Raw genomic sequence first — 57,671 nt, forward strand, 5'->3', positions numbered from 1 at the left:
TGATGGCTTTTGTGATTTTAAAGGAGACAGAAGGAGAAGAGGTGGGATTTATTGTTAGGGTGAGGTAGGAATTAAGATTCATTGGGTGTCCTTTGGAATCATTGGGATTATCCTTTAAGAAGTTGGGGGAACGCAAAACCCCACTATTTAATATTTACTTTATCTTCTAAAAAGGCTTTACCTTGCAAAGATAGAGGGAAACCTGTATCACTTAAACTTAAATATAATTTTTCACAAAGAACAATATCATCATTATTGATATTTAATAAATGAGAAATACTTTCAACACTTACAACTTTAACACAAGGAGCATTTACTCCCGCAACCGTTCTTGTGCAGCCAATTATATTTGCGTTCAGTAAGTCATTTTTGGTAATAGCTTTAATAGAATCCTTAATCACTAGACTTCTACCATTATTGGATTTTAAAACTACTTTACCATTGTGAGGGCATACAACAGTATCACTTGTAGTAAGTGGGGTCATAAAAGCCTTTCATAATTAATGCTTTTGGAATTATATCATATTTGTTTTATTATAGTTTTTAATGTAAGTAACGCCTTATAATCTAAAAGAATCTCACTCTTTGTTTCTTTTTCTCTTGTTTTTGCTTTCCTTGTATCCCACCTTAATTCGCTATCTAGTCTAAAAATAGCAAGTTGTAAAAGCTTCATTTTTGTAGAACTAATCATGCTTCAAACCTAAAAGACGCACTTGTCGCACTCATTGAACCAAAAAATACACTAGAGTTATCAAGCTTTTTACCTACCCATTGTGCATTAAGCTCTTCATAAGAAGCAGAGATTGTAAGCGCATTTTGGTTTTTAAGCCAATCTGAAACAATAGGATTGTTTTGGTTTTCTTTTGGGATTCCAACAAACATTTCAAGGTTAGAATTTAGTAGATTTTTGAGATTAGAAAGCAAATGCATCGGATTGCTTGATACATCTTGTTTTTGTGGATTTTGCAAGGCATTAGAATCGCCATTTGTTTCAAATAAGAAAAGCATATTATTTAATGCTTTTTGTAGATTTTCGCCAATTTTACTTAAATCTCCATCAAAATCCACATTAAAGGTTTGCCCCTCTAACAAGTTTTTTAGGGCAGAGATGCGTTCTTGTTGTCCGTTTGTGAGTTGGTGTGCAAAGTTTTTGCCAAGCGCAAGTTGGCTTTGGGCTTTTACTCTATTGCCATTTTTATCAGAAAATTCTGCATTAAAACTTGCAACAAAAGTAGCAGAATATTCAAAGGTTTCCAAGTATTCGCCACTTTTGCTATCATAACTTAGGCTATAAGTCATGCTTTCTGTAAATTCAAAACTACTAACATTAAAAATAGAACCTATGTAAATGCCACACCCTTAGAGCCTCCTGGAGCATCTGCGGCTGAAACGGGTAGTTTGGAGTTTGCTACAATCATATCTAGCGTGGATTTTACATACTCATCATCCCCGGCTTTGATTGCGTCATCTAGGTTTTTTAGGATTAAGTTCGCTAAACCACTCATACCTTTATCCATTACCGGGCTGATATTATAAACGCTTTGTTTAGATTTGTCGCTGATAGTAGTTACATTGGAATCTTGCGTGCCTGCTTTTGCATTGTTATTTTCTGTTTTCTCGCCATTATCACGTCCTTTAGCGATTCTTGGTTTGAGATTGTCAAATGCGTTTGCAAAAGAATTGTTAAAAAGATTATTTTGAAATGAAATTGCCATTTGGGAATCCTGCCTTTTATGAAAAATCTTGATAGAATAATATCGTAAAAACTAATAAAAACTTAATAGGAATCAAATTTTGTAGTTTGACTTAATAGCGTTTTTTGGATAAATATTAAGAAGAACAAACTTTACAATATTTTTAACTTTTTTGTCCTAAAATTGTATCTAAACGAAAAGGAATTAAACGCTTGAAAAACTACACTTTACTTGTTGTTGTGCTAAGTGCAATGGTTACAATTTCTAGTCTGTATGTTACGCAGCCTATCCAACCACTTTTGGCAGAAATTTTTGAAATCTCTATTGCGCAAGTTACGCTTTTCACATCTGTTGTGCTTTTGGCTCTTGCTGTTGCACCTATTGTGTATGGATATTTGCTAGAAAAATTTGATACGCGCATTATTCTAACGACTGCACTAACTTGTATTGGAATCTTTCAGTGTTTGCTTTGTTTTGCGCAAGATTACAGCACCTTTTTGACTTTACGCATTTTAGAAGCTTTAATCATTCCAGCAGCACTTACAGCTACACTAACAACAGCCACACGCCTAGATACACAAAATATGCAAAAAGTTATTAGTATTTATGTTGCTTCTACTATATTTGGGGGAGCTTTCTCGCGTATAGGTAGTGGGCTTATTACTTCTCTTTTTTCGTGGCAGGTAACTTTTGCACTTTTGGGCATTATGACGTTAGGTGTTGCGTTTATGTCGTATTATCTTCCTAAAAGCACTAAGCTAAATCACACGAAGATTACACCAAGAATTTTTGTAGATTTTTTGAAAGATAAGCGTTACGCTTTGCTTTATATGGGTGCTTTTTTGGTATTATTTTGTTTTCAAGGTGCGCTAAATTTAATGCCTTTTGAAATTAAAGCTATTGACCCAAATATTTCTACGGCAAAAATTGGATTTTTATACACAGGGTATAGTATCGGGATTGTTACAGCACTTCTTGCAAGTTATATCACAAAAATTGCAAAAGGTTCTTTAAACGCGATTGTGCTAGGATTTATTATTTTTGGTGCAGCACCACTATTAATGTTGATTCCAGATTTTTGGTGGATGTTTTTTTCTGTTTTTGTGCTTTGTATTGGAATGTTTATCGCTCACTCTGTGCTTTCAGGCTTTGTTAATAGTCTTCAAAGAGAGAAAAAAGGCATTACAAATGGGTTGTATTTAGCATTTTATTACACAGGTGGGACTTTTGGCACAACATTGCCTAGCTATTTATATAAAGCTTTTGGGTGGGAAGTTTTGTGTTTTGCATTAAGTGGAATCTTATTTGGGAGTGCGTGGCTATTTTATGCTTATCGTAAAATCTTTAAAGGAAATTAATGGAACAAAATCTAACAACATTTCAAGAGCATTTTCAAGATTACTATAAAGAAGTCGTCCCTTTGGGGAATTTGCACATTTTAGAACAAAGTAACGCAAGCGAAATTTTAGCAATTTTTCTTAGCCTTGATATGCAAGGTTTTAACACTTTTTGGCAGAGTGAAACTCTCCAGCAACTTTGTGAGAAATATTGCAAAACTTTAAGCTTTAAAGGAATTTTGCAAGTGCAATACACTTTGCTTTTAAATGTGCAAAAGGCATTTTTAAAGCAACCAAAAGCCACACAAGAGATTCTTAAAAACACACTTTTAAATTTTGAAATTTTAGAACGCGAAAATCTCACACAAAGCGAAGTTTTAGATTCTATTAAAGCATATTTTAATGCCATCATTGCAACAAAAATTGCACAAAAAGAAGCAAGTGATTCCACTCAAGATTCCAAACAAACAATCTCGCAAAAACTCATAGAAGATTTTTTAGATGAAAGTTTAAAAATTCTTCAATCACAAAAAGATGTGCTAACAACGCACATTGCAAAAGATTTTACATATTTGCTTTCAAATTTAGCCCCTTTGGAATCCCTTTTGCAAAAAGTGCAAAATCAGCATTTTTCTATCGGAATTACAGGAGTTTTAAGCTCTGGCAAAAGCACACTTTTAAACGCACTTTTAGGCAAAGAGATTTTAGGAAGCTCTACGATTCCAGAAACTGCAAGCCTTACGATTTTAAAATATGCTAAAACTCCAAGTGCGCGCGTGAGTTTTTGGAATACGCAAGAATGGGAAGATTTGAAATCAACAATGGAAGAATCTGCGCTTTTAGCACTCTTTAACAATGCAGAATTTAACGTAGCTTTTAAAGAATATGTGCAAGATTCCACATACACTTTAGAAATCTCTATTGATGAGCTTCCTAAATACACTTCTGCAAATCACCCAAGTAAAATTTGTAATTTGATTAAAAAAACGATTCTTTTTACTCCGTTAAAATTTTTAGAAAATAATGTCGATATTGTGGATACTCCGGGACTTGATGACCCGATTATTCAGCGTGAAGAAATTACAAAAAATTATCTTTTAAATTGTGATTTGCTAATCCATGCAATGAATGCAGCACAAAGTGCCACACAAATTGATAGAGATTTTATTTTGCAAGCCTTGCAAAATGCAAATTTATCAAGAATCCTTATTTTGCTCACACATGCAGATTTGCTTGAGCAAAAAGACTTGCAAGCAGCTTTAGACTATACAAAACAAAGCATTAAAGCGGCACTTAAAAACTCCCAAAATAATAGCGATATAGAACTTCTTTTTGAGCGTTTGGATTTTATCGCTCTTGCAAGTTATCCTGCTTTAATTTGTCAAAGCGACCCTAAAAAGGCAGAAGAATTGGGCTATAATTTGGAGGATTCTAACTTTAATGCGCTAATTGCGTATCTTAATCAAACACTTTTAGGAAAAAATAGCACAAAAGCAAAAGATATTATTTATCTATGTGCGCAAGGCTTTAAGCGTGTGTATCATGATATTGAAAAAGCAATTTTGCTTGAGCAAAATTTGTTATTTGCTAAAGAAGAAGAAGTGGAATCGCAAATCATCAATGCAAAAAAAGAAAAAGAACAGAGTCAAAATGCGCTAGATTCTGCAAAAAATGCGCTAGATTCTGCAAAACTGCAATGCAAAGAGTTTTCAGCAACTCTGCAAAATCAGCTTGACCAAAAATTACAAAATGCCCAAAACCTTTTAAATGAGCGTGTGTATGCTGATATTATTTATGAATATGAAAAAGGCAGAATCCCAAGCAATGAGCGTTTAGAATATTTGCTAGATTTAGGGCTAAAAGACCTTTTGAGCGAGATTTTACGCTTTAGCGCACAAAGTGTTGAGAAGAAAATTACGCAACTCTCTTTACAACTTCAGACGCATTTGGAGAGTATTTTGAAAAATGACGATGAGATTGTGCAAAAAAAAGATTTTAATCTTCATCTAAACCCCATTTTATTGCAAAAAACAAAGGCTAAGATTCTAAATAGAGTAATAAAAACTGCAAAATCTTTTAATAAAAATAAAAAAGACGCATTAAAAAGCACTCTTGAAACAGATTTTAAAGAAGGATTTTTAGAATTTATTAGTGCTTTAATCCATCAAAGTAATGCGCTAGAAAATGAGTATATTACGCACTTTGAAGGTCTTTTAAATACTGCACAACAACAATTAGAGTTAGATTTAAAATCCAAAGAAAATATTTTGCAAAATGCAATTAATAATCTGCATTCTAATACCGCTCAAAAACAAGAGCGCGAACAAACACTAAAGCAAATGGTGCATTTATTAGAAGAAAACTTACAATCTCTCAATGCTTTACAATACTACACAACAAGGGGAAATGATGCTTAAATCCTATATTCAAGATTGCAAAACTTTACAAGAAAAATTTGAGCAAAAATCTCCCACGCAAAAGCTTATTGTCCGTTGTCAGAATCGATTAAATTCCAATGATTATAATCTAAGTTTTTTTGAAAGTTTAGAGCAAAAAAGCACAGAACCTATGCAAATTGCAATTATCGGGCAATTTTCAAGTGGCAAAAGCACATTTTTAAACGCGCTTTTAGGGCAAGATATTTTGCCCACAGGCATTACGCCCATTACTTCAAAAGTTTGTAAAATTTGCTATGGAGAGGATTATATTTTAGAGATTCTTTATAAAGATGGCAAAAAAGTCTTACAAAATGTAGAATTTTTACACAAACTCACACGTGAAAATTCAAAAAACATTGATTATTTTTGTTTGTATGCCCCGATTTTTCTACTAAAAGAGATTAATTTTTTGGATACTCCGGGCTTTAATTCTCAAAATTCTGATGATACGCATGCGACATTAAAAGTCTTAGAACAAGTTGATGGAATCATTTGGCTAACGCTGATTGATAATGCAGGGAAAAATAGTGAAAAAGCACTTTTGAAAGATTTTAGCTCGCATTTTGCACAAAAAAGTTTATGCGTGTTAAACCAAAAAGATCGTCTAAAAAATGAGGAAGAAATTCAAACAAGTGTAGAATATGCAAAAAGCGCGTTTGAGGGAATTTTTTCTAGTGTGATTCCAATCTCTGCTAGACTTGCTTTAAAGGCAAGGTTAAATACCAAAGAAAAATTCTTTGAAACTTCGCTCTTGAATTTAACGCATAGCATTCAAGATATTGCCTTAAAGCGCACAGATTCCACTCTAAGTATTCAAGAATCTCTGCAAAGATTAAATGCGCTTTTTTGTGATACTCAAGAAAAAATCAATGCACAATCTTCCAAAGAAGAGGATTTTAAACATTTAATGCAAGATTCCAATATGCCTTTAATCTTTGATTTTTTAAATCAAACGATTAAGCCAAAAGCTAATCTTGCAAAATCGCATAGCACTCTTAAACGTTTAAAAGAAATGCATGTTCTTTTGCATTTGCAATATCACAAAATTAACCAAAATTACAAAAATCTTCAAAATATTTTGCAGCAAAGTAATATTGAATTTGCCCAAAAATGTGGCATTTCTAAAGCACAAGAACAAAAGATTTTTAATGAATTGTATTTAAATTTAGATATGCTGCTTGATAGTTTAGCACAAAAGATTTTTAATGCTTTAGAAAAACAAAGTATTGATTTTAATCAAAGTAAAAAGACTTTTCTAGGCACAAAATCCACAACGCAAAACAAAGAAGTTACGATTCTGCCTTTAGAAAAAATCCGTATTGCTTTGCAAAATCAAGATACGCAGCTTGTTAAAGATTATAAAGCCATTAGCGTAAAAATCAAAAATTTCTTAGATTTGTTTATAGATTCTATCCACCAAAATACAAACTCTTTAGCGCAAAAAGTTTCCACTTGGCAAGATTCTGCTCCAAAATCCCTTGAACTTTATCTTGTCGCTCCACAAAGCCAATCTTTGCAAAATTTATACCATTTTGCGCAACATTGCTATGAAAATATTTTGACAGATTTTAATAATAATGCTCTTATTGTTACTTCTTTTTTGCGTAGTGAGCTTAATGTGCTTAGTAATTTTTTGTCCCTAAATTACAATAATGCTATTGATTTGACGCTAACACGACTTGATTTAAAAATTAAAAACGCAATTTCTAAACATCAAGAAAATCAAGAAGAATTTGCACTTTTTAATCCAACGCTTGAAAATGTGCGTGAATCACTCAATGAAGCGTTTTGTTTTGAGCAATTTCAAGCACGACTTTTTGGTCCAATGAATTCCTTAAATAAAGCCTATGCGCAGTTTTTAGAGAGAAGCGAGCAAACCACAGAATCTAAAATCCAGCTAATTACACAAGTTTCTTTTATGCTTAAGAAAGAAGTGGATAAAATTCTACAAAACCTAAAGGAAATTCAAGCGCAATCTCTAACACTTTGAAAAGGTGGAACCAAAATTGCTTTAATATCTTGAAAAGTGCTAGAAATAGCACAAATTAGGAATTTAAAAACAAAGGAATGTAATGAAGGTAGAGCTCTTAGAGCCATACATTCAAATCAGCATTGAAAAAGAATCGCAGTTTTTAAAACGTGCGGTAGATTTTGCTTATAAACATTTTTCCAAAGCATATCGTTTATCAAGCTCTGTGCTTATTTTAGACGATGGAGAACGTTATAAAAAGGATTATTTTTTGAATTGGGCTTACCATGTCGCAATGCAAGATGAAGCAAAAAAAGGGAATCCAGATTTTCAAAGGATTATTGATAGTAGTTATCTTCCTATTCGTATTAAAATGGTAGAAAATCGTGCGGTGTTAGAACATATTGTTGTTTCTTTGCAAATTATCCAAAGTTCTTTTGGGGATTCTCAAGTTTGCTTAAAATTAAGCCGCCCAAATCGTCTTGCTAGACGTTATTTAAGCTCACTTTTTAGAGAGTTTTTACTGAGCTACACAAAACAAGAAATTTTTTTAGATTCTTCTAGCCCTTATTTTTGGGAGAAGCTTATTGGGGCAATTTCTGTAAAAATTATCCATAATATTGTCTTGGACTTTGATTATGAGACTTTTAAGACACACAATACTTTTGAATGTTTTGAGGAATATTTAACTAAAGAAGAAAAATTGCTTAAAAAAAGTTATAAAATTTTAGGGTGCGGCTATAATGATGATTTTGAATGTGTGAAGAATCGCTACATTGAGCTTGCTAAAACCTATCACCCAGATAATGTTTATGGACAAGATAAAAAAATTATTGATGGCTATGCTGAAAAATTTCGCTTAATCAATGAGGCATATGAAAATATTAAAACTAACTTTAAACGTGTCGCATAAGGAGAGAAAATGTCTGATACATCTAAAAATAATCAACAAACTCAAGAGTTTTCAAGAAAAGTAGAATCCAGAAAATCAGAAATATTACCAGAAGTTTTAGTAGAGAGCTCTCAAGATATCAAGAAGAGTAGCTTTTTGCCTCTTTTGACACTCATTGTTGTGCTGATTCTATTAATTTTAGGCGGTGGATATTACTTCTTAAATCAACCCAGCGGACAAGCACTCCTTAGCAAAGCTCAAAATATTTTGGGAGGGGTTATGCAAAATTCTACTTTGGATTCTACACAAGATTCTAATATGGTTGCAACTTATGCTAAAGATGATGAGATTAGACGATTGCAGAACGCGCTTTATCAAAAAGAGCGTGAGCTAGAAAACCTTGCACATTCTTTAGAAGGGCTAAATACTTCTGTTAAAGAAATTCAAGATTCTAAACAAAACACAACGGCAAAATTGCGCTACACCATTAAACCAAAACGACAAATTATTACAGAGTGTTTTTCTATGGAAATTGGAAAATGGGATATTCCAAAAAGCTGTTTGTTATCTATTGCTACAAAAGTAGATAAAGAATTGCAAAATGATAAACGCGTTGTTGCTTTTGAAGTGCAAGGAATCGTAGATACAAATCCTTATCGTGGGCTTTCTCCAGAGCTTAAACAAGAGGGTTTAGCAAGTTTTAGAGCATGGAATGCAATCCGTTCTATTAATGAAAAAATTCCAAATGCTACTGTTTTTGAAGGTCCAAGTTTGCAATTAGCAAACAAACGTGGTTATAGCGTCAAAGCATATTTTGTTGATTGATACTTATTTGGAATTGATGAGGTTTATATATAGAAGCGTGCGCAAAAATTAATCCTACTTCAATGGCTTAAGCTTGAAGTAGGATTTAAGTTTAATTATGGGTTTTTCCTAAAACTAGAGCTCGTGTATCACGCGCAATCATTAATTCTTCATTTGTTGGAATCACGCAAACTTTAACCTTAGAATCTTTTGTAGAGATGATTCCTTCTTTGCCTACTGTATCAAGGTTTGCTTGTTCATCAAGTGTGATTCCTAAGAATTGTAAATGTGAAACGATTTTTCCGCGAATGAATTTTGCATTTTCACCCACACCAGCACAAAATGCAATCGCATCTACACCTGTCAATGCTGCTGTATAAGAACCAATATATTTTGCTACACGATAAGCAAAAACTTCTCTAGCAAAGCGTGCTTTTAAATTTCCTCCTTCATCGGCTGCCAATAAATCTCTAAAATCACTAGATAATCCAGAGATTCCAAGAACACCAGATTTTTTATTTAAGATATTTAAGACTTCTTTGGTGCTTATATTTTCTTTTTGTGCAATATAATCAATAATTGCTGGGTCTAAATCTCCGCTTCTTGTTCCCATTACAAGTCCTTCAAGTGGAGTTAAACCCATACTTGTATCAATGCTTTTTCCATTTTCAATTGCACAAATACTTGAACCATTACCCAAATGGCAAGTGATAATTTTGGAATTGTCTAATGGAATTCCTAAAAATTCTGCCGTTCTTTTGGAGACATAACTATGGCTTGTTCCATGGAATCCATAACGGCGGATTTTATATTTTTCATAATATTCATGAGGCAAACCATAGATATATGCGCGTGGAGGCATAGTCTGGTGAAATGCTGTATCAAAAACTGCAACCATAGGTTTATTTGGCATTAAATTTTGACAAGCGCGGATTCCAAGTAGGTGCGCGGGATTATGAAGTGGAGCTAAATCTGCGCATTCTTCAATGTGGCGGATTACTTCATCATTGACAAGAGCAGATTGCGTAAAATGCTCACCGCCATGCACGATTCTATGTCCTGTTGCTTTGATTTCATCTAAAGATTTTAGGATTCCATCTTTTGGATTAATGAGCGCGTTTAATACAAGTTTCACTGCCACTTCGTGGTCTGGCATATCCACATTTTGCGTTGTTTTATCTCCGCTTCTTGGTTTGTAGCTAAATTGCCCATTTGCAATTCCGATTCTATCGCATAACCCAGAAGCTAGCACTTCTTCTGTTTCTGTATTAATAAGCTGATATTTAAGGGAAGAACTTCCACAATTAATAACTAAAATATCCATTTTTTCTCCTTTAATTTTGGTGTGCTTGTAATGCGGTGATAGCAATTACGCCAACAATATCATCACTGCTGCAACCGCGTGATAAGTCATTGACTGCGCCTGCGATTCCTTGTGTGATAGGTCCATAAGCTTCTGCATTAGCGAGTCTTTGAACAAGTTTATAGCCAATATTACCTGCATCTAAATCTGGGAATACAAGCACATTTGCACGACCAGCAATTTGGCTATTTGGAGCTTTAGATTTACCGACACTTGGAACAATTGCTGCATCAAGTTGAAATTCTCCATCAAGCGCAATATTTGGTGCTTGTGCTTTTGCAATTTGTGTTGCTTCGATAACTTTATCGACATCTGGGTGTTTCGCACTTCCTTTTGTAGAATGCGAGAGCATTGCAACAACAGCTTCTTTTCCGACAAGGGATTCAAAACTTTTTGCAGAATCAATAGCAATAGAGGCTAGTTCCTGTGGATTTGGATTTTGCACTAAACCACTATCGGCAAAAATAAAGATTCCATTTTCTCCATAGTTACAATTTGGAACAACCATTAAGAAAAAGGCAGAAACAAGTTTGGAATCTGGCTTTGTTCCTAGGATTTGTAAAGACGCACGCAAAACATCAGCGGTGGAATTTACAGCACCCGCTACCATTCCATCAGCAACTTTACTTTTGACTAAAGCCACGCCAAAATAAAGAGGATTTTCTAATAAAAGTGCGCGTGCAGATTTTTCGCTTAAACCCTTGTGTGCTCGGAGTTTTACAAATAATTCTACATAGGATTCTAATGCGTCACAGCTTTGAGGATTGATAAAAGTTGCTTTGCTTAAATCTAGCCCCTTTCCACGCTCTTTAATAGCATTTTCATCACCAATTAAAATAATCTTTGCGATTCCCTCTTTTAGTGCTGTGTGTGCTGCTTCTAGTGTGCGCAAATCTTCTGTTTCTGGAAGAACAATAGTTTTTAGATTCGCTCTTGCTTTATCCTTAATGCTTTGAATGAAATCCATGAGTTACCTTTGTGTTTAGATGTGTATTAATTGTAAGATTTTTTGTAATAAGTAACGTATAAAATGGTAAAAAAAGTGCAAAAAAAATTAAGAGTGTGTAAATTTTTCTCTTAATATCTTTTTTCCAAACTCGACACCGGGTTGATTATATGTATCAATTTGTAACAAGATTCCTACACAAGAAGTAAGAAGTTCATAATAAAACACCAATGCACCCACACTTTGTTCATTAAGCGTATCTAAAATAATAGAATCAACAGGCACATTTTGGGACATTATGCTTTCTTTTGTAGAAATACATTGTAGTTTTAGAAGTCGATTAAAAGAAGTTTGATTGACAAAATCTGTGCTTTCTAAACCTTGTAGGCTAATATCTGGAATATAAAGGGGTTTTTGTGAGAGATTTTCCACACTTAAGAATGTAACCGTTTTGTTTGCTGGTCCTTGCATAATCAACTGCAAAAAGGAATGTTGGTCAATACTTCCAATAAGTGCAATAGGAGTTAAGCCTCGCTTTTGTTGATAGGTATCAAATTTGCCTAATGATTCTCCCCAAAGTTGCACATACCAAGCATTGAAATCGCGGAATACGCTAGAATAAGAAAATAGCACATTGATAGGATAAATTGTCTCATTTTTAGTGAGAAAAAGTGCTTTTTTAAGAATGTTATCTTTGCGTTTTATGAAGAAATTGTCGCTAATTTGCTTTGCTCCTTGTAAAATTGCTTGAATATCGTAGCCTAAAATTGCCAAAGGGAGTAAGCCAACAGCACTAAGAACAGAGAATCTCCCGCCAATATTTGGAGAAATAGTAATATTTTGGATTTGTTCTTGCAAACACCATTTGTGCAAAGGAGAATCTAAATCTGTAATAACAGCTAAATGATGTTTTCTATCGCTTTTAAGTAAGGAAAAGCGCGCAAGAATATATTTAAAAAGTGAAGTTGTTTCTATTGTTAATCCAGATTTTGAAATAACGATAAATAGCGTATCTTCGTATTTAATACGGCGCAAATCTTTTTGAATCATAATAGGGTCGGTGTGTTCTAAAAAGCGCAATTTAATTTTTTTGCGATTATTTTGATGAGAAAGTAGGGCATCAATAGCTTTTGTCCCTAGTGAGCTTCCACCAATACCGACAACAATAACGTTATTGATAGAATCTAAAAATTCTGCATTACGTTTTAGATAATCAAAGATTTCTTGATTATCTTTAAAAGGTAAATCATAATAGCCGCTAAGTTGGCTATTGCGCTCGACCAAGACTTTTTGAAAGAATAAATCTAAATTATCTTTTTCAAAAAGATTAGAATAGTTTTGTGAAAATTTTTGATAAGTATTTGATAAATGAATCATTAAATACTTTGCCCTACATAGCTCGCCATATCTACTAGACGCGTAGAATAGCCCCATTCATTATCATACCAAGCGACAACTTTGAGTTGATTATCATTGACAACTACGGTGCAATCTGGCACAAAAATACTACTATAAGTGCTACCAATAAAATCTCCCGAAACTCTCTGTTCATAATCGACTAAGATTAGGTCTTTAAAATTGCTTTTCGCTGCTTCTTCAAAGGCTGTATTAATGGAATCCTTGCTAACTGCTTTTTGTGTTATGCAGGTTAAATCGACTACGCTTACATCTGGTGTTGGGACACGGATTGCAAAACCATTAAGCTTGCCTTTAAGTTCAGGCATTACAAGCCCAATAGCTTTTGCTGCGCCTGTTGAAGTTGGAATCATATTTAATGCTGCGGCTCTTGCGCGGCGCAAATCTTTGTGTTTAGAGTCTAAAAGGTTTTGGTCATTTGTGTAGCTGTGGATTGTCGTCATTAAACCACTTAGAATCGTAAAATTATCGTGTAGCACTTTTGCAATAGGAGCAAGGGCGTTTGTGGTGCAGCTTGCATTAGAAATCACTTGTTCGCCTTGATAGCTTGTGTGATTAACGCCATAGACAAAAGTTGGTGTATCCGTAGCAGGAGCAGAAATCACTACGCGCTCAATTCCATCATAAAGATGCGCACTTGCTTTGTCTTGTGCATTAAAAGCACCTGTGCATTCAATCACGAGTTTTGCGCCATATTTTCCAAAATGCGTTTCTTTAATATCACGCGTGCTGATGATTTGGATATTATCTTGCTTTCCGATTCGAATTGTATTATCGCTTAACTTTTCAATTTCACTATTTTTTTGCACGGAATCGTAGCGCAATAAATGCACGAGCGTATCAATAGGCATTGTTGTGTTAATGGCAACAAGCTCTAAATCTGTGCGTTCTCCTAAAATTTTACTTACACATAAACCAATGCGCCCTGTTCCATTTACTGCAACTTTTAATGCCATAGATTCTCCTTAAATTTTTAAAGTAATCGTAAATATTAGTGGAAAATTCCTTACAAGTTCATAAGTGGCAATGGTTAAAAATTGGAATCACTATAGTAAAATTTTTTACGCAAAAGTCATAAAAATACAATAAATTCAAAAATTTTTGTCTAAAAGTCTTGAAAATTCCAAATAATGTGCTAGAATAATGCGTTTTTAACTAAAATTCAATTTGGAGGTTCAAAATGAACAAATCAGAATTTGTTGACTTGGTAAAACAAGTTGGAGAATTTGAAACAAAAAAAGAAGCTGAAAAAGCAATTAGTGCATTTACTGCTGCTGTTGAAAAAGCACTTTCAAAAAAAGAAAGCATTGAGCTTGTAGGTTTTGGTAAGTTTGAAACAGTTCTTCAAAAAGGAAAAGAGGGGACAGTTCCAGGAACAACTAAAAAATACAAAACACAAGATAAGTTCGTGCCAAAATTTAAGGCTGGAAAAGGTCTTAAAGATGCAGTTGCTGCTGCTAAAAAAGGCAAAAAATAATTCTCTCTTCGTCCCCTTTGGGGGCTTTTAATCACCTTAATCTCTTATCAATGTCCTCGTAGCTCAGCTGGATAGAGCACACGATTCCTAATCGTGAGGTCATGCGTTCAAATCGCGTCGGGGATACCATAATCAAACAATTGAGAAATTTTTAGGTAGAATACATAATAGATTTTTGGAATCTAAATTTAATATCAGCAATTTTTAAGGATGTGCTATGGATAAAGTTAGTGTGTTGCTTTTAGGCTTTGCTTTAGTAGTGAGCAGTGTTGTGCTGGGGTTTAGCGCAGATAGAGTGATGAAAGATTTTAAATCAGGCGAGCGTAGCGTTATTGTTAAAGGTCTTAGCGAAAAAGAAGTGCAAGCAGATGTTATGATTTTTCCAATTATATTTTCGCGCGCTAATAATGATTTAAACGCTTTATATAAGGAATTAGAAGCAGATGGGGAAAAAGTTTTTGAATTTTTAGAAAAACTTGGTTTAGCAAAAGAAGATATGAGCTTTGCGCCACCTACTGTTAATGACAGATTAAGTGAATTGTATGGAGAAAATCAAAAGGCAACTTATCGTTATGTGGGTTCTGGGAGAGTTTTAATTTATACAAAAAATGTAGAAAAAGGCAGAGAAGCGTTAGAAAAAATCGTGAAGCTTGGTATGGATGGAATTGTGGTTCGTATTAATCAATACGAAGTGGAGTATATTTATACGCAACTTAATGCAATAAAGCCCCAAATGATTGAAGAAGCAACGCTTAATGCTAGAGAAGCAGCGGCAAAGTTTGCTAAAGATTCTCAAAGCCAGTTGGGCAAGATAAAAAGAGCAACACAAGGGCAGTTTAGCATTTCAGACCGCGATAAAAATACACCTTATATTAAAAATGTGCGCGTTGTTTCTACGGTGGAATATTACTTAGAGGACTAATTATAGAATTAATTAGGGTATGATTATTTTGTTTCTGTAATTTTAGTAGAATATAATTAGGAGATAAAAATTTTTAAATTTATTAAATTTTAGCTTGAAATTTGCCATAATTGCCAAATTTATTTTAGTAAGGGTGCGTATGATAATCAAAGGAGCAATGATTTGTGATGCAAATGGAGAGCAAAGAGGGGATGTGCGCATTGAAAATGGCAAGATTACACAGGCTATTAGAAGTATTTTGCCACGAGATGGTGAAGAGGTTTTAGATGCGGAAAATCTTGTTTTATTACCGGGCGCAATTGATTTAAATACGCGTGTTAGCAATGGAATCTTAAGTAAGGAAAATTTGTTAAAACTTTCTCATAAAGCTGCAATGGGTGGTATTACACAAGCAGTTTTAATGCCAGATTGCAAACCTACATTAAGTAGCGAGCTAGGATTAGAGTTATTAAATGCTATTAAAGAAGAATTCAAAGCAGAAATTATTGGAATCGCAGAAGCTGTTAATGCGGAATCCAAAAAAGGATTAAACGAGCTTGCGCTCCTTTATAAAAAAGGAGCAAAAGGGATTTTTGCAAAATCAAATACAGATGGCAATTTGCTAAGACGCGCATGCGAGTTTGCAGAAATGTTTGATGCGCCAATGTTTTTTGCTTGTGAAGATGAATCATTAAGCGCAAATGGCGTAATGAATGATGGTGAGCTCTCATCATTATTGGGATTACCAGCGATTCCAACATTAAGTGAGACAAAAGAAGTCGCACAAATGAGTGAGATGGCGCGTTTTATGGGTGTTAAGGCAGTGTTTTTAGCAATTGCTGCGCAACGCAGTGTTGAGATTGTTCAACAACTAAAAGCCGCACTAAATAAAGAAAAAAATCAAAAAGTGGAGTTGCATTTACAAACATCTATTCATCATCTTTTATTAACTGAAAATTTATGTAGCAACTACAATACAGCTGCAAAAATTAAACCCCCACTAAAATCTGAATCTACACGTAAGCAATTAGTTAGAAGTCTTAAAAAAGGCGATATTACACTTTTGACTTCTTTGCAGTCAGAAAAATCACTCGCACAAAAAGACTTAGCTTTTGAAGAGGCGGCGTTTGGTGTAGATATGATTTCTTGTTTTATGGGGCTTTGTTATACGCTTCTTGTCAAAACAGAGCATTTAACACTTAGTGAATTTAGTAGAATCTTAAGTTTTAACCCAGCAAACGTATTGGGCTTTGCGCATAAAGGGTTAATAGCACAGGGTTATGATGCAGATTTGGTGTTATTTGACCCAAAAGCAACAACAGCGATTGAAGATATGGAATCCCCTTATTGTGATTGGATTGTCTATGGAAAGGTTAAGAGGGTTTTTGTGGGCGGTAAAGAGGTTATGCTTCAAGAATAAAGGACTAAAATGGAAGGAAAGTTACTATTAATTTGGGATAAGTTTATTGATTGGTTTTTTGGATTTTTGCCAAATATTGTCAGTGCTTTATTTATCCTTATTATTGGCTATTATGTTGCCAAAGTTTTTTCAAAATATGTTGCAAAGTTTATTGTTAGAACAACAAAAGATGAAACTCTAAGTGGATTTTTAAAAAATGTAGCATTTGTGGGGATATTGGTATTGGCAATCATTACAGCACTTACAAATCTTGGCGTAAAAACAACTTCTATTATTGCAGTATTAGGAACGGCGGGTTTGGCGATTGGTTTATCACTTAAGGATTCCTTGTCAAATTTGGCAAGTGGAATCTTAATTGTCGTGTTAAAGCATTTTAGAAAGGGAGATGTTGTTACGCTTGGTTCGATTACAGGCAGGGTTCAAGAAGTCAATTTGTTTCAAACAAAAATTACAACTTTGGACAATCAACTTGTGATTTTGCCAAACTCTATGATTGTTTCTGCGCCGATTATTAATGTGAATGCAAATCCAACACGCCGTTTGGATTTAATATTTAGCGTATCTTATACAAGTGATTTGGATAAGGCAAAGAGTATTTTAGAAGAGATTTTTAATGCTGAAGAAATTGTATTAAAAGACCCTAAGCCCCTTATTGGAGTAGATGTATTAAATGCAAGTAGTGTAGATTTTATGGTGCGTTTTTGGGTGAATAGTGAGGAAGTGCTTAACGCAAAGCTTGATTTGTTACAAAAAGTCAAAATACGTTTTGACACAGAAGGGATTGAGATTCCATATAATAAGCTTGATATTAATTTAAATGCACCTTTAGAAAGTAAGCCATAATGCAAATTATTGGTGCAGATTTTGTTGTGTTATGTGATAGCGCATTTAGCGTGATTAAAAAAGGTGGAATCTGTTTTGATACACAAAGAATCCTAGAAATAGATTCCTATGAAAATTTATGTGCAAAATACAAAGGCATACAATGCACTTATTATGATTCTTGTGCGATAACGCCAGCTCTAGCAAATCCGCATTTGCATTTAGAATTTAGCCAAAATGCTGGAATCTTAAAATTTGGAGATTTTGGAGAATGGCTAGATAGTGTGCTAACACAAAGAGAGGTGTTAATGCAAGGCGATTTGCAAAATGCTATGCAACAAAGTCTGCAAGAATGCTTAAAAAGCGGTGTAGGTTTTATAGGAGCAATTTCAAGCCATGGAGCAGATTTGGAGGTTTTAGCCAATTCTCCTTTGCGCGTAATGTATTTTAATGAAGCAATTGGTTCAAGCATAGAAGCATTAGATTTTTTGTATCAAAATTTCTTAGCGCGTTTAAAGGATTCCAAAAGTAAAGCTAGCGCGCGTTTTATTCCAGCAGTTGCGGTGCATTCCCCTTATTCTGTGCATCCAAAATTGCTAGAAAAAGTGCTTGATGTTGCAAAAAAAGAAAATTTACCTTTGAGCGTGCATTTTTTGGAATCTTATGCAGAAAAGGAATGGCTAGAGTCAAGCAGTGGTTATTTTAAAGGGTTTTATGAGAGATTTTTTCATAAAGAAGTGCAAACTTTTTATTCTGCAAAAGAATTTTTACAAGCCTTTAATGGGATAGAAAATGTGTATTTTACGCATTGTTTGGAAGCAGATGGAGAGATTTTAGAAAGGATTAAAGCACAAAAAGGGAAGATTATATCTTGTCCTAAGTCTAATCGTTTGTTAAATCATAAATATTTAGATTTACAAGCAGTTAAAAAAGCGCAGATTCCATTTTGTCTTGGCACAGATGGCAAAAGCTCTAATGATTCTTTATCGCTTTTAGATGAGCTAAGAATCGCACTTTTTGCTTATGCAGATATGCCTTTAGAATTCCTAGCAAGGGAGCTGTTATTAAGCGTTACGCGTAATGTATTTGTGGATTCTACATTGCCATTAGGAGAGTTAAAAGTAGGGAATTTTTCGGATTTTTCAGTGTTTAAATTACTAAAAGTTGATACATTTTTAGCACAACATTTAATTTTGTATGCCAAAGAAGCGCATAGATTGTATATTCAAGGTGTGGAAGTTTTAGAATCCAAATAATTAGGGAAAGAATATGGAGAAATTAGCAATTTTTAGAGAGTATGATATTCGCGGAATCTATGGGGAAGATTTGGTGCGAGAAAATGTTGTGCGTATTGGATATTTAATTGGGCAGGAGTTGCGTAAAAAAGGCGGAGCAACTTTGGGCGTTGGTTTTGATGCGCGCACACATTCAAGAGAAATTTTTAAGTGGTTTTGCGATGGTGTTTTAGCAAGTGGAGTAACCCCTTATAATCTAGGGGAGATTCCAACGCCGGTGGGTTATTTTGCGTTGTATTGCGAGTTTGAAGGGGGTTTGCATTTAGATGGAAGTGTGATGATTACAGGTTCGCACAATCCTCCACAATACAATGGTTTTAAAATCACGCTTTTAAAAGAACCATTTTTTGGAGAAGCAATTTACGCATTAGAAAAAGATTTTTACGCGCTTGATTTTGATGTTGTCACACAAAAGATTCCAGAAAATTCAAACATTAAAACATTAAATGTGCTAGAGATGTATGTTGCATTTATGTGCAAGGAATTTTCGCATTTAAAAGGCTTTAAGATTCCTATTAGTATAGATTGTGGCAATGGAATCGCTGGAGTTGGAATTACTAAGATTTTAGAGCATTTAAAAATTGGCTATGAAGGGTTATTTTTAGAACCTGATGGGAATTTTCCAAATCACCATCCAGACCCTAGTGAAGAAGAGAATCTTAGATTTTTGCATAAAAAAGTGCAGCAAACTAAGGGAATTGGATTTGCCTTTGATGGCGATGGGGATAGGCTTGCAGTTGTGAAATATACTCCAAATGAAAATAAAGTGTATAAGGGAGATGAATTAGCGATTATTTTTGCCTATAAGATTCCAAATCCTGTGGTGATTGGTGAAGTTAAATGCTCACTTAATATGTATGAAAGTATTGATAAGATTGGCACGAGTATCATGTATAAAACAGGGCATAGTAACTTAAAAGTCAAGCTCAAAGAAACAAATGCGCATATGGCATTTGAAGTGAGTGGGCATATTTTCTTTAATGATAGATATTTTGGTTTTGATGATGCGACTTATGCAGCATTGCGTGTTTTGGAGCTTGTGTATGAAGAAGGTATGGGGTTTGATAAAGTGTTAGAGAAATTGCCTTCTTTATATTCTACAGATGAAATTAAGATTCCAACTACTGAAAATGAAAAATTTGCTATTGTGGAGCGTTTAAAAGAAGTATTAAAAAATCCTAATACACTTCCTATAAATTTTCCAAGAATTGTGGATATTGTTAGTATTGATGGTGTGCGCGTAATTTTTGAAGAAGGGTGGGGATTAATTCGTGCGAGTAATACAACACCCGTGCTTGTAACGCGATTTGAAGCAAAAAGCCAGCAATCTTGCGTGCTGTATCAAAAAGTTTTGTTGGAATTATTAGAGCATATAAAGGAATAAAAATGGAGAAAATTATTTTACAATCCCCTTATGATATGCATTTGCATTTAAGGGATACACCGCTTTTAGAAAAGGTTGCAAAATATACAGCGCAGTATTTTAGTGGCGCACTTGTAATGCCAAATCTAAATCCCCCAGTTGATAGCGTGGAGCTAGCTTTGGGCTATAAAGAGAGAATCTTAAAAGCATGCAATGGAAATGATTTTATGCCTTTGATGTCTTTATATCTTACAGAGAGATTAGATAAAGGGGTTTTAAAGCGTGCTAAAGAAGTTGGAATAAAATTTATCAAACTCTATCCAAAAGGTGCTACAACAGGAAGTGAAAGTGGTGTGAGTAGGGTTTTAGATGATAAGATTCTGCAAATTTTAGAATATGCGCAGGATTTGGGATTGATTTTAAGCATACATGGAGAGAGTAATGGCTTTTCAATGGAGCGTGAAGCGGAATTTCATCCTGTATTTGTAGAGCTCGCCACGACTTTTCCGCAGTTAAAAATTATTTTTGAACATTTAAGTGATGCGCGCTCTATCGCACTTGTAGAAAAATATTCTAATCTTTTTGCAACACTGACTTTACATCATATCAGTTTGTGCTTAGATGATGTTATTGGTGGGGGATTAAATCCACATTATTTTTGCAAGCCTATTTTAAAAACTCCAAAAGACCGCGATGTGCTTTTGCAAATTGCATTAAATGCGCATTGTAAATTTTCTTTTGGTAGTGATTCCGCTCCGCATTTAAGAGAAAATAAAGAAAATGCGAAAGGAGCTGCTGGAATCTTTAGCGCGCCTTTTGCGCTTTTAGGGCTTGCAGAATTATTTGATAAGCATAATCAATTAGAAAATCTTCAAGCTTTTGTGAGTGAAAACGCACAAAGGATTTATGATTTGCCTAAAAGCTCCAAAATTGTTACATTAATAAAAAAAGCCACACAGATTCCACAAGAGATTAATGGCATTGTGCCAATTTTTACTGGAAATTCTCTTTCTTGGAGTTACGCATAATGCCAAAGATTGCAATTTATCCGGGCACATTTGACCCAATTACTAATGGGCATTTAGATGTGATTGAGCGTGCTTGCAAGCTTTTTGATGGGCTAATTATTGCAGTGGCAAAATCTAGCAGCAAAAACCCTCTTTTTAATTTAGAAGAGCGTGTGAAAATGGTAAATCTAGCTATTATGGAATCTCAAAATATCGCTTCAAAGATTTGTGTGCATTCTTTTGAAAATCTCATTGCTGAATTTGCAAAAGAACAAAGAGCTAAGATTTTAGTGCGTGGGCTTAGAGCGGTGAGTGATTTTGAGTATGAATTACAAATGGGATATGCAAATGCGTCTTTAAATAAAGAGCTAGAGACGATTTATCTAATGCCTTCTTTGCAAAATGCTTTTATTAGCTCAACGGTGGTGCGTTCTATTTTTACACATAAGGGAGAGATTGCACATCTTGTGCCAAAAAGTGTTAAAGATTATATCGTGCATTTGGATAAGGGGTTTTAATGTATATTGCATTAGAAGGGATTGATACTGCGGGTAAAAGCACGCAAATTACACTTTTAAAAGAAATTTTTAAAAATGCGATTTTTACTTTTGAACCCGGAGCAACACCTCTTGGGCAGCAAATTAGAGAGATTTTATTAACAACTGAAATTCTAAGCTCTAAAGCAGAAATGCTACTTTTTCTAGCAGATAGGGCAGAACATTACGCAAGCGTGATTGCGCCAAATGTAGATAAATTGCTCATTAGTGATAGAAGTTTGATTTCTGGAATCGCGTATGCAAAGGGTTTTGATTTTCAATTATTGGAATCTTTTAATGCTTTTGTCATGGATAATATGTTGCCTAATAAGGCGATTTTGCTTGAGGTTGATAAACAAACACTAGAATATCGCCTAAGCCAAAAAGGTAAAGATAAGATTGAACAAAGAGGAATTGCTTATCTTTTGGAGCTTCAAGAGCGTTTAAAAGAAACAATGTTGCATTTAAATGTGGAATCGCTAAGCATTAATGCAAGTTTGCCTAGAGATTCTATAACTACGCAGATTGTAGAGTTTATCAATTCCTAATGCGCTGCTTATTATGTGGAAAATTCTCTTTTAAGATTCTTTGTAAAGATTGTTTGGAGTTAATCCCATTAGAGCCAACTTGTAGAGATTTACAAGGCTTTAAAGTCTATGGATTTTTTGAATATGGAAGTGTGGATATGTTGCTACATGCGAAGTATTCTGTGGTTGGTAGTAAGATTTACGCATCTCTTGCGCAGTTAGCATTAAAAGTTTTAAAAACACAGCTCAAAGTGCCTTATAATGCTTATTCTGTGGGGATTGATGATAAAATTAGCAAGCAAGGTTATGCGCATAATGCAATTTTTTTGCGTGCTTTAAAACAAGTTGGATTGCACCCTATGTATAAGACATTACATGCTAGTAATTCTGTGAGTTATGCAGGAAAAGATTTGGAATTTAGAAAAAGAAATCCAAGAAATTTTATTTTAAAGCGCGCAGTTAAAGACAAGCAGATTGTGCTAGTAGATGATATTATAACAAGTGGTTTAACACTGCTTGAAGCAAAGGAATGTTTAGAGGCTAATGGTGCAAAAGTCTTACATGCGTTTGTTTTAGCAGATGCTAGCACGAAGTAATTTTAGGTTTATGCACTAGGCATTTTGTGTCGCTTTGCCATATTATAGAGTTTAAACTCAAATTGAATAAAAAATGGATAAAATTTAAGTTTATATTGATTGTTGGAGAAAGCATGAAAGTTTTATTATTACAAGATGTGAAAGGTTTAGGAAAAAAGGGCGATATTTGCGAAGTTAAAGATGGCTATGGAAGAAATTTAATCGGCAAAGGAATGGCGGATTTTGCGACTAATGCAGTAATTAATCGTTACAAGGCGGCACAAAAAAAAGCAGCTGAGATTGCAGCAGAGGAAAAGTCTTTAATGGAAATGGCGGCGAAAAAAATCTCTGAAACTACTCTAAAAATTGTTCAAAAAGTAGGCGCAAATGGCTCACTTTATGGAGCAATCACTAAAGAGGATATTGCAGAATCTCTAGCAAAAGAGCATCGCATAGAAATTGATAAAAAAACTATTGAGTTGAAAAGCCCTATTAAATCCACAGGTGTTTATGAAGTGGAAATTAAACTAGGACATGGAATCTATGCGACTTTAAAAGTTGATGTAGAGGCGCAATAATGTTTCATGCAACCACGATTCTAGCTTACAAAAGTGATAAAGGCGCAGTGATTGGCGGTGATGGACAAGTTACTTTTGGAAACTGCGTGCTTAAGGGCAATGCGACAAAAATCCGCACACTCTATCATGGCAAAATCCTAAGTGGATTTGCAGGAAGCACAGCAGATGCTTTTACTCTTTTTGATATGTTTGAAGGGATTTTAGAAAACAAAAAAGGGGATTTGCTAAAATCTGTGATGGAATTTTCTAAAGAATGGCGCAAAGATAAGTATTTACGAAGATTAGAAGCAATGATGATTGTGCTAGATAAGGAACGCATTTTTATTTTAAGCGGAACAGGTGATGTCGTAGAGCCAGAAGATGGCAAAATCGCAGCAATTGGTAGCGGAGGAAACTACGCATTAAGTGCTGCACGCGCACTTGATAGATTTAATAGCACTCTAAAACCCAAAGATATTGTCCTAGAATCCTTAAAAATCGCGGGTGAGCTTTGTATCTACACAAATCAAAATATTAAAATTTTAGAACTTTAGGAATCAAAGTGGAAAAATTATTTGCAATGACACCAAAAGAAATTGTGAGTTATTTAGATGAATATATCATTGGGCAAAAGAAAGCAAAGAAAATTGTTGCAATAGCACTTAGGAATCGCTATCGTAGGTTACAGCTGCCAAAGGAGATTCAAGATGAGGTTGTGCCAAAAAATATTTTAATGATTGGTTCAACAGGTGTTGGAAAAACCGAAATTGCAAGAAGAATGGCAAAAATTATGGGATTGCCTTTTGTCAAAGTAGAAGCGAGCAAATATACAGAAGTTGGATTTGTTGGACGTGATGTAGAATCTATGGTGCGTGATTTGGTGGTGGCTTCTATTAATTTAGTCAAAGAAGAGCATCGCAACAAAAGCACAAAAGATATTGAAAAATATGTGTTAGATAAAATTATAGAAAAGCTGATTCCACCCTTGCCAAAAGGAGCGAGTGAGCAAAAAATTGAAGAATATGAAAATGCTGCAAATAAAATGCGCACTAAAGTGCAAAATGATGAAATGGACCATTTAAAAATTGAAATTGAAGTGCCTAAACGCACTTTAGAAATTGAAGATGGAAATATGCCAGCAGAGTTTGCAAAGGTGCAAGAAACAATCGCAAAAGTTTTTATCGCTTCTCCAAAAGAGAATCCCAAAAAAGAAGTAACGATTAAAGAAGCTAAGGAGCTTTTAAAAGTTGAAGCAAGTGAAGCATTGCTAGATTTAGAAGCGATTAAACATGAGGGTTTAAAACGCGCAGAAAATAGCGGGATTATTTTTATTGATGAGATTGATAAAGTCGCAGTAAGTGGCAATGGCGGACAACGTCAAGACCCTAGCAAAGAAGGTGTGCAAAGAGATTTGTTGCCTATCGTCGAAGGGAGTGTGGTGAATACCAAATATGGCAGTATTAAAACCGACCATATTTTATTTATTGCAGCAGGTGCTTTTAGCTTAAGTAAGCCTAGTGATTTGATAGCCGAACTACAAGGAAGATTCCCTTTGCGCGTAGAGCTTGATAGTTTAGATGAAGAGGCACTTTATAAGATTCTCACACAGACAAAAAACTCTATATTGCGTCAATATGAGGCGTTATTGGGTGTTGAAGATGTGCGCTTATCTTTTAGTGATAAAGCAATTCACGCATTAGCGCATTATTCTCAAGTCGCAAATGAAAAGACAGAAGATATTGGCGCAAGACGACTTCACACGGTTGTAGAACAAGTGATTGAGGAGATTAGTTTTGAGGCTGAAAACTATAAGGGTGAAGAAGTAGAAATCACAGAAGAATTAGTCAAAGAAAAATTAGAATCTTTAGTTGCGGATTCTGATATTGCACGTTATATTTTATAATCTAGGATTCTTTTGATAAACTCTAAAAACACTACAAATCTTAACCATACAGAATCGCAAATCTCCATAGAATCTAAAAACTCTTTGGAATCTATGGATTCTACAAAAGCTGGGTTTGTTGCTGTTTTAGGACGTCCAAATGCTGGGAAAAGCACTTTTTTAAACACGCTTTTAGGGGAAAAATTAGCTCTTGTTTCTCATAAGGCAAATGCAACGCGCAAAAGAATGCATCTTATCCTTATGGAGGGGAATACGCAGATTGTTTTTGTGGATACTCCGGGGATTCATAAACAAGAGAAGTTGCTCAATCAATATATGCTAAAAGAAGCGATGAAAGCATTGCAGGATTGCGATATTTTGCTATTTTTAGCTCCTATAACAGATAAAATTAGCTTTTATGAAGAGTTTTTACAACTCTCACAAAATAAAAAACATATTTTGTTGCTAACTAAAACAGATTCTGTTTCCAAAGAAGTGCTTTTTGAAGTAATGTGTAAATATGAAAAATTTAAAGATTGTTATGAAGCACTCATTCCTATTTCTATTAAAGATTTAGGAAGTTTAAAACGTGTTGTAGAAGTGCTTGTAAAGTTTATACCGCAGAATCCCTATTATTATGACCCTGAGATTTTAAGTCCAAATACAACAAAAGAAATTGCAAAAGAGTTAATCCGCGAAGCAGTTTTTGAAAATTTAAGTGAGGAATTGCCTTATGAAAGCGATGTGCAAATCACATTGTATAAAGAAAAGCAAAATGTGCATCATATCAAGGCTACAATTATCGTGCATAAGGAGAGTCAAAAGGGAATGGTGATTGGCAAGGGAGGAGCGAGTTTAAAGCGTATTGGAAAAGAAGCAAGAATAAGTATTGAAAACTTTGTGCAGCAAAAGGTATTTTTAGAACTTTTTGTAAAAGTTGTGCCTAGTTGGAGCAAAGAGCGTGAAAATCTTAAAAAAATGGGTTATAATTTCGAAGATTAAAAAAGGAAGCATATGAAGATTTTTCAAATTTTTGGTTTATGTCTAATGATTAGTTTTGCAAGCGCAAGTGATTTAGAATGGGTAGAGCTCTATAAAAAAGGTGGCTCAAATGCGATTGAGCAAAAAATAGATTCTATTATGCAAACACGTGGTTTTTGGAGCGAGGCATTAAAGGAGCAAGATACGCGTTTTGGGTATTATGAGGATTTAAAATATCTTTTTATTGCGACTAAAGATGCACCAACACTTAAACTTTATGTGTTAAATAACGGAAAGTGGAATGAAAAGCTAAATGTCAATAGTTTAGTGGGTTCAAAGAGTGGGCATAAGGAAAAAGAAGGAGATTTAGCAACCCCTATTGGTGTTTATACACTTAATGCACGTCTTACAGGGCTAGACCAATATTATGGACCTCTTGCTTTTAGCACAAATTATCCAAATCTTTATGATAGGTTACAAAAGCGCACAGGTTATGGAATCTGGATTCATGGAATGCCTTTAGATGGGAATCGTAAAGATTTAAATACACGAGGTTGCATTGCTATTGAAAATGAAAAGTTAAGTAGTGTTGATGCAATGATTAATTATCGCCAATCACTTTTAGTAACTTTTGAAAATAAGGAAAAAGAAGTTAAGAAAGAGGATTTGAGCGTTTTACTTGCAGATTTGTATATTTGGAAAAATGCTTGGAAAGGGAGTGATGTAGATAAATATTTAGAATTTTATGGCAAGGATTTTACACGTTTTGATGGAATGAAATATGCAGAGTTTGAACAAAATAAGCGTAGAATTTTTGCTAGAAAAGAAAGAAAAGAAATTTTATTTTCTAAAATAAATATTTCACCTTACCCAAACAATGAAAATAGGCATTTATTTAGAATCTCTTTTTATGAAGATTATAAAGCCCCAAGTTATAGATTTAGTGGAGAAAAAGAACTTTATGTAGAATTAAAAGATTCTAAAATGCAGATTCTAGCAGAGAGATAAACTCTGCTTAGAGCTTGATATATTTGAGTGCATCTTTTGCATATTGGCAGTTATTATCCATTTTGCACACTTTGATACCGCACTCATTAAAGACTTTTGCTGTGTTTTGACAAGCTTTTTTCACAAGCACAACAGCACAATCTTGGATAATTTCTCCTAGAATATTATGCTCATTTTTGTGTGCAATTTGCTCTTCTTCGCTCATATCACTATCTTTGTGTGAGCAGCCTGCATTTGCGCTTTCATCGCCGCGTGGATTCTTTCGTAATTCAATAAAATCAATTTTTTTAAACATTCCTCCACCATTTTGCTCAAAAATAGCAAAAAAAGGTGTATGTCCGGTATTGTTGAAGACTTGTAGATTTTCATCAAAAACTGGGACTGCGATTTTCATATTATTCCTTTGTGTAATCAAATAAGTTTGTATCGACAATTTGGTTTGTAAATCGCATTTCTAAGAGCTGTGTATCTACTCCTAAAATAAGTGCGAAATTATATTTTTCTTTGATGAGTTGTGCGAATAACTCATCTTGATTTGCATAAGGCATGACTTCTGCATAGGGCGCGTAAAGCTCTTGATAGACTTTTGGGATAAAAAGCATTAAATGCGCCCATTTTGCATACATTGTAAAATATGCCAAATATTGTTCATAAAGTTTGGAATCTTGAGAAGCTAATAAAACTTTATTTGTTGTTCCGGGCTTTGCGATTGTGCCGCGCTCGTCTAAATAGAGTGGTTTAAAGTTGGATAATGTCGTAAAGTTTTCTAGTTGAACATTGATGGAATAATCCTCGCAAAGTTGCAAAACACGTGCTAGCGGTCTAATAAAGAGTTTGGGTAGTGGAATCTCATAATCAGCACTCTTATAAAAGATTTTGATTCCAAAAAGAGAATAAGAGTTGAGCGCAAAGGGAAGCTCATTTTCTTCGATTTTTTCTTGCAATAGAGTTTTAACTTCTTGCTGATTTTTAGGAAATGTGCTTAAGTCTAAGTTTGTATTGCAATATAAGAAAAATGCCGCATCACTTGCAATGATATTTTGGATTAATCCTGTTAAGGTCCCGCAAAAATGCTCTAAAGTTTTTTTTTGTGTGATAATTTGTGTGGCAATTTCATATTCATCTTTGTTAAGTAAAAATAAGATTTTGTTTTTAATGATAAGATAGTGGCGTAAAATCCGCATTAAAGACTGCTCTAAATCCTCAACGCTAATCCATGCAACTTCTTGGTCGCTCATTGCAATATTGCCACTAAAAAGGATTCCAAATGCTCCTTTTTGCACAGCTTCTTCTATATCTTTTTGAGCTTGTGCGCTGTCTTTGTTGGTTGCGACAAATAAATCTCCTCTTCTTATGTTGCTGCTTTGGTCGCAAATTTGGTGAAAAAAGGAAATACTAGGTTTGTTTAATAAAGTTCCGAAAGCTATTTCTACAATTTCATTGACACCAATTTGTATTTCTTTCATAACATTTCCTTAGCTAATTTGACTTCCATTTTCTCTTTTGTGTTGTGGCGTGATAAAGGCAAGCCCTTCCTCATCTTTTGCTGCTAGAATCATTCCTTCGCTTAATTCCCCCATAAGTTTTGCAGGCTTTAGATTTGCAAGCACGCAAACTTGTTTTCCAAGCAAATCTTGCGGTGCATAATATGCTTTAATGCCTGCTAGAATCTGGCGAGGACGCGCTTCGCCTAAATCGACTTGGAGCTTTAAAAGTTTCTCACTTTTGGGCAAGATTTCTGCATTTATAATTGTTCCAACGCGAATATCAATTTTTGTAAAATCATCTTTGCTAATAGGATTTGAAATTTCTAAAGGTTCTAGCTTTTTAGATGAATTTTGCGATTCTGCTTTTATGTTGGAATCTTGTAATAATTTTTCTTCAATGCGGGGAAATAACGCTGGAGTTGGCTCTAAAATTACAGAATCTAAAAGATTTTCTTGGGTAATAAAATGTGCAAAATTTTCTGCACTTGCTTGCAGATTAAAAGCTTTTAAAATCGCATTTGCAGTCTTTGGCATACAAGGATACAGAAAAAGTGCAGCTTTTAGTAATAAATTTGTAATAAAGAGTAGCAAAAGAGCGACTTCATCACTTCTGTTTGTTTTCATTAGTTGCCAAGGTTCTTTTTTGGCAATACTTCCATTTCCAAGACTAAAAAGCTTCCAAATCTCTTCTAAATAGCGGTTGATTTGCACTGTATCCATATAGGATTCTAAATTTTTTAAAATCCCATTCGTTTGTTCTAGTTCTTGTGCATAAGTCGTTTTTAGCTGTGCTAAATCAGCTTTTATTGTGTTATTGAAGTATTTTGCTCCCATTCCTAAAAGACGATTTAAAAGGTTTCCTAAATCATTGCTTAAATCTGCATTAATGCGTTCTATAAGTGCATTTTGTGAAAAATCTCCATCTTGCCCAAAAGGCACTTCTCGTAAGACAAAATATCTAAAAGTATCGATTCCATAAGCTTCTACAATTTCTTTAGGATTTACGACATTGCCAATGCTTTTGCTCATTTTTGCACCATCTTTAGTCCACCAACCATGTGCTGCGATATGCTTTGGAAGAGGAAGTTCTAGGCTCATTAGAAAAGCAGGCCAATAAACAGCATGGAAGCGTAAAATATCTTTGCCAACAATATGATAATCCGCCGCCCAAAAATCCATTTTGTTTGGCAAGTCATTATGAAACCCTAACGCGCTTAGATAATTCACAAGCGCGTCAAGCCAAACATACATCACATGATTTTGATTGTTGGAATCTTTAGAGATTAGCTCTTTTGGGAGTTTAATCCCCCAATTAAATGTTGTGCGTGTGATGGATAAATCTTCTAGCCCATTTTTAACAAAATTAATCACTTCATTATATTTTGATTTTGGTAGGATAAAGTCTGGATTTTCTTCATAAAATTTTAGAAGTTTGTCTGTGTAAGAGCTTAGCTTAAAAAAATAACTTTCTTCTTTAAGGAGTGTTGTTTCTTTTCCGCAATCTGGGCAACCTTTTTCGCCAACTAATTGTGATTTTGCAAAAAAGGATTCACAAGAAATGCAATAATTCCCTTCATACTCTCCTTTATAAATATCTCCCTTTTCATACATTTTTAAAAATACATATTGCGCACTTTGTTGGTGTGTAGAATCTGTAGTGCGGATAAAATAATCATATTGGATTCCAAAATAATCCCAAAGATTTTTAAAATGTTGAGAAATAAAATCTACATATTCTTTAGGATTCTGTCCTTTTTTTTGCGCACTTTGTTCTATTTTTTGCCCATGTTCATCTGTGCCTGTTAGACAAAATACATTATCACCTTTTAAGCGGTGGAATCTTGCAAGGGTATCAACAATGATTGTTGTATAAGCATGTCCAATGTGTGGCACATCATTAACATAATAAATTGGTGATGTAATATAAAATTTAGAACTCAAAGCTTCCTCCATTCCCTTTATTCATGCTTAAATACACAGCACTTACATAATTATTACGCACAGCGCAGTCTAAAAGCTCTGCACAATTTAAGCAGCTGCTTAATCCTTTGGATTCTTGGCAAGCTTTTAGGGATTCTTGTTTTTCAGTTAGATTTTGTAGCGTTTTTTGCTCAAACGCTTCTTTTTTATCACAATTTGTTGCGTGATTGCATAGAATGCAGCTTGTAACTTTTTGTTGCGCTTGACACTCTTTTAAGTCCTTAAGTGCATTTTCTATTGGATTTTCTACTTTATTTGCTAACAAAATCTATCTCCCAATTACTTCCAAAAAAGCAAGGTGTTGTGTCGTGTAAATGTTTTGGCGTAAGTGTAAGTAGTGGTGTAACAATTTTTTCTTCTTGTGTTTGTTGGATAGACACTGCCTTACCTCCAGCCCTTTTAAAAATAAATGCAAAAGGAAACACCTCAAAAAGCATTCTAAGCTTGCCTTTTGGCGCATCACTTGTAGCAGGATAAGAAAATAATCCTCCTCCTTTGACTAAAATATGGTGTAAATCTGGCACCATTCCACCGCTATAACGCAAGCGATAACCTGCATTAAAAAGCGATTCTATGTTTTCTTTGTGCGCTTTATCCCAATTTTTTTGTGTGCCACCTGTGGCGTTTAATTTACCTTTTTCTAAAAGTCTCAAGCATTTTTGTAAATGGAATTCCTTGCCATCATAGGCAAAATACTCTACACCTTCTTTTAAAAGAGAAGCAAATCCGATTCCAACTACCATTCCATAGACGACATATGCGCTTGCAACGAGATTTTGTGGCAGAAAATCGCCTTGATAGATTCCAAAAATACTTCCTACACTTAAATTTGCCCCCATAAGTGATGAGCCATCAAGAGGGTCATAAGCAATAGAATATAAGCCCTCTTTGTGGAGTAAAATGGATTTTTCTTGCTCTTCGCTACAAATTTGTTGCACGCAAGGGATATTTTTAAATGCTTCTTGCAAAATTAAATCTGCTTGCACATCAGCTTGTAATTGGGTATCCCCTGTAGCATTTGTGTTTTGCGTGTATTCTCCCAAGCTTTTTTGTAGTATGGTATAAATTTTTAAGCTTGCTTCTTGAATACTTGTAAAAATGGAATCTAAATCTTTTTCTAAAGTTGCGTTTGTGTGAAGTTCAACCACGATATGAATTCCTTGTATTTTTTTTTTATTATAGCCTAATTTATGTTTAATGATAGAGAATCATTGCGTAAAGTTGTAAGTTTTTTTGCTACAATTTTGCAGGATTTTGTTTGGAGGGTTTTTTATGCTTGTTGCGCCAAGTATTCTTTCAGCGGATTTTGGAAATTTAGAAGCAGAGGTTAGAGCAATTTGCGAAGCAGATTGCGATTTTGTGCATATTGATGTGATGGATGGACATTTTGTGCCAAATCTTACCTTAGGTCCTGTTGTCGTAAAATCTGTAACAAAGGCAGCTACAAAACCCCTTGATATTCATTTAATGGTGCAAAATAATAGCTTTTTTGTAGATTTGTTTGCACCTTTTCAGCCAGAATTTATCTCTTTTCATATTGAAGAAGAAAAGCATGCAAATCGTCTCGCACAAAAGATTAGAGATTTAGGAATCCATCCTGCTGTGGTGCTAAACCCACATAATGGGCTTGATAGTATTGAGTATTTGTTGGAATATATTGATATGGTGCTTGTAATGAGCGTGAATCCGGGTTTTGGTGGGCAAAAGTTTATTCCAAATGTGGTAGAGAAAATCAAACGCTTAAAAGATAAGATTGAAATACGGAATCCTAATTGTTTAATTGAAGTCGATGGTGGGGTGAGTGATGCTAATATTGAGCTTTTAAGAGAAGCGGGCGTTGATATTGTTGTAGCAGGAAGTTATGTTTTTAGCGGGGATTATAGACAAAGAATCGCATCATTAAAATAGGGGAAAATATGCTAGACCAAGCGCAAATGCGTTATTTTGAAGGAAATTATCAAGCTTGTTTTGAGCTCTGTTTAAAGGGTTTGGAAGTTGTAGATGAGAATCTAAAAGAAAAATTTGTTGAGCTTGCCGCACTAAGTGCTTTAAAGTTAGAGATTCCCCAAGCTTTAGAATTTTGTGCGCAAAGTTATCATTGGCATAAAAATTCTTACTTTTGGACTTTAAATTTAGCAAAAGCATTGATAATCCAACAAAACTATGCAGAAGCTATTAAGCTTTTAAATGCGTTTATGGGTGTAGAAAATCCCCTGAAATTAGAATATTTACACGCACTTTTACGTGCATATAAGGGGCAAAATACCTATAATGAAGTTGAAAATATTTATGCGATTTTGCTGAAAAATAATCCTAATGATTTGCAGTTATGGTTGGAGTTTGGTGAATATTTTGAATTTATACCCAAAAAGGCTTTGGGAATTTATCAAGATTGTTATTTTTTTATCAATCAAAAACTACAAGCATTAGAAAAAAATACTCCAAAAATAGAAGTTTTGCAGACTTTTGCACAAGACTCGCTAACCGCGCGCTTTAATATGCAAAAGACACAAAAGACTCTGATTGAAAATCCTGAAATTTTAAACTTAAAAAATTTTGTAAATACAATCTTAACGCAAAGAATTGCTGAATCCTATTTAAGAATTTTTGAATCTCCTTTGCAAGAAGCACAAAAAGCTGCGCAGATTCTATATTCTGTGCAAGATAAAAATTTACAAAATGCAGAATTTTGGTTTATCTTTGCGCATGCTTTAGAATATATAAAGGATTATGCACAAGCAGAGCAGGCTTATAGATATATCTTTGCGATTCCAAATGCTCCTAAAAATATAGCAAATACAGCTGCTTTTCATCTTGCTTATTTATTAATGCGACAAGAGAGATTTAAAGAAGGGCTAGAGTTTTATGAAAATCGTTTAGCATTTGCTAAAAATACGACTTTTTCGCAAGAATATTATCAGATTGCGAAGAATGCGTTTTTGCAAGATTCTAAAGTTTTTACCAATAAAGAAATTTTTGTGTATTGTGAGCAAGGTTTTGGAGATACTTTAATGTTTAGTAGGGTGTTTGAAGTATTGTGTAAGATTGCTAAAAAAGTGCTTTTTGCTCCACAAAGTGCTTTGTATCCTTTATTTTCTGCAAAGCTATCAAAAGAGAATTGTTTTGCAAATTTAGAAATTTTAGATAGGATTCCACAAGATTTTGACTTTGCATTGCCTTTAACTTCTTTACCCCTTTTTTTAGGACTTGATACTTTAGAAAAAATTGTTACACTAAAAACACCGATTATTTCGCCTACTAACAAAAGAAAATCAAGAAAAATAAAAAGAATCGGATTTTTTTGGCATACAGATTTTGCGCTTAAAGAGAACAATACGCGCAATTTTAGCTTAGAATTTTTCTTAAACTTTTTATTAGAATTAGAAAATGTCAAACTTGTATCTTTGCAGGTGGGTGATTTTGTATTGCCAGAGTGTGTGGAGAATGCTGGTGTAGGCTTTAAGGATTGGCTGGATACTTATAAAGTGATGGAAAATTTAGATGGTGTTGTTGGAATTGATAGCTCGCCTGCACATTTAGCGTTAATATGCGGGATTCCAACTCTAGTAATTTTGCAACCGCGTTTTGATTGGCGTTTTGGTTTATATGAAGCTCCTAAAGCCAAGTTTTATGGAGAAAATGCGCATTTATTCGTATCTAACCCTAATGATTTTAGCACAAAGAATACGATTATAGAGAAGTTAAAAAGTATTTTCTAAATTTAAAATTTGGAATTTAAAGTGTAAATTTTACTTTTGTGCGTTAGAATCTTTTTGCAAAACTTTCAAGTTTTGAATTAAAATTAAAAAGGATTACTATGTTTAAATTACGCACATTACCATTTGCAGAGATTCCGGGATTTGTCAGCAAGGAAACTTGTGAATTTCACTATGGAAAACATCATCAAACTTATGTCAATAATCTCAATAATCTTATAGCTGGAGGTGAGTTTGAAGGCAAAAGTTTATTTGAAATTGTAACAAAAGCACAAGGTGGAATCTTTAACAATGCTGCGCAAGTGTATAATCACGATTTTTATTGGGATTGTATTACTCCAAATGCGAGTGCAAGAAGTGCAGAGCTTGAAGAAGCGTTAAATGCTAATTTTGGAAGTGTTGATAAGTTTAAAGAAACATTTTTAAATGCAGCAACAACTTTGTTTGGTTCAGGTTGGTGTTGGCTTGTGTATAACAATGGTAAGCTAGAAATTAAGCAAACAAGCAATGCGCAAACTCCAGTAACAGAAGGTTTGATTCCATTATTGGTTGTAGATGTGTGGGAACATGCTTATTATATTGACCATAGAAACGCACGCCCAGCATATTTGGAAAAATTCTTTAGCCATATTAATTGGGAGTTTGTTTCAAAGTCTTTAGAATGGGCAAAAAAGGAAGGGATTAACTCTATTAATTCTTATATGAAATCATTACACGCATAAGCCTTTGCGCTTATGCGATTAGTCCATTTGACGGCGCAAAAATGCAGGAATATCTAGGACTTCATCACTTGTAAATTCTCCACCGCTAACTTTCTTTCTAGTAGAGTTCAACAAAGTTTCTTGTTGATTGATTCTTTGGCTCATATCCTTTGGATTTACAAGTTTTAGTGTGGAGCTATCTTCTTTGTTTATTTCTGGAGTATTAGATGTAGGTTGAGAAACTTCTCGTTCAAATCCTGTGGCAACAATTGTAACCCTTACTTTATCTCTTTCTATATTTTCATCTGTTGTTGTTCCAAAAATAACTTCTGCTTCTGGGTCCATATTGCTTTCTATAATCTCCATTGCATTAGAGATTTCAGCCAATGGATAATCAGAATTGAAATAAAAATGCGCTAATACACCTTTTGCGCCATTAATAGACATATTATCAAGCAATGGAGATTCAATTGCGATTTTAATAGCTTCTCTTGCGGCGTCTGCACCGCTAGATTCCCCAATACCCATAAGAGCCATACCTTTGTGATACATTACAGTTTTAACATCAGCAAAATCTACATTAATATCTCCTGCGCTATGGGACAAAATAACACCACTCATTCCATTTACTGCACGCACAAGCACATCATCAACGATTCTAAAGCTATCTTTAAATCCAAGATTTTTATCTACAATGGAGAGGAGCTTTTCATTGGGGATTACAACGATAGAATCACTTTCTGCTTTTAATTCACAATAGCCTTCTTCTGCGAGTTTTGCACGTTGTCTTCCCTCCCAACGAAAAGGCTTTGTTACTATAGAAACTGTTAATGCCCCTACTTCTTTTGCTGCTTTGGCAATCACGGGTGCTGCTCCCGTGCCTGTCCCTCCACCAAGTCCAGCAGAGATAAAAACAATATCAGTATTTTCTAAAAATTGTTTTAATTCTTCATAGCTTTCTAATGCCGCATCTTTTCCAACTTGTGGGCGCATTCCCGCGCCAAGCCCCTTTGTGAGTTTTGCACCAAGTTGGATTTTAATTGGTGCATTCGAGCTATTGATTGCTTGTGCATCTGTATTTGCAACAGCTAATTCAATTCCTTCATAGGTGCCAGTGTTAATCAAATGGTCAATCATATTGCTACCACCACCACCAACACCAATAACCTTAATCTTTGCTCCCGCACTTAGATTTGCTTCTTGAATATTTAACATTATCTTGGCTCCTTCTAAAGTTTATCTCTAAAACATTTGTGTCATTTTATTCCATATTCGGCTAAAAAAAGTGCCATTTTGTGTAGGAATTTTCTTAATTTCTGTAATATTGCTTAAATCCTGCTTGATATCCGCAGCACTTTTTGGAACGCTATTTACAGGGCTAGTAATATTTTGTGGTTTATCTTGCAAAGAATTTATCAAAGGAATATTTTTGTGAAAATTTAAAGTTTCATCCTCTAACTCTTCATTGCGATAGCGGATTCTTTTTTCTGAATCAATTTCATAATTTGTATATTTTCCAGAGGCATAAAGGATTAATCCGATTCCAGTAGAACATTCTGGTCCTTTCAAATCTGTAAATAATCCATCAACTTCCGCAGGTTTTGCAAGACGCACAGGCATATTAAAAAGTGCTGCCGCTAAGTCTCTGATACCTTCAAGATGCACCATACCTCCTGTTAGCACAACCCCGCTTCCTAGCTGCTCTTTTAATCCGCTACGTTCTAGGGATTTTGCTAGAATCATTAATGTTTCTTCTACGCGCGCATAGACGACATTATGCACTGTAGCTAGTGCAACTTGATGTTTTCCGCTTTCTTCTCCACCAATACTTGGAATCTCAATGAGATTCTCTGTATCTTCTAAAGTTTTTGGAAAGCCACCATATTTGACTTTGACTTGTTCAGCAACACTTTGTGGTGTATGCAGAGCCATTGCTAAATCGTTTGTGATATGGTTTGAGCCAACGCCTAAAAAATCATTATAACGCAGAGAATTTCCCACATGAACCATAAGTTCGCAAGTGCTTCCCCCCATATCAATACAAGCAACTCCTAGATTTTTTTCATCTTCGCTTAACACGGCAATAGAAGACGCATAGGAAGCTAGCACAATATTTTCAATCTCAACGCCAGCACTTTTGATTGCTTTTTTAAGATTGCCTAAACTTGACTTTTGTGCAGCAATAATACGCACAGAGACTTCTAGTCTGCTTCCACTCATTCCCATAGGATCATCAATAAAGTCTTGATCGTCAAGTTTAAAGTTATAGGGTAAAATGTGAATCACTTCATATTCGCTAGGGATTGAAGCATTATAAAGTGCAGTTTGGATAACGCGGTTAATTTCTTTGATTCCAATTTCATTATTTGGAATATTGACGATTCCAGAGCTATCTGTGCTTTTGGTATAAGCTCCAGAGATAGAGATTGCAGCTTTATTGATATTTGTTCCAGCGACACGTCTTGCATCATTAAGTGCGTCTTTAATCGCGCGACTTGCTTGTTCGATATTTGTAATAGAGCCTTTTTTGAGTCCTAGTGATTTACGGAATCCTGTTCCAATGATATGTGGAATCCCATCCTTGTAATTTGCAATAATTGCACAAATCTTTGTAGAACCAATATCAATTCCTAAGATGGTTTGTTCCAAATCCTTACTCCCAGTATAGTTATCTTCCATTTCTCATTGCGCCCTAAATTTTCTTAACAACTTTATAAATATTTAATAAATGTTCCATAAATGCAATTTCGACAAGTCTAGACTTCACTTGTATCCCATTGCGTTTTAAGAAGTCTAAATTTTGCGTGATTATATCAGAATTTTTTAATTTTTGGTCAAGGATTTCATATAAAATTGCTTTATCTTTTAATAAAATAAAACCTTTTGCTTCGCTTTTGTTAAAAAGTTGTGCAATAAAATCTTGACTTTCTTGCGCATTTAATCCTGATAAAGCGTTCTTATTATCACGCGAAACATAACCAATATCTAAACCTTTAAAATCTGTAAGTAGAGCAACCGCCTTTTCTTCTAAGAGTTGAGTTTTTCTAAAAGTTGTGAAATCTTCTGTGGCATCTTTTTTAGCAGCTTCATAATTTTTTGGTTGGCTTTGGATAATCTTTTGGATTTTAACTGTAACAAACCCTTCTTTTGTGTTGATAGGTTTTAGAGTTTCTTGTTCTTTTGCTTGACTAAGAAGATTTAAAAAATCTGTTTCGTAATTGGAATCTCCTTCATAAATCATCAAAGATTCCGCTTTTTTATTTTCACCTTTACGCAAAGAAATATATTCTTTTAGAGATTCCTTTTCTGCTTGAGAGGATTGATAGTGTGTAATAATTTTATCTTTTGCTTTTTCAAAAGGTAACAATTGTCCATTTTCGTCTAGAAATTGGTTTTTGAAATCTTCATAATGTTTTTTTAGTGTATCATCATCAAATGGAATAGAATTTGGAGAGATAGAAACTTTTAAAATCTCGTATCCACGCTCTGTTTGGTAAATATCTTTGTTTTCTTCCCAGTATTTTTTGATGTCTTCATCAGAAGGAGTAAAAGTAATTGAAGCTTGATCTAAAATTTGAATTTTAAGATGGTCTTCGCTAAAGACTGCTTCGCCGATTGTTTGGATTTCTAATGGAGTAAGTGGAATCTCTAAAAGAGCATCAAGCTTTTGGAGTAAAATGCCTTCACTTAGCTCCTCTTCAAAGTCTTTTGGGCGCATTTGATTGTCTGCTAATAAGCGTTTATAAATTGTTTCATCAAATTTTCCGTTATTTTGAAAAGTATCCATTGTAGTGAGTGTATGAATGATTTCTTCGTGGCTAACGCGCAAACCAACATCATATGCGTAATTTAGCATTAAGGCGCGTGAAATTAATGTATTGAGTGCTTGCTCTTCAATTCCTAGTTTTTTTGCTTGTTCATCATCTAAAGTGCCATTAAAAAGTTGATTATAGACATTATAGAGTCTTGCGTATTCTCTTTGAAGTCTATCAATAGTAATTTGTCTATCGCCAACAACAGCAACAGCATTGCTTGTTTTAGAGAAGCTATAAGTTCCCCAACCTACAAATCCAGCTCCCAAAAATGCAAAGGAACTAATCCAAATAATCACCATCAAGTATTTTTTGTGTTTTTGCATAAAGCCAATCATATAAACTCCAAAATCCTATTCCAAATATTAAACAACTAAAAGACTTACGATTCTATCTTAAAAACCTTTAAAAAGTGGTAAATTATACGCTTGATTATTCTTTAAAGAGGGAGGATAAAATATCAATATTATTTTTTTGTATTTCTTGTGTTGTGTCATCTGTGTTTTGTTGTATTGAGTTATCAATCTCTTTTAGCTCAATTTCATAACCGGTTAGCATTGAGGCTAGACGAATGTTGATTCCACTTTTTCCAATTGCTTTTGGTTTTTGTTCGCTAGTGATGCTAACGATTGCTTTTTTTTCTTCAATAACAACACTAATAACAAGCGCAGGAGATAAAGCGCGTGCAATATAAATTTCAGGTTGAGTAGAAAATTCTACACAATCAATACTTTCATTTTTTAATTCTTTTGAAACAGCGTTAATTCTAACTCCCTTAACCCCAACAGTTGCTCCCACAGGGTCAATCTTTGCTGATGTAGTTTTTAAGGCAACTTTTGCTCTTTCTCCGGGGATTCTAGCAGAATTTACAATTTCAACATCGCCATCTTTAATTTCAGGAACTTCTAATTTTAGTAACTCTTCGAGCATTTTTGGGGTTGTGCGGCTTAGCTCAATCATAATACCATTTTGGCGATCAATTCCGACATGCTTTAAAACAGCCCCAACAATTTGCCCAACGTTAAACTCTTCTCCTTTGATGCGATTCTTTTTGGGTAAAATCGCACGGATTTCATCAATTTCAATATAAGTATTTCCTAAATGGTCTGTGCGTACAACATTTCCGCTAACAATTTTTCCAACTTGAGATTTGTATTTGTCAAAAAGCTGTGTTTCAATCAAACGTTGAATTTTAAATTCTAGCTCCCTAAAGAGAGCATTTACAGCACTTCTGCTCATATCTTCTAAGCTTAATTCATAACGTAATTCATCGCCAATTTTGATTTCTTTATCGTGTTTTTTGGCTTCACTTAAAGGAATAGAGTTTTTTAAATCTGATGTATTGGAATCCTCGCAAACACTGATGACTTGGTATAAATGTAAAGTTTTGTTTTTTTTGTCGATTTCGACATCGTAGTTGATTTCAGAATCCAAGCTTTCTTTTGCAATTTTAATCACCGCATCTTTAACTGCTTCTGTAACACTTTCGATAGGAAGCCCTTTTTCATAAGCGATTCCTTCTATAATATCTAGTATTTTTTCCAAAATATATCCTTAAAAAACTTGCAGATTGAAGAGTTTTAATAAATTGCGCATTTTAATTTAAATTTTCTTTAAGATTCTTTAAAGCAAAGAATCTTAAAAATTGTAATTTTAGGCAAACTAAAATTATTTTTTAAGTAAAAAATCTATATAATAATCCATTTTTCTAAAAAAGTTAAGGGTAAAAAATGGATATTAAATTAGCACGCACACATATTAATGAAAAACCAGCAAAAATAACAGTTAAAAAGTTAGAAGAGATGCTAGAAGAAAAGAAATCTGACATTTTTTATTGTGATAAAGAAAATTCCCATAAAGATATGCAAGCTTTATTAGAATATTTCGAGAAAAAAGGAAAGCGTGCATATTTTAGAGAAGTTCGCTACGGATTAGATGAAGGCGATTATATGTATGAGATTCACGTGCTATAAGTATGTCAAAAAAACTTTACATTGAAACTCTTGGTTGTGCGATGAATGAACGCGATAGTGCGCACATTATTGCAGAGCTTGAAGAAAAAGAATCCTACGCATTAACAAATAATCCAAAAGAAGCAGATTTAATATTAATTAACACTTGTTCAGTGCGTGAAAAACCAGAGAAAAAACTTTTTTCAGAAATTGGTCAATATGCAAAGGTTAAAAAACAAGATGCAAAAATTGGTGTTTGTGGCTGCACGGCAAGCCATTTAGGTGATGAGATTCTAAAACGTTCTAAGTCGGTGGATTTTGTCTTAGGTGCGCGTAATGTTTCTAAGATTTCACAAATTATCCACCAAAAACGCGTGGCTTGGGTGGATATTGATTATGATGATAGCACTTATGTTTTTAGCCAAAATCATCACTCTGCATTAAAAGGAATGATTAATATTTCTATTGGTTGTGATAAAAAATGCACCTATTGCATTGTGCCGCATACGCGGGGAAATGAGATTTCAATCCCAGCAGATTTGATTTTGCAAGAAGCAAAACGCTTTGTAGATAGTGGAACAAAAGAGATTTTATTACTTGGGCAAAATGTTAATAATTATGGTAGGCGTTTTTCAAGCCCGCATAGAGCAATAAATTTCACACAATTGTTGCATGAGATTTCACAGATTGATGGGTTGGAGAGAATCCGTTTTACTTCGCCGCACCCTTTACATATGGATGATGATTTTATTTTGGAATTTGCAAAGAATCCAAAGATTTGTAAAGCAATCCATATGCCATTACAGAGTGGTTCTAGTGAGATTCTGAAAAAAATGAAACGTGGGTATAGCAAAGAGTGGTTTTTAAATCGTGTTGAGAAAATGCGCTCTTTGATTCCACAACTTAGCATTGGGACGGATATTATTGTTGGTTTTCCCACAGAAAGCGAAGAGGATTTTTTAGAGACTTTAGATGTTTTAGAAAAAGTGCGTTTTGATACAGTGTATAGTTTCATTTATTCAAGTCGTCCGCATACTGAAGCGCATTATTGGCTAGAAGAAGATAAAGTGCATTTGGTGGATGAAGAGATTGCAAAAGAGCGTTTAAATCGCCTAAAAGATAGACATAAAGAGATTTTAGCAGAAGATAACGCAAAACAGATTGGAAAAATTCATCAGGTGTTAATTGAAAGTTTTGATATGCAAAATTTATTTCTAGAGGGGCGCAGTGATACAAATAAGCTTGTGCGTATAAAGGATAAAGAAAGCTTTGTGGGGTCTTTATGTGATGTGAGAATTACAGAAGTTAAGGGCGCACAATTAATAGGTAAGTTAGCGTAGGTTAATGTGGTAAAACAAAAGAAATTTAGAGAGATAAAATATAAAATTTTAGCAAAGATTCTGCCCATTTTTCTTGTGGGGATTATCCGTCTTCTTGTAGTATTTGTGCGTTTTGAATTTAGAGTATCTCAAAAAGTATTGGAAAAATTTAGCAATAATGAACCTTTTGTTGTTTCTTTTTGGCATGGAGAGTTACTTTTGCAGCCATTTTTGTTTGAGAAGTATGCAAGCAAAAAAAAAGTTTGGGTATTCACCAGTAAGCATTTTGATGGCGAAATTAGCAGTAATGTTATAAGCTATTTTGGTATTAATGTATTAAGGGGTTCTAGTTCAAAAGGTGGAACCCGTGTTTTGTATCATGCTGTTAAAAAAATAGAAAATAATGAGTATGTTGCAATTACTCCTGATGGTCCGCGTGGTCCTTATCATAGTATTGCAGATGGTGTGGTATTTTTAGCACAGAAAACGAATGTTCCTGTGGTGGTTCTTAGAACTTTTTTTAGCAATGCTTGGGAGCTCAAAAGTTGGGATAAACTTAAGATTCCAAAACCTTTTAGCAAGGTAGTGTGTGTAATAAAAGAACCATTTATGTTAGAATCTATGGAATTAGAGGAAGCAAAGGCTTATCTGAAAGAAAAAATGGAAGAAGATGTATGCGATTTTTAGGTATTAGTATTGCTCTTATCTGTGTTTTAGTTGGAATCGTGTATTTTTCAACCTCTTATCAATTAGGTAGAGATGCAGAAAAAGAACTAGAAAAAGGGAATTTTCAAGAAGCGCATGCGCTTGCTATACAAGCTCTCGAGGAAGATCCTTATAATCGTTTGGCATTTGCAGTTGCAAATCAAGCAAAACAACGTTTAAATATTCAAAATTTTTTAAAACAATCAAAAGAGAATCAACAAGACGCGTTTAATATCTTAAAAGATGGAAGTTTGAGCCCAGAAGAGTTTTTGCGCTTAGAATGGATGGTAGAAGAGTTTAACAGAAGCTATCGCGGGCTTTTGATATTAAATCAACCTAATGAAAAAGAAAAAGAGCAATTAGAACAATATAAACTTTGGTTTGAAAATTTAAACCAACGCCTTAATGAAGTCAAACAAATCAAAAATGGATAATGAAATTTTAGAAGTTGGTTTGTATTTGCATATTCCATTTTGCGATAGTAAATGTGGATATTGTGCTTTTAACTCCAAAACAGATAAAAACCATTTAAAATCTATTTATATGCAAAAGATTAGTGAATATTTAGAGGATAAACTTAAAAGTTTGCAAGAAAACAACTTGATTAAAATTATTTCTGTATATATTGGCGGGGGGACGCCGAGCGTTGTAGAATCGCATTTGTATAATGATGTATTTGATAGATTTTTGCCTTTTTTAGAAGAAAATGCAGAAATTACAATAGAAGCAAATCCTAATCATCTAAGTTTTGATTGGTTGTATGATATGCGAAGTTTAGGCGTGAATCGCTTAAGTCTTGGTGTGCAGAGTTTTGACTCTCAAAAACTTGCTTTTTTGGAGAGAGAGCATAATAATAAAAATACATGGATTGCTATTGATGCAATACAAAAAGCAGGGATTAATAATCTTAGTATTGATTTAATCTATGGCACGCCTTTATGCACGGAATCTCTTTTGGAAAAAGAGCTAAAAATTGTATTAGACTTGCCTCTTACGCATCTCTCAGCTTATCATTTAAGTTTTGAGCCCGGTAGTCGTTTTTATAAAGAAAAAGAGCAAGTGTATATGGAATCTCAAAAGTATTTTGAAGGCGAGTTTGGTGGATTTTTAAGCATAGGACATTTTGTCGCGGCGCATTTGGAGAAATTTTTGCATTATGAAGTGAGTAATTATGGGAGAATTTCTGCGCATAATTTACACTATTGGAAAGGCGGAGATTATATTGGAATCGGGGCTGGGGCTGTTGGTTGTATCAATGATGTGCGCACGAGTATGCCAAATAGCATTGAAAGATTTTTAGAAAAGTTTAGCGAACAAAAAGAAGTTTTAACAACAAAAGATAAGGAATTAGAACATTTATTTTTGGGATTCCGTTCTTGCGTGGGGGTGGAGGTTAATAAGATTCCAAATCCAAAAAATTTAGCATTACTTTTAGGAGAAAAGGTTCTTTATCAAAAAGATAATAGAGTGTATGCAAAAGATTATTTCTTAGGAGATGAAATTGCGTTATTTCTTAGTTGAAATATGTATCAAGTCGGAAAGAAAATACAATATTGTCATCTTCTCTTTCTATATGAATAGGAAAGTTAAAGCGAGTGATTCCAGGAAGAGTTTTTGTGAGAATTAACGCGTCTTTTAATTTAGTAATATTTTCTAGTTTTCCACTAATAATGTAACGTTGTTTAAAATATTTTCCTTCTTGCACTGGGCTTCCATCAGTAACAACTCCGGAATTTTCAAAGATAATTCTTAGTTTTTCTTCAACTTCGTTTTGCGTAATTCTATGTTTGAAATACCCTAAAGATTGTGCATTTTGAGCTTGATAGTCTTGAAGTTTTTTGAGTTCTGCGCTGTGTTGTGCTTCTATTTGCTTTTGCACATAGAGTTCTTTGCGATATTTTGCATTGGTTTGACGAAATGTATCAAGGGCAGGTTGAATCACTCCCAAAAAGATTCCAGCTACTAAAAAGAAATAAAAAATAAAGAAAAAGGTATTGCGAATCCAGTCAATTTGTGCAAAAAATGTTTTCATTGTTCTATATCCTCAAGCTTACTTACAGATACAAAGTTATACCAACCATTTGGTAGCATATAAAAATCTGCGCGACTTTGGTGAAATATAGAACGCAAAGGCACTTCTAGTAAAAAAGTATAAATTTGCTTAGAAGGTGTTGTTCCATAGAGTGTAAGTTGGTATTGTTCCATTTGAATTTTATTAAGCGTGATTTGCTCCGGAATTAAATCAAAGAGATTCTCTATACTCTCTTTTAGTAATATATTTTGATGCGAAACATATTCTATGAATTGCACTTTTTCTTGCTCAACAATTAAATGTTCTTGGAGTTCTTTAATCTCTTCTAAAAGAGTTCTTTGCATTTGAGAGGCAAGTTGTGTATTTTTTTGCATAAAATATCCCTGCACTTTTAGAATTGCAACAAATCCAGCAAAGACAAAGAGTGTTAAAAAAATATAGCCCCACCAAATGCGTGAAACTTTTTTAAAGAATGTCTTTTTACCCGGTTGTGTGAAGCTGTAATTCATACTTGCCCCTTTGCTTTAAAAGACTGATAAGAATCATAACCTAAATTAGCTAATTCTTTTGCAATATCGCAACTAAAAATATTGACTTCAAGCATTGTAATTTGTTGGATTTGTTGTAGTGTTTCTTGTTTAATATCGTGGGGGTTAAAAATAACGATTTCACTAACAAACTCACTATCATAAAGTGCGTTGCTATAAAATTCATTAAGTGCTGATTGTATAAATTTTGCAGCAGTATTGACACGCGAAAAATCGTTCAAATCTTCACGATTTTCTTGATCTTCGTCTGATTTTGGAGCATCTGTATCATTACCCTTTAAGACTTCTATGAGTTCATCATCATTTGCATCATTGCTTAAATCAACTTCTTCAATGCCGCTTAGCTCATCTTGTAAGTCTTTTTCAATATCTGTTTGTTGAATATCATCTTCATCTTCGCTTAAAGAATTTCTAACCACGGTCAATTCTGCGTCAATTTCGCTTTCAAGGATGTAATACCCACCAAAAAGTGCGCCACAATTTTTCTTTGTTACAAGCATTGTGATGTTAGAGCGTTGGAAAAGCACATAAAGCTTACAAGTGTCTTGAAAAGTATCTTTAGCAAGATGATAAAGCACTAAAAAAGGAGAAATTACAAAATCCGCTCCTAATCTTAAAAAGCGTTTTTTGGTTTCCGCGATTCCTTCATTAGAGACAAAAACAGACCAATTATTATCAAATCGTTTATAAGCAACTTCTGCACAATTTACACCGAAGTTTTTAAACTCTTCCTCTTTGTCTGTGTTTAAGACTCCTTGAATAATAGAGTAAGAAAGCACAGAAGTATAAGTAAAGGGATTTTTGGCATGAATTTTTTGGATATAGCGCACAGCTTGAATTGGTAATTCACCCGGATTTGTGCGGAATTCTTTGTTTTGGCTAGAGATGAGTTTGCCTCCTTTATAGAAATGCGCCACAACATTACAAGTTTTATTATCAATTTCAATACCAACAATAATGGTCGGAAAAAGTGGGCGGATGAGCCTAAAAAGATTCATAACAACTCCAAAACTAAACTTGCATAAAGCGTAATAATAAGTAATTTTGGCTTAAATAATAGACTTTTTATTTATAAATTTAAAAAAACTATCCTAAAAGCATAAAACATAATAAAAAATTAATGGGATTCTTCTTTAGTGTCCATTTGCGATTCCTTATTGCTTTGCGCTGTTTCGTGGTTTTTCATGTGTTGATTGTTACCATTTGCATTAGTTGCATCAATTTTCATATGTATTTTATTACCCATTTGTGGATTTTGTAGAAATTTAATCCCTTTTTGCACCATTAGTCCTCCAAATATCATAATAGCAATAGCAGAGAGATTCATTAGAATTTTTCTAAAACTCGGCTTGCTAAACATTGTATTTGTCAGCAATCCAAGCAAAAAAAGTGATGGTAAAGTTCCGATTCCAAAAACTAGCATAATAAGCATTGCTGTTAGGATATTAGCAAACCCAGCTGCGCTAAAAAGAAAAGCATACACAAATCCGCAGGGTAACAAACCATTTAAAAGCCCTAATAAATAAAGGCTAAAAGGAGTTTTTAAGCTAAGAGTATTTTGGAATTTTGTTTGATACCATTTAGAGGCTTGCATAGAGTGTTCTAGTTTTGTTAGAAAGGTGATTTTGCCAAGCAAGGAAAGTCCTGCTAAAATCATAGCGATTCCTGCAAAGACAAAGAGAGAGCCACGCAGTGTTGCATTAATACTAAACATGCTTCCAAGTGCGCCAACAATCGCCCCTAAAATAACATAAGTTGTTATGCGTCCAAGATTATATAATGTGTGATAAGCAATAAGTTTTTCTCTGCTTGTGATTGTATTATTTGTTAGCTTTCCGCTATAAGCTAAAACAATTCCTCCGCACATTCCAATACAATGTCCAAACCCTCCCAAAAAGGCAATTACAAATAGTCCAATTAAATCAAGATGTTCTAAAGCCACTTTTTTTCCTTAAATTTTCTCCCAAATACAACCTTCAGGTGTATCCATTATTTCAATACCTTTTTGGCGCAATTCTTCGCGGATTTTATCGGCATTTTGGAAGTCTTTTGCTTTTTTAAATTCTGCACGCTTGTTTATTAAATCTTCAATCTCAGCTTTAAATGCTTCACTAATGCCAAGCTGAAAATATTTAAAACAATCTTTTGCTCCTATGCCTAAAATTTTAGAGACAAAATTAAGATTTTCTTTCATTAATGAAATCTTGTCATTTTGTTTGGAATCTAATTGTTCGTTTGCTGTTGTAATAAAGTCATCTAACACACTTAGAGCTTTTGAAATGTTTAAATCATCACTCAAAGCTTCTAAAAATTCTTTTTGAAATGTATCTTGCGCATTTGTGGAATCTTTACTTTTGAGAGATACAAGGCGTTTTTTTAAGCGATAAAGGCGGTCTAACCTTTTTTTAGACGCAAGCAAATCTTCTTCTGCAAAGTTTAATCCAGCTCGATAATGTGTGCTTAAAAGATAGAATCGCAAAATTTCTCCATCATAATTTAAAAGAGCATCTTTGATAAAAAAGCTATTGCCTAGCGATTTTGCCATTTTTTCTCCATTAATGGTTACAAAGCCATTGTGCATCCAATATTTTGCAAGATGTTGTCCATCGGCACAACGTGTTTGTGAGGCTTCATTTTCATGGTGGGGAAAGAGTAAATCCGCTCCACCTCCGTGAATATCAATCGCATATTCTCCTTGCAAGGCTAAATGTGCCTTTATCATCGCACTACACTCAATATGCCAACCCGGACGCCCTTTACCAAAGGGAGAATCATAGCCAATATCACCGATTCCTTTATAGCTTTTCCATAGAGCAAAATCCTTGTTATCGTGCTTTTGTTCGCTATTTTGCACACGACTTTGGGATTCTAACTCCGCAATTCTGCCACTTAGACTTCCGTATTCTTTGTCTTTATTCACAGATAAATAAATATCGCCATTAGGTGTTTGATATGCAATTCCTTTATCAAGAAGAATTTGAATCATTGCACACATGCTTTCTAAATTTTCTGTTGCTTTTGGCTCAATATCTGCGCGTAATACGCCTAAAGCTTCCATTTCATTTAAATATCTTTGGGTGTAAGTTTGTGTAATTTCTTCAATAGAGCAGTTATTTTGCATTGCTTTGTTAATAATTTTATCATCAATATCTGTAAAGTTTTTGACAAAAGTAACTTTATAGCCATTCTCACGCAATACCCTGCGTAATAAATCAAATACAATTGCACTTCTTGCGTGTCCTAAGTGAGAATCATCATACACAGTTGGTCCGCATACATAAATACGCGCTTCATTAGGGATTATGGACTCAAATTGCACTTTTTCTTTTTTGTGGCTATCATAGATTTTCATTATTTCTCTTTTATTTACAAAACTAAAGCAAAAAGTATAGCAGAATTTCATCAATTCGATAAATCATAAAGTAGTGTTTATAAAATTAAATTAAACATTAAATCGCTAAAATACAAGCCCTATTGAAAAGGATAGAAAATGATTTCCATATTAAAAAGTAGCGAGAGTGATTTTGTAGAAAAATTTAATACACTTTTAATACGTGGCGCAATGGATATTTCTAATGTAGAAGGACGCGTTAAAGAATTATTAAATGCAATTAAGACGCAAGGAGAAGAAGCAATAATTTCTCAAGTTGCGCAGTTTGATTGTTGGAATCCCAAAAGTTTTTCAGATTTGAAAATCATGCAAAATCAAATGGAGCATGCATACAAAGATTTAGATTCCACTTTAAAAGAATCCTTACAGCTTGCTTATGAGCGTATTTATGCGTTCCATGCTAAACAAAAACCAAAAACTTGGCTAGATTTTGAAGAAAATGGCAATATCTTAGGACAAAAAGTAACACCTGTGGATAGAGCAGGATTGTATATTCCCGGTGGCAAAGCTGCTTATCCTAGCTCGCTTTTGATGAATACGATTCCAGCACTTGTTGCAGGTGTTAAAGAGATTGTAGTTTGCACGCCAACCCCAGAAAATAAACCTAATGCGTTGTTGCTTGCTGCAATGTATCTTTGTGGAATCAAAGAAGCATATAAGATTGGTGGCGCAAGCGCAATTGGAGCACTTGCGTATGGAGTTAGCGGAAAAAATAAAATCGCAAAAGTAGATGTGATTACAGGACCGGGAAATATTTATGTCGCAACAGCTAAAAAACTTGTTTTTGGCGAAGTTAATATTGATATGATTGCAGGACCTAGCGAGATTGGAATCTTACATGAAGGGGCAGGTAATATAGATTTTGTTGCATGGGATTTACTCTCACAAGCAGAACATGATGAGATGGCAAGTGCGATTTTAATAACCACAAATGCAGAATTTGCAACAGCAGTTGCAAAACGCATTGATGAGCTTTTAGAAACATTGCCGCGTAAAGACATTGCTTCAAAATCTATCAATGAGCGTGGCGCAATTATTGTTGCAAGAGATTTAGAACAAGCTTTGGAATTAATGAACCAAATTGCTCCAGAACATTTGGAAGTCTTAGTGAAGAATCCTTTGGAGATTTTGCCAAAAATCAAACACGCAGGAGCAATTTTTATTGGAGAAAATACACCTGAACCTATTGGAGATTATATTGCAGGACCAAATCATACTTTGCCAACAGGTGGAAGTGCGAAGTTTTTCTCTCCCTTATCAACAGAGCATTTTATGAAAAAGAGTTCTATTATTTCTTTTTCAAAACAAGGAATTACGCAAATTGGTAAAGAATGTGGAATCTTAGCGCATACAGAAGGGCTTGATGCGCACCAAAATGCAGTATTAACACGGTTAAAATCACTTTAAAGGAATAACAATGGACCATATTTTAGAAGGTTTGCCACAAGATAAGTGGATAGATATTATTTTTCATGCTTCACGTGGGCTTGCGACAAAAGAGCTAACACGTATGTTAGAAAGACAAGCGGCAATGGAAGTTTTGCTAGAGAAACGCTTAGGAGAAATGTGGGAAGAAGAATTAACATATTTGCAAAATAGCGAGGAGAGTTCGGAGGAGATTCATCATAAAACACAGGATTTAGCGATTCTTTCTATGCAAGATATTTTGACGCAAAACGAATAGTATGTATTTTTTTAGATTGTTTTTGGGTATTTTTGTTGGTTTAATTCTTGGAGTTTCACCACTTTTTGCCCCTCCAGAATGGAAAGCAGAACGTTTTGTAGAGCTTGAAAAAGATGAATTTTATGTTTTGACTTTGCAAGCAAATGATGCACAAAAGACACTATTTTTTCGTTGGACATTGTTAAAAAATGAAGGTTTGGTTGTGCATTTAAACTACGATTCTTTTCCGCACCAATTCATTCTTTATCAAGATTATCAACGCACTTGTTATGAGATTCCGCTGCTTAAAGCAGACCAACGTTATTATACAAGAGAGCCATTTTTTATGCTGTGTTTTAAAGATTATCACCGCACAAAAAAGATTGCAACATTAAAATTTTATATTTATGAAGGCAGTCGAGATTTTAATATTATTGATGAAAGGAAAGTTCCAAATGGTGGCTTTAACGCGTATTGAAGCAAAGGTGCAGGAATTTTTAGAAGAGCTACAATCACCTTTGGTTTTAGAGCTTAGCGCAAATCTCCAAAGTGGCAAAATGCTGCGTTCTAAACTTGCCTTAAACATTGCAGCAGAAAGTGAAGAGTCTGTGTGTTTGTGTGCGATTGTGGAGATGATACAAAGTGCGAGTTTATTGCACGATGATGTGATTGATAATGCAACAACAAGGCGTAATAAACCATCAATTAACGCATTATTTGGTGATAAAAATGCAATTATGCTAGGCGATGTGTTGTATTCTAAAGCATTTGGGGAGCTTACGACTTTTCAAAAGACTTATCCATTGATTCCGCGTATTATTGCAAATGCTGTTACTACTCTTGCGATTGGAGAAATGGAAGATGTTGAGCTTTCAAAAGAATTTAATGATGATGAGGCAAAATATCTAACAATGATAGAACACAAAACTGCAGCTTTGATAGAAGCAACTGCCTATGCAGCAGCATTTTTGGCAGGAAAAAATGAAAAAGATGCAGAGCGATTCCAAATTTATGGACGTAGTCTTGGTGTGGCATTTCAAATTATTGATGACGTCTTAGATATTGTTGCAGATTCTAAAGATTTAGGAAAACCTGCTTTAAGCGATTTTAAAGAAGGCAAAACAACGCTGCCGTATTTGTATTTGTATCATCTCTTAGATGATGCAGGAAAAATACGTTTGCGCAAGGCTTTTAAAAGAGATTTGGAAGCAAAGGAGCAAGAATGGGTTTTAGAGCAATTACATACAAGTGGTGCGATTACAAAGAGTATAGGGCTTGCGCGACATTTTGGAAAAGTTGGTGTTGAAGCAATTGCTAATCAATCTTGTGATAAACTCATTGAAATTATGCACGCGATGATAGATCGTGATTTTTAGGCGGAAGGAAGTATGGATTATTATATTTTAAGTTATTCTCACAAAAACACTAATATTTCTACACGTGAAAAGCTAAGTTTGGACATAAAAGACCCTAAAACAAAGGAATTTTTAAAGGATTTAGTCGATAATAAATTTATTGCAGAAGCGGTAATTTTATCTACTTGTAACCGCATAGAATTTATTTTAAATGTGCAAAATATTCAAAAAGCTGAAGAGTTTTTATTGGATAAATTGAGTAATTTTTCAAAAATAACTTTAGAAGACTTAAAAGAGCGTGCCGATAGCTATGAAAATGTCAGTGCGATTCACCATTTATTTAGTGTTGCAAGTTCATTAGATAGTTTGGTTGTAGGAGAAACGCAAATTGCTGGACAGCTTAAAAATGCGTTTAAATTTTCTTATGAGCTTGGTTGTTGTGGGTTGTATTTATCGCGCGCAATCCATTTTGCATTTCGCTGTGCGGCAAGCGTTAGAAACTCGACAAGCATTTCTCAAAATTCCGTTTCTGTGGCAAGCACAGCTGTTGCAAAAGCAAAGGAAGTTTTAGGAAGTTTATCAGGAAAAGAGGCTTTGGTGATTGGTGCTGGAGAGATGAGTGCGATTTGTGCGAAGCATTTAGTTAATGCAAATTGTGCAGTAATTTTGATGAATCGTGATTTTCAAAATGCAGAAAATGTTTGCAAAAGTGTGCTGGAAGGAAATCCTGATGCGAAAATTAGAGTAGAAAGCTTCAAAGATATGGGAGAATATATTAATGCGATTCCACTTCTCTTTAGTGCTACAGGTGCCCCGCATACAATTATTACAGCGGATATGGTAGTGGAAAGAGAATGGAAGCGTTTTTGGTTTGATTTGGCAATGCCGCGCGATATTGCGCATGATATTACAAACACACAACCTAATGTGCAAATTTTTGCAGTAGATGATTTGGAAGATATTGTGCGCAAAAACTTAGCATTAAGAGAGGAGCAGGCTAAAATTGCTTATGGAATTGTAGGGCGTTCTACGCAAGAATTTTTTAATTGGCTACAAACATTAAATGTTGAGCCATTAATCAAAACAATCCGCGCTTTAGCTAAAGATTCCGCATTAAAAGAGCTACAAAAAGGAATCGCAAAAGGTTATTTGCCAAAAGATTATGAAAAGAATATCGAAAAAACTTTGCACAATGCCTTTAACACATTTTTGCACCATTTAACGGTTAATCTAAGGTCTGTTTCTAATACGCCAAAAGGTGATAGCGTAGTAGAAAGTCTGCGTTTTTTGTTTGGTGAAGAGTTTGAAGATAAGATGTTAGAATCTTACAAATGTGAATATGCGCAAGATAAAGCCATACCCCAATCTTAAGGAAAACTATGCGATTTTCAAAGTTATTTATCCCAACATTTAAAGAAGCTCCAAAAGATGTTGTCTTAAAAAGTCATGAATATTTAATACGCGGTGGATTTATTCAGCAAATTGGAAGTGGAATCTATAACTTTTTACCACTTGGAAAACGTGTTCTTGATAAAATTAAAAATATTGTTAAAGAAGAAATGGATAATGCTGGGGCAAATGAGGTTGCGCTTGGTTTTGTAACTCCTGCTTCACTTTGGCAAAAAAGCGGACGTTTTGAACGCTATGGTAAAGAATTATTGCGTTTTAATGATAGAAAAGATAATGCCTTTGTGCTAGGACCAACGCATGAAGAAGTTATTACAGAGCTTGTTAAAGCAAATGTAAAAAGCTATAAACAACTTCCTTTGCATCTTTATCAAATCAATCTTAAATTCCGCGATGAAATACGCCCGCGTTTTGGGCTTATGCGTGCGCGTGAATTTATTATGAAAGATGGATATAGTTTTCATGCGAGCTTTGAAGATTTAAAGCGTGAATTTGATGTGATGGAGCAAACTTATAGTAGAATCTTTACACGATTAGGACTTGATTTTCGTGCTGTTTTTGCTGATAGTGGGGCAATTGGTGGGAGTGGAAGTAAAGAATTTATGGTGTTAGCGAATAGTGGGGAAGATACACTTTGCGTGTGTGATTCTTGCAGTTATGGAGCAAATTTGGAGGCAGCAACGCGTGTTAAGATTATCTCTCAAACTGAAGCTCCGCAAGCAGAATTCGCGAAGTTTCACACACCAAATATTAAAAGCATAGAAGCTTTAGCGGAGTTTTTTAAGATTACTCCATTTTGGACGCTAAAGGCAGTGGTAAAAAAAGCACTTTTTGATGAGGGGAAGAGCGCGCTTGTGTATTTTTTCTTGCGCGGGAGTGATAATCTTAACGAAACAAAAGCACTTAATGTGGTCTTGGGGGCGAATGAACTTGTTGATGCTAGTGAAGACGAGATTAAAGAGGCAGGTTTGATTCCCGGTTTTATTGGTCCTTTTGCATTGCGCAATCTTACAAATAGCCCTTATATTTATTTTGATTCTGAATTAAAAGATGAAAAAAATTTAATTTGTGGAGCAAATGAGCTAGATTATCATTTTGTCGGGGTGGATTTAGGCGCGTTTGAGGGGTTAGAATACAAAGATTTAGTAGAAGTGCAAGCAGGGGATTTGTGTCCTGTATGTGGAGAAAGTAAAGGTGGAAAATTATATTTTACCAAAGGGATTGAAGCGGGGCATATTTTTCAATTAGGGACAAAATATTCTAGCGCAATGGAAGCAACATTTTTAGATGAGAATGGAAAAGCGCAACCTTTTATTATGGGCTGTTATGGAATTGGAATCTCAAGATTGCTTTCTGCAATTATTGAACAACACCATGATGAAAAAGGAATGATTTGGACGCAAGCAACAACGCCATTTTGTGTAGATATTATGGTATCAAATATTAAAGATTCTGCGCAATTAGAGATGGGAGAGAAGATTTACGCAGCATTAAATGCAAAAGGGATTGAATGCTTACTTGATGATAGAATAGAACGTTATGGAGTAAAGATTGCTGATTTTGAGCTTATTGGATTCCCTTTTGGAATCGTTGTTGGAAAAGGGCTTGAAAATGGAGAAATTGAGCTTGTGTATCGCAAGGATTTAAAAAAGGAATCTTTGAAAGTTGCAGATTTTACACAGCTTATTATGCAGCTTAAGGAGATAGTTAGCACATGCCATTAATTTTAGGTTTTTTATATCTTTTTTTAGAAGTGCTTGTAAGCTATGAAGTCATTGATTTTATAGGTGTTTTGGGCTTTGTGCTAGAGATTATTATCACAGCACTTTTGGGATTCTTTATTTTGGTAAATTTTCGTTTGTTTGTAAATGACGCTTTAATACGCCTTAGAGATAGGCAGTTAAGCTATGAGGCTTTTGTTGGGTCAAATATTTTTAGAATTCTAGGAGCAATTTTGTTGATTTTGCCCGGCGCACTCACAGATATTATTGGAATCTTAATGCAATTTAGCGCAGTGGGCTTTATGTTTGTAAAACCTTTTGTGCAATCTAACTCTACACAAAATCCTAAAAATACGCAGGATTCAACAGATATTATTGATGTAGAAATCATAGAAAAGGATGAAAAATCATGCAAAAGCTAACCATAGGCACACGTGGAAGTGTGTTAGCACTTTGGCAAGCAAATCATATTAAAAATTTATTGGAATCGCATTATCCGCAAATGCAGGTGGAGTTACAGATTGTAAAAACAAAAGGTGATAAGATTCTTGATGTTCCTTTGGCAAAGATTGGCGGCAAAGGGCTTTTCACAAAAGAGCTTGAAATGTTGCTTTTAGATGGAAGTATTGATTTAGCAGTGCATAGTCTAAAAGATGTTCCTGTAGATTTTATCGAAGGACTTGGATTAGCAGCAATTACAAAACGCGAAGATGTGCGGGATAGTTTTTTGAGTTTTAAATATGAAAATTTAGAATCCCTACCAAAGGGGGCTAAGGTTGGCACAACTTCGCTAAGACGGGTGATGCAGATTAATGCTTTAAGGAATGATTTGGATTGTCAAAGTTTGCGTGGAAATGTCCAAACGCGCTTGCAACGTCTTGAAAATGGTGAATTTGATGCAATTATTTTAGCGCAAGCTGGAGTAAATCGCTTAAAACTTGAAGGAATCCCCCATATTACTCCTTTAGAATTTATGATTCCAGCAATGGGACAAGCAGCACTAGGGATTGAGTGTAGAAAAGATAGTGCGTGTGTGCAGATTTTAGAATTTTTAAATGATAAGAATGCAGTGCATGAGACATGTTGTGAAAGAGCTTTTGTGCGTGCTTTAAATGGGGGTTGTCAAGTGCCTATTGGGGTTAATGCGCAGTTTGAAAATGGTAGTTTAAGAGTGCGTGCGATTCTAGGCTTGCCAGATGGAAGTGAGATATTGCGTGAAAATGTAGAGAGTGAAGTTTCTAGCCTTAAAGATTGTGAATATATCGGAGTAGAGTTGGCAGAATCTTTTTTAAAAAGGGGCGCAAAAGAAATTTTGCAAAAAGCACAAAATTGGGAATTTTAAGTTTAATAACACCAAAAAAGTAATTGCTTAAAATTCTCTTGAAATTTAATCTTTGGGATAATTCTAAAAAAGTAGAATTTTTTGTATTTTGAGATTTGATTTTTTTGTAAAAAAACCATAAATATAAATCTTTTTCAGTATTTTCTTTTAATCTTTTTTTATATATAATAACACTTCTGTTTTTAGGAATGCTACTCGGAGTATAGCGCAGTCTGGCTAGCGCACACCCTTGGGGTGGGTGAGGTCGTGGGTTCAAATCCCGCTACTCCGACCATATAATTACAGACTTTTAAGTGTTAAAATTGGAGATTTATTATGAATGAAGCAAAATCAATTTGGATGGATGGGAAATTGGTTCCTTGGAAAGAAGCAAATGTTCATATTCTAACCCACACTTTGCATTATGGAAATGGTGTAATTGAAGGCACTAGAGCTTATAAAACTGATAAAGGTATGGTGATTTTTCGTCTTAAAGAACATACTAGGAGACTTTTAAATTCTGCCAAAATTGTTGCGATTAATGTTCCTTATACTCAAGAAGAGCTTGAAAATGCACAAATTGAAGTTTTAAAAGACAATACTTTTAATAGCAATGTTTATTTGCGTCCTTTAATTTATTTGGGCTATGGAGTAATGGGAGTGTATCATAAAAACGCTCCTGTTAGAGCAGCTATTGCCGCTTGGGAATGGGGAGCATATCTAGGTGATGAAGGTTTAGAAAAAGGAATCCGCGTAAAAACTGCATCTATTGTTAGAAATTCTACAAAATCACTTTTTGGTAAAGCAAAGGCTTGTGGAAACTATCTAAATTCACAAATGGCAAAATTTGAAGCGATTGAATGCGGGTATGAAGAAGCTTTGTTGTTAGATGATAATGGAATGGTTGCAGAGGGTAGCGGAGAATGCTTTTTTATTGTGCGTAATGGGACTTTAATTACACCTCCAAATGATAGCGCATTAGAATCTATTACACAAGATTCTATGATACATATTGCCAAAGACTTAGGAATCAAAGTAGAAAAGCGCAATATTACGCGCGATGAAGTTTATATTGCTGATGAGGCATTTTTCACTGGAACTGCGGCAGAAGTTACGCCTATTTGTGAGCTAGATGCGCGCATTATCGGTAATGGCAGACGCGGTGAAATGACACACAAGCTTCAAAGTGCATTTTTTGATGTTGTTTATGGACGCAATGAAAAATTTGCCCATTGGCTTACTTATATTAAATAAAAGGTTGTTTATGCCGATTGATTTAAATGAACATTTAAGACAAAAAAACAAAAATTATCAAAACCCAAATGATAATAATTCCAACAATGGAAATGGT

At 34.4% G+C, this 57,671-nt stretch carries 59 protein-coding genes and 2 tRNA genes (1 of these 61 running past the window's edge); 40 read left to right on the top strand and 21 right to left on the bottom strand.

Annotated elements, in window-relative coordinates:
- Positions 1-143: 143 nt before the first annotated feature.
- From LS70_RS07135 to LS70_RS07145, 3 genes are all read right to left on the bottom strand, one after another.
- The gene (locus LS70_RS07135) at positions 144-485 is read right to left on the bottom strand and encodes a hypothetical protein (protein ID WP_034289396.1); all 342 of its coding nucleotides are present in this window, start codon (positions 483-485) and stop codon (positions 144-146) included.
- Between the two features lie 202 nt (positions 486-687).
- Positions 688-1,299 carry a hypothetical protein gene (locus LS70_RS07140; RefSeq protein ID WP_034289398.1) on the bottom strand — a complete coding sequence of 204 codons (612 nt, stop codon included), beginning with the start codon at positions 1,297-1,299 and terminating at the stop codon, positions 688-690.
- 41 nt (positions 1,300-1,340) lie between these two features.
- A complete protein-coding gene (locus LS70_RS07145; protein WP_034289401.1) occupies positions 1,341-1,715 on the bottom strand; it encodes a hypothetical protein in 375 nt (124 codons plus the stop codon).
- 191 nt (positions 1,716-1,906) lie between these two features.
- Here LS70_RS07145 and LS70_RS07150 point away from each other — a divergent pair, with 191 nt between their 5' ends.
- The 5 genes from LS70_RS07150 to LS70_RS07170 all read left to right on the top strand — a co-directional run bounded on the left by LS70_RS07150 (position 1,907) and on the right by LS70_RS07170 (position 9,155).
- Positions 1,907-3,052 (top strand): MFS transporter, encoded by a 1,146-nt coding sequence (locus LS70_RS07150; RefSeq protein ID WP_034289404.1) that lies wholly within the window; start codon positions 1,907-1,909, stop codon positions 3,050-3,052.
- Positions 3,052-5,448 (top strand): dynamin family protein, encoded by a 2,397-nt coding sequence (locus tag LS70_RS07155; protein ID WP_052083372.1) that lies wholly within the window; start codon positions 3,052-3,054, stop codon positions 5,446-5,448. Before LS70_RS07150 ends, LS70_RS07155 begins: the two co-directional genes overlap by 1 nt.
- Positions 5,438-7,459, top strand: coding sequence for a dynamin family protein (locus tag LS70_RS07160; protein WP_236096456.1), 2,022 nt, complete (start codon positions 5,438-5,440; stop codon positions 7,457-7,459). The genes LS70_RS07155 and LS70_RS07160 overlap by 11 nt, the downstream gene beginning before the upstream one ends.
- An 82-nt stretch (positions 7,460-7,541) precedes the next feature.
- Positions 7,542-8,351 carry a J domain-containing protein gene (locus LS70_RS07165; RefSeq protein ID WP_034289409.1) on the top strand — a complete coding sequence of 270 codons (810 nt, stop codon included), beginning with the start codon at positions 7,542-7,544 and terminating at the stop codon, positions 8,349-8,351.
- Between the two features lie 9 nt (positions 8,352-8,360).
- The gene (locus tag LS70_RS07170; RefSeq protein ID WP_052083374.1) at positions 8,361-9,155 is read left to right on the top strand and encodes a hypothetical protein; all 795 of its coding nucleotides are present in this window, start codon (positions 8,361-8,363) and stop codon (positions 9,153-9,155) included.
- Positions 9,156-9,246: 91 nt separating this feature from the next.
- Here LS70_RS07170 and LS70_RS07175 read toward each other — a convergent pair whose 3' ends face one another.
- The 4 genes from LS70_RS07175 to gap all read right to left on the bottom strand — a co-directional run bounded on the left by LS70_RS07175 (position 9,247) and on the right by gap (position 13,815).
- Positions 9,247-10,458: an acetate/propionate family kinase gene (locus LS70_RS07175; protein WP_034289412.1), complete on the bottom strand. Its 1,212-nt coding sequence runs from the start codon at positions 10,456-10,458 to the stop codon at positions 9,247-9,249.
- A 10-nt stretch (positions 10,459-10,468) separates the two neighbouring features.
- Positions 10,469-11,464: a phosphate acetyltransferase gene (gene pta, locus LS70_RS07180; protein WP_034289415.1), complete on the bottom strand. Its 996-nt coding sequence runs from the start codon at positions 11,462-11,464 to the stop codon at positions 10,469-10,471.
- Between the two features lie 87 nt (positions 11,465-11,551).
- Positions 11,552-12,820: a glucose-6-phosphate isomerase gene (locus tag LS70_RS07185; RefSeq protein ID WP_034289418.1), complete on the bottom strand. Its 1,269-nt coding sequence runs from the start codon at positions 12,818-12,820 to the stop codon at positions 11,552-11,554.
- Positions 12,820-13,815 (bottom strand): type I glyceraldehyde-3-phosphate dehydrogenase, encoded by a 996-nt coding sequence (gene gap / locus LS70_RS07190; RefSeq protein WP_034289421.1) that lies wholly within the window; start codon positions 13,813-13,815, stop codon positions 12,820-12,822. The genes LS70_RS07185 and gap overlap by 1 nt, the downstream gene beginning before the upstream one ends.
- 224 nt (positions 13,816-14,039) lie before the next feature.
- Between gap and LS70_RS07195 the strand changes: the two genes are divergently transcribed.
- The 16 genes from LS70_RS07195 to LS70_RS07270 all read left to right on the top strand — a co-directional run bounded on the left by LS70_RS07195 (position 14,040) and on the right by LS70_RS07270 (position 27,210).
- A complete protein-coding gene (locus LS70_RS07195) occupies positions 14,040-14,336 on the top strand; it encodes an HU family DNA-binding protein (RefSeq protein WP_034289424.1) in 297 nt (98 codons plus the stop codon).
- A 52-nt stretch (positions 14,337-14,388) separates the two neighbouring features.
- A tRNA-Arg gene (locus tag LS70_RS07200) sits at positions 14,389-14,465 on the top strand.
- Positions 14,466-14,553: 88 nt separating this feature from the next.
- Positions 14,554-15,258, top strand: a complete 705-nt coding sequence (locus LS70_RS07205; protein WP_034289427.1) for an SIMPL domain-containing protein — start codon at positions 14,554-14,556, stop codon at positions 15,256-15,258.
- 139 nt (positions 15,259-15,397) lie between these two features.
- The gene (locus LS70_RS07210) at positions 15,398-16,657 is read left to right on the top strand and encodes an amidohydrolase family protein (RefSeq protein WP_034289435.1); all 1,260 of its coding nucleotides are present in this window, start codon (positions 15,398-15,400) and stop codon (positions 16,655-16,657) included.
- 9 nt (positions 16,658-16,666) lie between these two features.
- Positions 16,667-17,500 carry a mechanosensitive ion channel family protein gene (locus LS70_RS07215; RefSeq protein WP_034289438.1) on the top strand — a complete coding sequence of 278 codons (834 nt, stop codon included), beginning with the start codon at positions 16,667-16,669 and terminating at the stop codon, positions 17,498-17,500.
- The gene (gene mqnF, locus LS70_RS07220; protein WP_034289443.1) at positions 17,500-18,735 is read left to right on the top strand and encodes an aminofutalosine deaminase family hydrolase; all 1,236 of its coding nucleotides are present in this window, start codon (positions 17,500-17,502) and stop codon (positions 18,733-18,735) included. Before LS70_RS07215 ends, mqnF begins: the two co-directional genes overlap by 1 nt.
- A 13-nt stretch (positions 18,736-18,748) precedes the next feature.
- Positions 18,749-20,158 carry a phosphomannomutase/phosphoglucomutase gene (locus tag LS70_RS07225; RefSeq protein ID WP_034289446.1) on the top strand — a complete coding sequence of 470 codons (1,410 nt, stop codon included), beginning with the start codon at positions 18,749-18,751 and terminating at the stop codon, positions 20,156-20,158.
- A 2-nt stretch (positions 20,159-20,160) separates the two neighbouring features.
- Positions 20,161-21,165, top strand: coding sequence for a dihydroorotase (gene pyrC / locus LS70_RS07230; RefSeq protein ID WP_034289449.1), 1,005 nt, complete (start codon positions 20,161-20,163; stop codon positions 21,163-21,165).
- On the top strand, positions 21,165-21,662 hold the full coding sequence (coaD, locus tag LS70_RS07235; protein WP_034289452.1) for a pantetheine-phosphate adenylyltransferase: 498 nt from the start codon (positions 21,165-21,167) through the stop codon (positions 21,660-21,662). Before pyrC ends, coaD begins: the two co-directional genes overlap by 1 nt.
- Complete coding sequence (gene tmk / locus LS70_RS07240) at positions 21,662-22,228, top strand: dTMP kinase (RefSeq protein WP_034289455.1); 567 nt, start codon at positions 21,662-21,664, stop codon at positions 22,226-22,228. The genes coaD and tmk overlap by 1 nt, the downstream gene beginning before the upstream one ends.
- 53 nt (positions 22,229-22,281) lie before the next feature.
- Positions 22,282-22,803, top strand: a complete 522-nt coding sequence (locus LS70_RS07245; protein ID WP_236096457.1) for a ComF family protein — start codon at positions 22,282-22,284, stop codon at positions 22,801-22,803.
- A 113-nt stretch (positions 22,804-22,916) separates the two neighbouring features.
- Positions 22,917-23,360: a 50S ribosomal protein L9 gene (gene rplI / locus LS70_RS07250; protein ID WP_034289460.1), complete on the top strand. Its 444-nt coding sequence runs from the start codon at positions 22,917-22,919 to the stop codon at positions 23,358-23,360.
- On the top strand, positions 23,360-23,893 hold the full coding sequence (hslV, locus tag LS70_RS07255) for an ATP-dependent protease subunit HslV (protein ID WP_034289463.1): 534 nt from the start codon (positions 23,360-23,362) through the stop codon (positions 23,891-23,893). Before rplI ends, hslV begins: the two co-directional genes overlap by 1 nt.
- 26 nt (positions 23,894-23,919) lie before the next feature.
- Positions 23,920-25,242: an HslU--HslV peptidase ATPase subunit gene (gene hslU, locus LS70_RS07260; protein WP_034289700.1), complete on the top strand. Its 1,323-nt coding sequence runs from the start codon at positions 23,920-23,922 to the stop codon at positions 25,240-25,242.
- A 93-nt stretch (positions 25,243-25,335) separates the two neighbouring features.
- Positions 25,336-26,223 carry a GTPase Era gene (gene era, locus LS70_RS07265; protein ID WP_034289702.1) on the top strand — a complete coding sequence of 296 codons (888 nt, stop codon included), beginning with the start codon at positions 25,336-25,338 and terminating at the stop codon, positions 26,221-26,223.
- Positions 26,224-26,235: 12 nt separating this feature from the next.
- Positions 26,236-27,210: a L,D-transpeptidase family protein gene (locus tag LS70_RS07270; RefSeq protein ID WP_034289466.1), complete on the top strand. Its 975-nt coding sequence runs from the start codon at positions 26,236-26,238 to the stop codon at positions 27,208-27,210.
- A 7-nt stretch (positions 27,211-27,217) separates the two neighbouring features.
- Here the strand turns inward: LS70_RS07270 and LS70_RS07275 are convergent, their stop codons facing one another.
- The 5 genes from LS70_RS07275 to LS70_RS07295 are packed head-to-tail and all read right to left on the bottom strand — an operon-like array spanning position 27,218 to position 31,825.
- Positions 27,218-27,604, bottom strand: coding sequence for a NifB/NifX family molybdenum-iron cluster-binding protein (locus LS70_RS07275; protein ID WP_034289469.1), 387 nt, complete (start codon positions 27,602-27,604; stop codon positions 27,218-27,220).
- A 1-nt stretch (position 27,605) separates the two neighbouring features.
- A complete protein-coding gene (locus tag LS70_RS07280; RefSeq protein ID WP_034289472.1) occupies positions 27,606-28,676 on the bottom strand; it encodes a hypothetical protein in 1,071 nt (356 codons plus the stop codon).
- 9 nt (positions 28,677-28,685) lie between these two features.
- Entirely contained in the window at positions 28,686-30,650 is a 1,965-nt protein-coding gene (gene metG / locus LS70_RS07285; protein ID WP_034289475.1) for a methionine--tRNA ligase, read from the bottom strand.
- Complete coding sequence (locus LS70_RS07290) at positions 30,628-30,942, bottom strand: hypothetical protein (RefSeq protein ID WP_052083376.1); 315 nt, start codon at positions 30,940-30,942, stop codon at positions 30,628-30,630. The genes metG and LS70_RS07290 overlap by 23 nt, the downstream gene beginning before the upstream one ends.
- Positions 30,929-31,825 carry a class 1 fructose-bisphosphatase gene (locus tag LS70_RS07295; RefSeq protein WP_081949759.1) on the bottom strand — a complete coding sequence of 299 codons (897 nt, stop codon included), beginning with the start codon at positions 31,823-31,825 and terminating at the stop codon, positions 30,929-30,931. The genes LS70_RS07290 and LS70_RS07295 overlap by 14 nt, the downstream gene beginning before the upstream one ends.
- 124 nt (positions 31,826-31,949) lie before the next feature.
- On the opposite strand from LS70_RS07295, the gene rpe reads away from it, so the two are divergent.
- The 3 genes from rpe (at position 31,950) to LS70_RS07310 (ending at position 35,115) form a co-directional block, all read left to right on the top strand.
- The gene (rpe, locus tag LS70_RS07300) at positions 31,950-32,585 is read left to right on the top strand and encodes a ribulose-phosphate 3-epimerase (RefSeq protein ID WP_034289478.1); all 636 of its coding nucleotides are present in this window, start codon (positions 31,950-31,952) and stop codon (positions 32,583-32,585) included.
- Positions 32,586-32,593: 8 nt separating this feature from the next.
- Entirely contained in the window at positions 32,594-34,396 is a 1,803-nt protein-coding gene (locus tag LS70_RS07305) for a tetratricopeptide repeat protein (RefSeq protein WP_138109400.1), read from the top strand.
- Between the two features lie 98 nt (positions 34,397-34,494).
- A complete protein-coding gene (locus tag LS70_RS07310; RefSeq protein WP_034289486.1) occupies positions 34,495-35,115 on the top strand; it encodes a superoxide dismutase in 621 nt (206 codons plus the stop codon).
- Positions 35,116-35,133: 18 nt separating this feature from the next.
- Here LS70_RS07310 and ftsZ read toward each other — a convergent pair whose 3' ends face one another.
- The 4 genes from ftsZ to nusA all read right to left on the bottom strand — a co-directional run bounded on the left by ftsZ (position 35,134) and on the right by nusA (position 40,451).
- Complete coding sequence (ftsZ, locus tag LS70_RS07315; RefSeq protein WP_034289489.1) at positions 35,134-36,309, bottom strand: cell division protein FtsZ; 1,176 nt, start codon at positions 36,307-36,309, stop codon at positions 35,134-35,136.
- A gap of 27 nt (positions 36,310-36,336) precedes the next feature.
- Positions 36,337-37,743: a cell division protein FtsA gene (gene ftsA, locus LS70_RS07320; RefSeq protein WP_034289709.1), complete on the bottom strand. Its 1,407-nt coding sequence runs from the start codon at positions 37,741-37,743 to the stop codon at positions 36,337-36,339.
- 43 nt (positions 37,744-37,786) lie between these two features.
- Entirely contained in the window at positions 37,787-39,244 is a 1,458-nt protein-coding gene (locus LS70_RS07325; RefSeq protein ID WP_034289493.1) for a peptidylprolyl isomerase, read from the bottom strand.
- A gap of 94 nt (positions 39,245-39,338) precedes the next feature.
- On the bottom strand, positions 39,339-40,451 hold the full coding sequence (nusA, locus tag LS70_RS07330; RefSeq protein ID WP_034289496.1) for a transcription termination factor NusA: 1,113 nt from the start codon (positions 40,449-40,451) through the stop codon (positions 39,339-39,341).
- A 185-nt stretch (positions 40,452-40,636) separates the two neighbouring features.
- On the opposite strand from nusA, the gene LS70_RS07335 reads away from it, so the two are divergent.
- Genes LS70_RS07335 through hemW form a run of 5 tightly spaced genes read left to right on the top strand, consistent with a single transcriptional unit; the run spans position 40,637 to position 44,403 of the window.
- Positions 40,637-40,879, top strand: a complete 243-nt coding sequence (locus tag LS70_RS07335; RefSeq protein ID WP_034289499.1) for an HP0268 family nuclease — start codon at positions 40,637-40,639, stop codon at positions 40,877-40,879.
- A 2-nt stretch (positions 40,880-40,881) separates the two neighbouring features.
- Positions 40,882-42,198 carry a tRNA (N6-isopentenyl adenosine(37)-C2)-methylthiotransferase MiaB gene (gene miaB / locus LS70_RS07340; RefSeq protein ID WP_081949762.1) on the top strand — a complete coding sequence of 439 codons (1,317 nt, stop codon included), beginning with the start codon at positions 40,882-40,884 and terminating at the stop codon, positions 42,196-42,198.
- A 6-nt stretch (positions 42,199-42,204) separates the two neighbouring features.
- Positions 42,205-42,864: a lysophospholipid acyltransferase family protein gene (locus LS70_RS07345; RefSeq protein ID WP_034289502.1), complete on the top strand. Its 660-nt coding sequence runs from the start codon at positions 42,205-42,207 to the stop codon at positions 42,862-42,864.
- Positions 42,852-43,316 (top strand): hypothetical protein, encoded by a 465-nt coding sequence (locus tag LS70_RS07350; RefSeq protein ID WP_052083379.1) that lies wholly within the window; start codon positions 42,852-42,854, stop codon positions 43,314-43,316. Before LS70_RS07345 ends, LS70_RS07350 begins: the two co-directional genes overlap by 13 nt.
- Positions 43,309-44,403, top strand: a complete 1,095-nt coding sequence (gene hemW, locus LS70_RS07355; RefSeq protein WP_034289505.1) for a radical SAM family heme chaperone HemW — start codon at positions 43,309-43,311, stop codon at positions 44,401-44,403. Before LS70_RS07350 ends, hemW begins: the two co-directional genes overlap by 8 nt.
- Here the strand turns inward: hemW and LS70_RS07360 are convergent.
- The 5 genes from LS70_RS07360 to cysS all read right to left on the bottom strand — a co-directional run bounded on the left by LS70_RS07360 (position 44,396) and on the right by cysS (position 48,814).
- Entirely contained in the window at positions 44,396-44,914 is a 519-nt protein-coding gene (locus tag LS70_RS07360; RefSeq protein WP_034289508.1) for a hypothetical protein, read from the bottom strand. The two genes, hemW and LS70_RS07360, sit on opposite strands and share 8 nt — an antisense overlap.
- The gene (locus LS70_RS07365; protein WP_034289511.1) at positions 44,911-45,423 is read right to left on the bottom strand and encodes a hypothetical protein; all 513 of its coding nucleotides are present in this window, start codon (positions 45,421-45,423) and stop codon (positions 44,911-44,913) included. The genes LS70_RS07360 and LS70_RS07365 overlap by 4 nt, the downstream gene beginning before the upstream one ends.
- The gene (locus tag LS70_RS07370; RefSeq protein WP_034289514.1) at positions 45,420-46,460 is read right to left on the bottom strand and encodes a hypothetical protein; all 1,041 of its coding nucleotides are present in this window, start codon (positions 46,458-46,460) and stop codon (positions 45,420-45,422) included. Before LS70_RS07370 ends, LS70_RS07365 begins: the two co-directional genes overlap by 4 nt.
- A 119-nt stretch (positions 46,461-46,579) precedes the next feature.
- Positions 46,580-47,404, bottom strand: a complete 825-nt coding sequence (locus LS70_RS07375; protein ID WP_052083381.1) for a sulfite exporter TauE/SafE family protein — start codon at positions 47,402-47,404, stop codon at positions 46,580-46,582.
- Positions 47,405-47,413: 9 nt separating this feature from the next.
- On the bottom strand, positions 47,414-48,814 hold the full coding sequence (gene cysS, locus LS70_RS07380) for a cysteine--tRNA ligase (protein ID WP_034289517.1): 1,401 nt from the start codon (positions 48,812-48,814) through the stop codon (positions 47,414-47,416).
- 138 nt (positions 48,815-48,952) lie between these two features.
- On the opposite strand from cysS, the gene hisD reads away from it, so the two are divergent.
- From hisD to LS70_RS07435, 11 genes are all read left to right on the top strand, one after another.
- Positions 48,953-50,260, top strand: a complete 1,308-nt coding sequence (hisD, locus tag LS70_RS07385) for a histidinol dehydrogenase (RefSeq protein ID WP_034289520.1) — start codon at positions 48,953-48,955, stop codon at positions 50,258-50,260.
- Between the two features lie 10 nt (positions 50,261-50,270).
- Entirely contained in the window at positions 50,271-50,537 is a 267-nt protein-coding gene (locus LS70_RS07390) for a DUF2018 family protein (protein ID WP_034289523.1), read from the top strand.
- Position 50,538: 1 nt separating this feature from the next.
- Entirely contained in the window at positions 50,539-50,994 is a 456-nt protein-coding gene (locus tag LS70_RS07395) for a hypothetical protein (protein WP_052083383.1), read from the top strand.
- Positions 50,972-51,892 carry a polyprenyl synthetase family protein gene (locus LS70_RS07400; RefSeq protein WP_034289527.1) on the top strand — a complete coding sequence of 307 codons (921 nt, stop codon included), beginning with the start codon at positions 50,972-50,974 and terminating at the stop codon, positions 51,890-51,892. Before LS70_RS07395 ends, LS70_RS07400 begins: the two co-directional genes overlap by 23 nt.
- A 12-nt stretch (positions 51,893-51,904) precedes the next feature.
- Positions 51,905-53,242: a glutamyl-tRNA reductase gene (hemA, locus tag LS70_RS07405; protein ID WP_034289530.1), complete on the top strand. Its 1,338-nt coding sequence runs from the start codon at positions 51,905-51,907 to the stop codon at positions 53,240-53,242.
- A gap of 8 nt (positions 53,243-53,250) precedes the next feature.
- Positions 53,251-55,002 (top strand): proline--tRNA ligase, encoded by a 1,752-nt coding sequence (locus LS70_RS07410; protein WP_034289533.1) that lies wholly within the window; start codon positions 53,251-53,253, stop codon positions 55,000-55,002.
- Complete coding sequence (locus LS70_RS07415; RefSeq protein WP_034289536.1) at positions 54,993-55,421, top strand: FxsA family protein; 429 nt, start codon at positions 54,993-54,995, stop codon at positions 55,419-55,421. The genes LS70_RS07410 and LS70_RS07415 overlap by 10 nt, the downstream gene beginning before the upstream one ends.
- Positions 55,409-56,341, top strand: a complete 933-nt coding sequence (hemC, locus tag LS70_RS07420) for a hydroxymethylbilane synthase (RefSeq protein WP_034289539.1) — start codon at positions 55,409-55,411, stop codon at positions 56,339-56,341. The genes LS70_RS07415 and hemC overlap by 13 nt, the downstream gene beginning before the upstream one ends.
- Before the next feature lie 196 nt (positions 56,342-56,537).
- A tRNA-Pro gene (locus tag LS70_RS07425) sits at positions 56,538-56,615 on the top strand.
- Positions 56,616-56,656: 41 nt separating this feature from the next.
- Positions 56,657-57,574: a branched-chain amino acid transaminase gene (locus LS70_RS07430; RefSeq protein ID WP_034289541.1), complete on the top strand. Its 918-nt coding sequence runs from the start codon at positions 56,657-56,659 to the stop codon at positions 57,572-57,574.
- A 10-nt stretch (positions 57,575-57,584) separates the two neighbouring features.
- Positions 57,585-57,671, top strand: partial view of an SPFH domain-containing protein gene (locus LS70_RS07435; protein ID WP_034289722.1) — the 5' portion only. The gene runs 1,002 nt beyond the window's last position; only the first 87 of its 1,089 coding nucleotides appear in the window; the start codon lies at positions 57,585-57,587; the stop codon falls past the right edge of the window.

This window comes from Helicobacter sp. MIT 11-5569 (assembly GCF_000765695.2).
GTDB lineage: Bacteria > Campylobacterota > Campylobacteria > Campylobacterales > Helicobacteraceae > Helicobacter_D.

Coding starts and splice junctions, on each gene's coding strand:
- LS70_RS07310 (WP_034289486.1), top strand. CDS start 34,495: ATGTTTAAATTACGCACATTACCATTTGCAGAGATTCCGGGATTTGTC.
- rplI (WP_034289460.1), top strand. CDS start 22,917: ATGAAAGTTTTATTATTACAAGATGTGAAAGGTTTAGGAAAAAAGGGC.
- miaB (WP_081949762.1), top strand. CDS start 40,882: ATGTCAAAAAAACTTTACATTGAAACTCTTGGTTGTGCGATGAATGAA.
- LS70_RS07185 (WP_034289418.1), bottom strand. CDS start 12,820: ATGATTCATTTATCAAATACTTATCAAAAATTTTCACAAAACTATTCT.
- LS70_RS07365 (WP_034289511.1), bottom strand. CDS start 45,423: ATGAATTACAGCTTCACACAACCGGGTAAAAAGACATTCTTTAAAAAA.
- hemW (WP_034289505.1), top strand. CDS start 43,309: ATGGATAATGAAATTTTAGAAGTTGGTTTGTATTTGCATATTCCATTT.
- LS70_RS07205 (WP_034289427.1), top strand. CDS start 14,554: ATGGATAAAGTTAGTGTGTTGCTTTTAGGCTTTGCTTTAGTAGTGAGC.
- LS70_RS07305 (WP_138109400.1), top strand. CDS start 32,594: ATGCTAGACCAAGCGCAAATGCGTTATTTTGAAGGAAATTATCAAGCT.
- LS70_RS07155 (WP_052083372.1), top strand. CDS start 3,052: ATGGAACAAAATCTAACAACATTTCAAGAGCATTTTCAAGATTACTAT.
- LS70_RS07280 (WP_034289472.1), bottom strand. CDS start 28,676: ATGAAAGAAATACAAATTGGTGTCAATGAAATTGTAGAAATAGCTTTC.
- LS70_RS07350 (WP_052083379.1), top strand. CDS start 42,852: ATGCGATTTTTAGGTATTAGTATTGCTCTTATCTGTGTTTTAGTTGGA.
- cysS (WP_034289517.1), bottom strand. CDS start 48,814: ATGAAAATCTATGATAGCCACAAAAAAGAAAAAGTGCAATTTGAGTCC.
- LS70_RS07400 (WP_034289527.1), top strand. CDS start 50,972: ATGGTGGCTTTAACGCGTATTGAAGCAAAGGTGCAGGAATTTTTAGAA.
- LS70_RS07135 (WP_034289396.1), bottom strand. CDS start 485: ATGACCCCACTTACTACAAGTGATACTGTTGTATGCCCTCACAATGGT.
- LS70_RS07395 (WP_052083383.1), top strand. CDS start 50,539: ATGTATTTTTTTAGATTGTTTTTGGGTATTTTTGTTGGTTTAATTCTT.
- gap (WP_034289421.1), bottom strand. CDS start 13,815: ATGGCATTAAAAGTTGCAGTAAATGGAACAGGGCGCATTGGTTTATGT.
- LS70_RS07225 (WP_034289446.1), top strand. CDS start 18,749: ATGGAGAAATTAGCAATTTTTAGAGAGTATGATATTCGCGGAATCTAT.
- hslU (WP_034289700.1), top strand. CDS start 23,920: ATGACACCAAAAGAAATTGTGAGTTATTTAGATGAATATATCATTGGG.
- LS70_RS07215 (WP_034289438.1), top strand. CDS start 16,667: ATGGAAGGAAAGTTACTATTAATTTGGGATAAGTTTATTGATTGGTTT.
- rpe (WP_034289478.1), top strand. CDS start 31,950: ATGCTTGTTGCGCCAAGTATTCTTTCAGCGGATTTTGGAAATTTAGAA.
- hemA (WP_034289530.1), top strand. CDS start 51,905: ATGGATTATTATATTTTAAGTTATTCTCACAAAAACACTAATATTTCT.
- LS70_RS07175 (WP_034289412.1), bottom strand. CDS start 10,458: ATGGATATTTTAGTTATTAATTGTGGAAGTTCTTCCCTTAAATATCAG.
- LS70_RS07390 (WP_034289523.1), top strand. CDS start 50,271: ATGGACCATATTTTAGAAGGTTTGCCACAAGATAAGTGGATAGATATT.
- LS70_RS07145 (WP_034289401.1), bottom strand. CDS start 1,715: ATGGCAATTTCATTTCAAAATAATCTTTTTAACAATTCTTTTGCAAAC.
- LS70_RS07415 (WP_034289536.1), top strand. CDS start 54,993: ATGCCATTAATTTTAGGTTTTTTATATCTTTTTTTAGAAGTGCTTGTA.
- coaD (WP_034289452.1), top strand. CDS start 21,165: ATGCCAAAGATTGCAATTTATCCGGGCACATTTGACCCAATTACTAAT.
- LS70_RS07140 (WP_034289398.1), bottom strand. CDS start 1,299: ATGACTTATAGCCTAAGTTATGATAGCAAAAGTGGCGAATACTTGGAA.
- LS70_RS07410 (WP_034289533.1), top strand. CDS start 53,251: ATGCGATTTTCAAAGTTATTTATCCCAACATTTAAAGAAGCTCCAAAA.
- era (WP_034289702.1), top strand. CDS start 25,336: ATGGATTCTACAAAAGCTGGGTTTGTTGCTGTTTTAGGACGTCCAAAT.
- LS70_RS07195 (WP_034289424.1), top strand. CDS start 14,040: ATGAACAAATCAGAATTTGTTGACTTGGTAAAACAAGTTGGAGAATTT.
- ftsZ (WP_034289489.1), bottom strand. CDS start 36,309: ATGTTAAATATTCAAGAAGCAAATCTAAGTGCGGGAGCAAAGATTAAG.
- LS70_RS07275 (WP_034289469.1), bottom strand. CDS start 27,604: ATGAAAATCGCAGTCCCAGTTTTTGATGAAAATCTACAAGTCTTCAAC.
- LS70_RS07335 (WP_034289499.1), top strand. CDS start 40,637: ATGGATATTAAATTAGCACGCACACATATTAATGAAAAACCAGCAAAA.
- LS70_RS07360 (WP_034289508.1), bottom strand. CDS start 44,914: ATGAAAACATTTTTTGCACAAATTGACTGGATTCGCAATACCTTTTTC.
- LS70_RS07210 (WP_034289435.1), top strand. CDS start 15,398: ATGATAATCAAAGGAGCAATGATTTGTGATGCAAATGGAGAGCAAAGA.
- LS70_RS07325 (WP_034289493.1), bottom strand. CDS start 39,244: ATGATTGGCTTTATGCAAAAACACAAAAAATACTTGATGGTGATTATT.
- pta (WP_034289415.1), bottom strand. CDS start 11,464: ATGGATTTCATTCAAAGCATTAAGGATAAAGCAAGAGCGAATCTAAAA.
- hslV (WP_034289463.1), top strand. CDS start 23,360: ATGTTTCATGCAACCACGATTCTAGCTTACAAAAGTGATAAAGGCGCA.
- pyrC (WP_034289449.1), top strand. CDS start 20,161: ATGGAGAAAATTATTTTACAATCCCCTTATGATATGCATTTGCATTTA.
- metG (WP_034289475.1), bottom strand. CDS start 30,650: ATGGAGGAAGCTTTGAGTTCTAAATTTTATATTACATCACCAATTTAT.
- mqnF (WP_034289443.1), top strand. CDS start 17,500: ATGCAAATTATTGGTGCAGATTTTGTTGTGTTATGTGATAGCGCATTT.
- LS70_RS07430 (WP_034289541.1), top strand. CDS start 56,657: ATGAATGAAGCAAAATCAATTTGGATGGATGGGAAATTGGTTCCTTGG.
- LS70_RS07165 (WP_034289409.1), top strand. CDS start 7,542: ATGAAGGTAGAGCTCTTAGAGCCATACATTCAAATCAGCATTGAAAAA.
- tmk (WP_034289455.1), top strand. CDS start 21,662: ATGTATATTGCATTAGAAGGGATTGATACTGCGGGTAAAAGCACGCAA.
- hisD (WP_034289520.1), top strand. CDS start 48,953: ATGATTTCCATATTAAAAAGTAGCGAGAGTGATTTTGTAGAAAAATTT.
- LS70_RS07270 (WP_034289466.1), top strand. CDS start 26,236: ATGAAGATTTTTCAAATTTTTGGTTTATGTCTAATGATTAGTTTTGCA.
- LS70_RS07160 (WP_236096456.1), top strand. CDS start 5,438: ATGATGCTTAAATCCTATATTCAAGATTGCAAAACTTTACAAGAAAAA.
- hemC (WP_034289539.1), top strand. CDS start 55,409: ATGCAAAAGCTAACCATAGGCACACGTGGAAGTGTGTTAGCACTTTGG.
- LS70_RS07370 (WP_034289514.1), bottom strand. CDS start 46,460: ATGAATCTTTTTAGGCTCATCCGCCCACTTTTTCCGACCATTATTGTT.
- LS70_RS07170 (WP_052083374.1), top strand. CDS start 8,361: ATGTCTGATACATCTAAAAATAATCAACAAACTCAAGAGTTTTCAAGA.